We start from the raw sequence: 57509 nt of genomic DNA, 5'->3' as shown, positions 1-57509 counted from the left end.
TACCGGGATGAAAAGGAGCCGGCTGCGGCCGAGTTGGTCATACCGTATGCGCGGGAAGCGGTCGGCGCGGAGGAGCTCGGCACGAATCGCGGATTGGCGTTGGAGCGCTGCGGCGAGGGGATCAAGGTTCGTCTGCCCGACGGATTCGACTCGGGGGAGACGCCGATCGTCCATGCGATTCGAATACGGACTCGGTAGGGTGTGCCAGAAATAAATGCTGAGTTAAGGCAGGGGGATGTACCTTCCGGAGAGCGAATCGGAAGAAGATACATCCCCTTGTACTTGTAAAGCGATGATTGGATTTGCTGCTCGCCAGGCTCTACGGGAAAGTCTCTGCCGTCAAGTCGCCTGGCCGACGTCTTCGACTTTGGCCGCGGCGCCTCTGGCATTCCACGTGCGCTTCCAGGAGCCTTGCGCGACGAGCAGCAAGGCGACGCAAGCGAGCGCGACGCCCCCGATGCCGAGAAAGCCGGGAGTGTAGGAGCCCGAAGATTGGTACAGGCCGCCGAGCAGAAGCGGGAGCGCGTAGCCGCCGAGTCCTCCGGCCGCTCCGACGATGCCGGTGACGAGGCCGATCTCGCCTCCGAAGCGCTGGGGGACGAGCTGGAACACCGAGCCGTTGCCTGCGCCAAGACACATCATGCCGGCGAACAAGAAGACGATCACCAGAGTGAGAGAAGGAAGCGTGGAGACGAAGGCGAACATGGCGAACGCTCCGGCATACAGGATGGAAAGCATGCGCACCCCGCCGAGCCGGTCGGAGAGATAGCCGCCGATCGGCCGGAAGAAGCTTCCCGCGATGACGCAGATCGTCGTGAAGTCCGCGGCCCGGACGGCAGACAGGCCGTATTGGGTGTTGAAGAAGATGGTTAAATAATTGGACATGCCGACGAAGCCGCCGAAGGTTACGCCGTACAGGACGCAGAACAGCCAGGTGTCGCGCTGCTTCAGGATGCCCGCATATTGCGACAGCTTCTTGGGCGCGGGCCGATCCGGGCTGTCCTTGGCGAAGATCGTGAACCCGACCAGGACGGCGACGATCGGGATGAGGGCGAGTCCGAACACGACCTCCCAGCTGCCGTAATGCTCGGCGAGGCGGTTGGCGAACAGCGTGGAGAACACCGTTCCGCTGTTGCCGGCTCCCGCTATGCCCATGGCGAGTCCCTGGTGCTGCTTCGGATACCACTGGCTGGCCAGCGGCAGGGCGGCGGCGAAAGACGCCCCGGCGACGCCGAGCAGCAGGGCGACGATGTACAGATCGTCGAGGGAGCGGACGAACTGCCAGCCCCAGACGAGCGGAACCGTGGTCAGAAGCAGGCCGAGCTGGCCGGTTCTCTTCGGTCCGATATAATCGGTGAGGAAGCCGAAGACGAGCCGAAGAATCGAGCCTCCCAGAACGGGGAGCGCGACGAGATTTGCCTTCTGGACCGGATCCATCGGATAATCCTGCATGATGATGACGCTGAGCGGTCCGATCAGCACCCAGACCATGAAGCTCATGTCGAAGTACATAAACGCGCTGAATAAAGAAGGTTTATGACCGCTTTGCCAGAAACTTTTGTTTTCCATCGATATCACCGCTCCTTAGGTTTGCCAATGGGCGCTTTGCATGCGACTGCGCGAAAAAGGCCGCAACCTTCCCCGAAGGGAATCGCTGCGGCCTCGTTGCCGTAAGGCGCCACCTCTTTGTGCACGCCGGAAAGTCTTTCGGTCACGACATTGTGAACCCGATTCAAATTATAGAAAAACGGAAGGTTAGTGTCAATAAACATAACATAATTTTTCGTGTTAGCGTAATTTGAAACGGATAGAGGTGATATGCGTAATGATACTTGACATAAAGTGCGGATCTCATTAAGCTGATAGTATGGATTGAGCAATCCGGCACAACGGCGTGCCGAAACCGGCGACGATGCCCGCTCCCTTCAGCAGGGGGATGGGCTTTTTGCGTTTTTTGCCAAGGAAGGAGTTGGCGTGCCCCGTGAGCAGACCGAAGCTCGTGATGGTCGGAAACGGCATGGCTGGCGTCAGGTGCGTGGAAGAAATATGCGCGCTGGAGCGGGATTTGTATGAGATAACGATATTCGGAAGCGAGCCCCGCCCGAATTACAATCGCATTATGTTATCCCAAGTGCTGCAAGGAGACGCCTCCTTGCAAGATATCGTGACGCATGATTGGGACTGGTATGCGGAGCGAGGAATCCGCCTATACGCAGGCCATCCCGTTATTCGGATCGATACGGAGGCCCGCCGGGTGACGACGGCCGAGGGAAGAGTCGCGGAGTACGATCGGCTGATTCTGGCCACGGGCTCCTCCGCCTTCATCCCGCCTCTTCCCGGCGTCGGGAAACCGGGGGTCATCGGCTTTCGCAGCGTGGACGATTGCCGGCGGATGATGGAGGCCGCCGCATCCTACCGCAAAGCGGCCGTCATCGGAGGGGGCTTGCTCGGGCTGGAGGCGGCGCGCGGGCTGCTTAACCTCGGAATGGACGTGACCGTCGTCCACAACGCGGCTTATCTCATGAATCGGCAGCTGGACGCGATGTCGTCGGAGCTGCTTCGTTCGGAGCTGGAGGAGCAGGGGATGCGGTTTCTCTTCGGGAAAGCGGCGGAGAAAATCCTCGGGCGAAAGCGGGCGGAGGGAATCGGCTTCTCCGACGGCGCCAGGCTGCAGGCGGATCTGATCGTCATGGCCGTCGGCATCCGTCCGAACGTGGAGTTGGCGAAGTCCGGAGGCCTGTGGACGAACCGGGCGTTCGTCGTCGACGATTATATGGAGACGAACGTTCCGGGCGTCTATGCGGTCGGAGAGTGCGCCGAACACGAAGGCACGGTGTACGGACTCGTCGCCCCGCTCTACGAACAGGGCAAGGTGCTGGCGAAGGTGCTGTGCGGACGCGAGACGGAGCCCTATCGCGGCTCCGTGCCTTACGCTCAGCTGAAGGTGTCGGGCGTCGACGTGTTCTCGGCGGGCCATGTGAACGAAGCGGAGGAGGTCACCGTTCTACAGCTGTACGACGGGATCGGAAGGACGTACAAGAAGGTGACGGCGAGGAATGGCAAAGTGTCCGGCGCGATTCTGTTCGGCGATGTGAACGAGAGCGGCTCGCTGCTGAGCTTGCTGCGGCGCGGAGCAGAAGTGTCCGCTTTGGAGCGTTCCGGAGCCCGGTCGGCGGAAGGCGGTCCGTCGGAAGCCGCATCGGCGATGTCGGAGCAGGAGACGGTCTGCCAATGCAACGGAGTCAGCAAGGGGACTCTGGTGACGGCAGTCCGGGAAGGCGGTCTGCGGACGGTCGAACAGCTCAGGGACCGGACGAAGGCGGCCGGCTCCTGCGGAGGCTGCAAGCCGATGGTGGCGGCGATTCTGCAGCTTGCGCTCGGCGGAGCGGACAGCGAGCCGGAGCGAGAGCCGGCGATCTGCGGCTGTACGGAGCTGGGACACGAAGCGGTAAAGACAGCGATCGCGGAAGGAGGGTTCGCTTCGATCGGCCAGGCGATGACGAAGCTGGGCTGGAAGCCGTCCGAGGGCTGCGCGCTGTGCCGAGGGGCGATCGGGTATTACATGGGCCAGATCGAAGAAGGGAACGGCCATTCGGCCAGGCTGCACGTCGAGGCCGGCGGAGCGGACGCTGTCGCCCGCATCGGCGCCGAGCTGGAGCGAAGGCTGCAGGCGCTGCTCATGCCTAGCGCCGTCCATGTCGCCGTCGTCTCCGGAGCCGAAGGCACCGGTCTTCTCGTGCGGGATTTCGGCGTGGCGCCGGCGCCGGCAGGCTGGGAAATCTATGCGGGAGGCTGCGCCGGTCGACCGGTGAAGCAAGCGCAGCTGATCGCCGTCGCGTCGACGGAGGACGAAGCGCTGGAGATGGTCGCCGCCTGCCTTCACGGCTACAGGGCTAACGCGTTCTACGGTGAGCCGGTATGGCGGTGGCTGCAGCGGTATGGACTGACGGCGATTCGGGAGACGGCACTCGATCCGGACGGTCGGGAATATTGGCTGAACGGACGACTGCCGCAGCGCGGCGCGGCGGAAATCGCCTAGCCGGCAGCGAGGGAGGAGGAGCGAAAATGGAAACCGGAACGGAGCGGAAAGAGCGGATGCCGGCTGCGGGGATCGGGAACATGCTGACGCAATGCCCTTACTGCAGCGTGCAGTGCAAGATGACGGTCGAAGAGGTCGCGAGCCTTTACGGAAGCCGGAAGGTTTATCGGGCAGAAGGAGCGCCTAACGCCGCATCCGAGGGCCGGCTGTGCGTGAAGGGCAAGAACGCTCACCAGCACGCGGTAAGCCGGGAGCGGCTGCGCGAACCGCTCTTGAAATCGGACGGGGAGTTCGTCCGCATTACTTGGGAGGAGGCGTACCGGGTTTTGAAGGAACGACTGTCTGCCGTTCGCCGGACGTACGGCAACGACGCCGTCGGCGTCTACGGCGGCGGGTCGCTGACGAACGAGTCTGCCTATCTGCTCGGAAAGTTCGCCAGGGTGGCCCTGCGGACCCGTTATATCGACTACAACGGGCGCTTCTGCATGTCCGCCGCCGCTTCGGCCGGCGTGAAGACGTTCGGCATCGACCGGGGCCTGACGAATCGCCTGTCGGAGATCCCGCAAGCCGAATGCCTTATTCTCGCCGGAACGAACATCGCGGAATGTCAACCGACGCTAATGCCGTACTTCACGAAGGCCAAGGAGAATGGCGCGTACATCGTGGTCGTCGACCCGCGCGCGACGGGTACGTCCGCGCTGGCGGATCTGCATCTGCAGGTTAGACCGGGAACCGACGCGGCGCTGGCCAACGGCTTGCTGAAAGTTATCCTGGCCGAAGGCTTGGCGGACGAGGCGTTCATCCGAGAACGAACGACGGGCTTCCAGGAGCTGCGGGAGCATGCCGAGAAGCTCGATCTGGAGCAGATCGCCGCGTTGACGGGCGTCGCTGTTGCGGACATTCGGCGGGCGGCAGTCGCCTACGGCCGGGCGAGGACGGGCATGATCTTCACGGCGCGAGGGGTCGAGCAGCACAGCGACGGCCATATGGCGGTGCGCAATTTTCTCAACCTGATATTGGCGACGGGGAAGATCGGGCGGGAAGGCTGCGGTTACGGCGCCGTTACCGGACAGGGCAACGGACAGGGCGGACGGGAGCACGGTCAGAAGGCCGATCAGCTTCCGGGCTATCGGCTCATCGAGAATCCGCGAGACCGCGAGTACGTCGCCGGGGTGTGGGGGATCGACCCGGCGGATTTGCCGGGTAAGGGCGTATCGGCGTACGAGATGATGGAGCTTGTTCGCGACAAGCAGATTCGCGCGCTGCTGATTATGGGCTCCAACCCGATCGTGTCCAATCCGAACGCGGACATGGTCGAGGAAGGGCTGGCCGGTCTGGATTTCCTGGCGGTGGCGGACATGTTCCTGTCGGAGACCGCCAAGCTGGCCGATCTCGTGCTCCCGGTGACGTCTTATATGGAGAACGCCGGGACGATGACCAATCTGGAAGGCCGGGTGCTGCTGAGAGAGGCCGTTCGCCCCGCGCCGGGCGAAGCCCGGCACGATTGGCGGATTCTGTGCGAGCTGGCCGACGCTCTGGGGTGCGGAGACAAGTTCACGTTCCACGGGCCGGAGCAGATCTTCGACGAGCTTCGGGAGGCGAGCCGGGGCGGCGCGGCCGACTACTACGGCATCACCTACGAGCGGCTGAGACGAGAGGAGGGCGTCTACTGGCCCTGCCCGTCGCCGGACCACCCGGGGACGAAGCGGCTGTTCGAGCAGAGCTTCGCGCACGAGGACGGACGGGCCGCGTTCGCCGTCGTGAACCACCGTCCTCCGGAGGAGGAAGCGGATCGCGAGTACCCTCTGCTGATGACGAACGGCCGGCTGCTGGCCCACTACCTGACCGGAGTTCAGACGCGCAGAAGTCCCGCCTTGACGGCCCGGGAGATCGAGAACGTGATGGAGATCCATCCCCGCACGGCGCGGAAGCACCGAATTGCCGACGGGATGCTCGTGCAGGTCACCTCCCGCAGAGGAGCCGTAATCGTGCGCAGCCGGGTGACCGGAGACGTGCGCGAGGATACGGTGTTCATCCCGATGCACTGGGGCGGCGTGCAGAATGTCAATCGCTTGACGAACCCGGCGCTCGACCCGATCTGCCGCATGCCGGACTTCAAGGTGAGCGCCGTCCGCGTCGAGCCTTACGGCCCGGCCCTTCGTTGAACCGCCGCGCCGGGAAGCAATGAAGGCTCCGACCCGGCACGAGCACATTCCTGCCGCTGTCCAATCTCCGGTTGAATGTCTCTCATACGCTATAGAGGAGTGTGAGGACTATTCAACTAGGAGGCGTAAGGCATGGAGGAAATGTATCATGTCTGCAGGAGCTATATGAACCGCAGGGTTAGGGTGCAGACGAATTGCGGGGCGTGCTACGAGGGCGTGATCGTGGACGTGGACCGGGAAAATGTTTATCTCAGAACTTCGGGCGGCGTGCGGATCTCGGGATGGTTCGGCCCCGGCTTCGGTCCAGGCTACGGCGCCGGCATATTGGCCTTATCGCTGTTTACGCTGCTGGCCATTTTCCTGATCTGAAGACGTCGTTCGGCCCTTCGAAAACCTCGCATTCCCAGGTGCGGGGTTTTTGGCATGAGCACGCGTATCTTTTTTTCTTATTGACAATGAGAATCATTATCAATTAATATGATAACGGGTAACCCGCAATGAACGGTTCTCCGATGCGCTTGCGCTCGGCAGCGATAAGAGAGGAGGCGGCGGATTTGGCGGACATCGTTCTGATCTATGCGAGCTTGACGGGCAATACGGAGGAGATGGCCGACGCGATCGCTTCGGGCATCCGATCGGAAGGCGCCAGCGTAGCGGTCAAATCGGTTCTGGACGCGAGCGCCTCGGAGCTGGAACGATACGACGGCGTGCTGCTCGGAGCTTATACGTGGGGAGACGGAGAACTGCCCGACGAGTTCCTCGATTTCTGCGATGAGATGGCCGACCTCAAGCTGACCGGCCGCAAAGCGGCGGTGTTCGGCTCGGGCGATTCAAGCTATCCGGCGTACGGAGCGGCGGTCGACCTGTTGGCCGACAGGCTGAAGATGTCCGGGGCGGACATCGTTCTGCCGGGCCTGAAGATCGAACTGTCCCCGTCCGCAGCCGACGCGGAAGCCTGCAGGAGGTTCGGGAGCGCGTTCGTCCGGCTCGTCGGGAACGGAGCGGCCCCATTCTAGCAGCGATTCAAAGACAGGGAGGACCGATTCATGGGACTATTGTATCGAATATATCAATCCGTGCAAGAAGGACAAGAACGGGAAGGCGCAGAGGCGGACGACGTCGGCGGGCAGGAGAGCGGACCTGCGGCGGTCGACGTCCCCGTCTCGCTGCTGCAGCTGCTGTCCCGCCCGATCGGCGGAGCGGGAGACCAGGACGAGTAAACGAGCTTCATGAATCGGAGCATCCCGGCGGATGGCTCCGTTTTTTTCTGTACGAAATCGAAAGTCTCGCTGCCGGTAGGACGGCTGGCCCGCAGCTTGCGCGGCGGCCGGCCGGAGGGGCTGGAGTTCGCCCCTGCTTCTGACTGCGATCGCCGGCAGCGGTTCCTCAAAAATTTAGGGTTGCTTTCCTTCCCGCCTAGCCTTATAACTAAATTAGAATGATTATCATTTGAAATTCATTATATTTTAGGGGTGACGGGAATGGATACGGTGAGTGCGGGAGCCGGCAAGTGTCCGGTGCATCATGGAAGCGCAGCAAGCTACAGATCCGGCGGAACGACCAACAGGAATTGGTGGCCGAATCAGTTGAACTTGAACATTCTTCACCAGCATGACCGCAAGTCGAACCCTATGGACGAACAGTTTAATTACGCGGAAGAGTTCGGTAAATTGGACTACCATGCGCTCAAGCAGGATCTTCGCAATCTGATGACCGACAGTCAGGATTGGTGGCCGGCCGACTACGGACATTACGGACCGCTCTTTATACGCATGGCCTGGCACTCTGCGGGAACCTACCGCACGGGAGACGGCCGCGGCGGGGCCGGGACCGGCACGCAGCGATTTGCTCCTCTGAACAGCTGGCCGGACAACGGCAATCTGGATAAAGCCCGCCGTCTGCTGTGGCCGATCAAGCAGAAGTACGGCAATAAGATCTCCTGGGCCGACTTGTTAATACTTGCGGGCAACGTCGCGATCGAATCGATGGGCGGCAAAACGTTCGGCTTCGGCGGCGGACGCGAGGACGTATGGCATCCGGAAGAAGACATCTACTGGGGCGCCGAGACGGAATGGCTGGGGGATCAACGCTACACCGGCGATCGCCAGCTCGAGAATCCGCTTGCCGCCGTTCAGATGGGCCTGATCTACGTGAATCCGGAAGGCCCGAACGGAACCCCGGATCCGCTCGCGAGCGCCCGCGACATCCGCGAAACGTTCAAGCGGATGGGAATGAACGACGAAGAAACGGTGGCGCTCGTAGCCGGCGGGCATACGTTCGGCAAAGCTCACGGCGCGGGAGACGCCGCTCACGTCGGGGCGGAGCCGGAGGCGGCGGCCGTAGAAGCGCAAGGCTTAGGATGGCTGAGCACGCACGGCTCGGGCAAAGGCCGCGACACGATCACCAGCGGGATCGAAGGAGCTTGGACCGCGAACCCGACGAAGTGGGACAACGGATACTTCGAGCTGTTGTTCGGTTACGAGTGGAAGCTGACGAAGAGCCCGGCAGGGGCGCATCAGTGGGCGCCTGTCAATCCGGCCGTGGAGCATCTTGCGCCGGATGCGGAGGATCCGTCCATACGCGTTCCGACGATCATGACCACCGCGGACATGGCCTTACGCGTCGATCCGGTCTATGAGAAGATTTCCCGCCGCTTCTACGAGAACCCGGACGAGTTTGCGGACGCGTTCGCCCGCGCCTGGTTCAAGCTTACGCATCGCGACATGGGCCCCCGCGCAAGGTATCTGGGTCCTGAGGTTCCGGACGAGGTGCTGATCTGGCAGGATCCGGTTCCTGCCGCAGATTATGAATTAACGGACGCGGAAGCCGAGGATTTGAAAACGAAGATTCTGGATTCCGGACTGACGATCGGCGAGCTGGTCTCGACCGCCTGGGCTTCGGCCAGCACTTTCCGCGGCTCCGATATGCGGGGCGGCGCGAACGGCGCCCGCATCCGTATGGCTCCGCAGAAGGATTGGGAGGTCAATCAGCCGAAACGGCTTGCGAAGGTTCTGGCGATCTTGGAAGCCATTCGAGACGATCTGGACAAAAAAGTCAGCCTGGCCGATTTGATCGTCCTCGGCGGCAGCGCCGCCGTTGAAAAAGCGGCGAGAGACGCGGGCTTCGACGTGACCGTCCCCTTTGCGGCCGGACGCGGCGACGCGTCCCAAGAGCAGACCGACGTCGAGAGCTTTGCGGTGCTGGAGCCGGTCGCGGACGGTTTCCGCAACTACCAGAAGAAGACATTCAGCGTAAGCCCGGCGGAGCTGCTGGTGGACAAGGCGCAGCTGCTTAACCTGACCGCGCCGGAAATGACCGTGCTTGTCGGCGGAATGCGCGTTCTGGGCACCAACTTCGGCGACACCAAGCATGGGGTGTTCACGGATCGCGTAGGCGTACTCACGAACGACTTTTTCGTTAACCTGCTCGACATGGGCGTGCAGTGGAAGCCGGCGGACGAAGGCGTATACGAAGGACGAGACCGCAGGACGGGCGAGGTCGTGCGTACGGCGACGATCGTGGATCTCGTGTTCGGCTCGAACTCCGTTCTGCGCGCTATCGCGGAGGTCTACGCCCAAGAAGACAACCAAGAGAAGTTCGTGCGCGACTTCATCGCCGCTTGGGTGAAGATCATGAACGCGGATCGTTTCGACTTGAAATAAAGCCGCCGGAGGAGGGAGCTTCGAACCCGGGAGGCGCAATCCGATCATAGAAAGCAAAGAGCGGTATTTGTTGTCGAATACTGCTCTTTGCTTTCCTGTTATAAGGTTCGAAAAAAAGGAGGACGGAAGATGACGGTCGGACTGAGCAAGGAGTCGATATTAGCGAAAATGAAAAGGGAAGGACTGCAAGATTTATGGTAGGATAAGGGAGTGAGATTACCATTCCTATTTATGGAGGCGCTTGCATATGAGCCATCAGCTGCAGCAGGAGGGATACTTCGGGGAGTTCGGAGGAAGCTTCGTCCCGCCGGAATTGCAGGAAGTGTTGAACTACTTGAGCGAACAGTTTTACAGGTTTAGAGACGATCCGGAGTTCAAGGAGGAGCTTCGCTACTATCTTCGCGAGTACGTTGGCCGAGAGAGTCCGCTCACGTATGCCGAGCGGTTGTCCGAAGCCTGGGGCGGCGCGAAGATCTATCTCAAGCGCGAGGATCTGAACCATACCGGGGCGCACAAAATCAATAACGCGATCGGCCAGATTCTGCTCGCCAAGAGAATGGGAGCCAAGCGGATCATCGCCGAGACCGGAGCCGGTCAGCATGGAGTCGCTACGGCGACGGCCTGCGCGATGTTTGATATGGAATGCGTCATCTACATGGGGGCGGAGGATACGCGCCGTCAGGCGCTGAACGTGTTCCGGATGGAGCTGCTCGGCGCGACCGTCGTTCCGGTTCACAAGGGGCAGGGGCGCTTGAAGGACGCAGTGGACGAAGCGCTGGGCGACCTGGTTCGCAACTACCGAAACACGTTCTATCTGCTCGGATCCGCGGTCGGACCGCATCCGTTCCCGACGATGGTCAAGCATTTCCAGGCGATCATCAGCGAAGAGTCGAAGCGGCAGATTCTCGAGAAGGAAGGCCGTCTCCCGGACGCGGTCATCGCCTGCGCGGGCGGAGGCAGCAACGCGATCGGAGCGTTCGCCCACTACATCGACGAGCCGGACGTTCGCCTTATCGGCGTAGAGCCCGATCAAGCGCCGACGTTGACGCAGGGCGTCCCCAGCATCATTCACGGCTTCAAGTGCCTGGTGCTGTTGGACGAGGAGGGCGAGCCCAAGAAAACCTATTCGATCGCGGCGGGGCTCGACTACCCGGGCATCGGACCGGAGCACAGCCATCTCAAAGTGTCGGGGCGGGCGGAATATGCGACGGTCTCGAACGAGGAGGTGCTGGAAGCGTTCCGGGAGCTGTCCCGCGTGGAGGGGATCATCCCGGCGCTGGAGAGCGCGCATGCGCTGGCCCATGCCAAGAAGCTGGCTCCGGCGATGGGCCGTGACCGGATCCTTATCGTCAATCTGTCGGGCCGGGGCGACAAGGATGTCGAGCAGGTGTACGGCATGCTGAAGTCAACCTGAAACCGGGCGATCGCGCAGAGCGGACGCACGAGTATGCCTCCTATACCATGGAAGCGACGGAGACGAGCGCGCCGTTCTCGATGGCGGGCAACGCGCTCCACACGGGGGCCTGGTGTCCAACTTGCCGGAGGAGGCATGCGTGGAGGTGCCCGGTGTAGAGCCCGTTTTATTTTGAAAGGAGCAGCCGTTTATGAAAAGGAGGACGATTTTTCGCACCGATCTCGCCGCCTCCGTCATCAGTCTGGGAACCGCCGATCTCGGAGGCTCCGTTCCGGCCAAGGAGTCGGAGGAGCTGCTGAACCTTTATACGGATCGAGGCGGGAATTTCCTGGACACGGCGGAGGTATACGCCAATTGGCTGCCGATCGAGCCGAGCAGCAGCGAGCGGTTTCTCGGACAGTGGATGAAATCGCGGGGCAACCGGAACGAGCTTATTCTTGCGACCAAAGGCGGACATCCCCGTCTCGACGCCATGACGATCTCGCGAATCGATCCGGCGAGCCTTACCGCCGATCTGGAAGGCAGCTTGCGCAGACTGGGCGCCGACCACATCGACCTGTATTACTTGCACCGGGACGATCCGAGCGTTCCGGTCGAGACGGTCGTGGAGACGCTGGAGCGGTTCGTCCGAGAGGGCAAGATCCGGTACTACGGCTGTTCGAACTGGACGATTCCGCGTATCGAGCAGGCGAACGAATACGCCCGCAGCCATGGGTATGCCGGCTTCGTCGCCGTGCAGAATCTGTGGAATCTGGCGGAGGTCAATCCGGGCTCGATTGCGGATCCGACGCAGGTTGTCTCGGACCGGGAATTCGTCGAATGGCATCGCCGCACCGGAATCTCTGCCGTTCCGTACAGCTCGCAGGCGAACGGATTTTTCAGCGGGCGCTACAGGAGGGATACGGCGGCGGATTTCCCCGGCAGCGGAGTCGTTCGCACCTATTGCAGCGAGACGAACTTCGCCCGTCTGGAACGGGCCGAGCGGCTGGCTCGCGAGCTGGGCGTCACCGCGACGCAGATCGCCCTGGCCTACTTGCTGTCGCACCCGTTCCCGGTATTCCCGATCGTCGGAAGCAAGAAGAAGGAGCATCTTCTGGACAGCTTGTCCGCTGCAGACGTCCCGCTCGACGACGAAGCGGCTCTCTCGCTGATTGAGTAGTCGATAACCGGCGGAGAGACGGCGCCTTCCCGCATCGGCCTCTCGTTCGGCCGGCCGCTACGGGTCTTGACTCAAGCCGAACCGAATCACGCGGCTGATCGCCGCCGGAAGCACGCTGACATGCCCCTCCTCGGGGAATTTGGCGAACGAGGTGCGGAAGCCTCCGCTTTCGCCGGCGAACGGCTGCAGTCTGGCGAAGAGCGCCTCCGCGTCCCCGACCATGTCCGGCAGCTCGTTCGCGCCGATCGTGAACAGCAGCCGAACGGGCGGAAGCCGGCCGCCGAAGCTTCGGATGAAAGCCTCCGACTCCGTCACAATCGCGCGGGCCCCCCACCAGATCGAAGGGCTGCCTGCCGCGTAACGGGAAAACAGCTCCGGCCGCGAGAACAGGGCGTGAAGGACGAGCAGACCGCCGAGCGAATGGCCGAAGATCGTTTGTCTGAGCGGATCGACGGCGAACCGTTCTCCGACGAAAGGCTGCAGATCGCATTCGAGGAAGTCCAGGAACGAATCGGCTCCGCCATGCTCCGGCCACGGGCTTCCGTCCGGTCTGGCCGGCAGGGTTCCATCCCCGGCGGGCATCGTGAAGTCGTAGCAGCGCCGATTCATGTCGAAGGGCTCGTCCGACGGGTAACCGATGCCGACGATGACGGCGGGATCGAAGCCGTGCGGCTTGCGCGTCTGCAGCCGGGCCGCTTCCGCCATCGTGAGGAAGGTGGCGTTGCCGTCCAGCGTGTAGAGGACCGGATAGCCGCCGGGCGGAGCCGCCTCCGCCGGCCTGGCGATGAGGATCCGATATTCCCGGCCGTTGGTCCGCGATAAGAGCCGATGCTCTTCGCATCCGCCGACGCGCATCATCAGGCGCTCCGTTCCGTTCATGGCGCGAGCAGCCTCACGACCTCGTCGACGACGTTGCCGCTCGCCAACAGTCCGCCGTTCAGCCACGAATCGTCCTCGACCTGGAACACCCGGTCTTGTTGGACTGCCGGAACTTTCTGCCACAACGGGCTGCCGGTCAATTCCTTATAATAAGCGTCCCCCGTGTTGGCATGGTTGGCGATGAAGATGTAATCCGCATCCAGCTCGGGCAGCAGCTCCAGCGACAGCGGAGCGCTGCTCGCCTGCTCGACAAGCTTGCTCTTGCCGAATCCCAGATCCTCCGCGAGAACGAATCCCCCGAAGTAATCCCCGCCCATTAGAAACATTCCTTTCGCATTCATGCGAATGATTACCGCTTTCTTTCCTTCGGAGACCGGGGCGAGCTTGGCGCGGGCCGTCTCGACCTTCTGCCGATAATCCGCTAGCGCCTGCTCCGCCTCGGGCGCCTTGCCGAGCAGTTCGCCGAGCTTGCGCAGGGTGGAGTCGAGATCGCTCGCCGCCTGACGGAACACGTAGGTCGGAGCGATCTTCGCATATTGCTCGTATACGCCGTTCTCCGCATAATGCGAATTGTTCAGCACAATCAGATCCGGCTGGTACGAGGCGACCGTCTCGGGAGCCGGCAATCCGGCGGCGAAGTCGGCCTTGGGGACGTCGCCGAGCTTCGACTGCAGATAGGAGGGGACGACATTCCCGTTGGCCCACTGCGCCGCCGGCGTGAAGCCGAGAACGACGAGCGAATCCTCCATTCCCGGCGCGAATACCGTTTCGGGAGGCGCCTCAAGCGTCACCTCATGCCCCATCTCGTCCTGGAAGCTTTGCGGGTAAGCGGACGCGGCCGACTGAGCCGACGAATCGGGCGTCTCGGACGAGGCCGGAGAGGCCGTCGTCCCGGCCGCCGAAGATACGGCAGCCGCGGAGGGCGAGCCGGATTCTTCGCCGCTGCCGGCGCTGCAGGAGGTTAACAAGCCGGCGGCAACGATGGCGCCGAGCACGGAAAGGAGGCCGAATCTCCTGGAACGGACAATCGGCTTTTGAAATCGGAACAGCATGGAAATCCCCCTCTTGATGATAATGATTCTCACTGAAAAATTATAAAGCAGAGGGACTTCCGTCGCCATGGACGAATGCCGGATCGTCGTTTGGACATTTTCCGGTAAGCATCGCCACCATTTCGTTTAAGATGCGATGGATCGAGTAGGCCGAATATTCGAACCACGGGTCCGACGGGATCGGATAGACCCGCCCGCTGTCCACCGCTGTTAACCCTCGCCATTCCGCGGAATGCTGCAGCATCAGCCAGGCGGACCGCGTTTCGGCGTCCGGGCAGACGAGCAGCAGGATGCGGTCGGGGTTAAGCCGGCGAAGCTGCTGAAGACTCATCTTGTCGTTGTAGACGTCCGCTTTCAGACAGGCGGACCGCAGCTGCAGATCGTGGTAGACGACATCGCGAATTCCCCGATTGCAGTAAAGATAGAATTCGCCGCCGCACAGCCGCAGCACGGCGAACGAATCGCGTCCGACCGCTTGTCCGACGAGCTGCCGGGCCGACTCGGCCTTGCTCCGATACGCTGAGATCCAGGCGTCGCAGCGTTCCCGGACGCCGAGGAAGTCGGCGATCTGGCGAAGCTGGCCCTGCCAGCCGAACTGCCGGTCCGGCACGAACAGAGGAAGCGAACGGCGCTCCAGGGCTGCGAGCAGACGCGGGCTCCGAGGCGGCTCGCGTCCGATTGCGGCGTCGGGCCGGCTCTTCAGAAGGTCGCTGCCGTCTCCCGCCATATCGGCTTCCCCGGGCTGAAGACGAAGATGAACCGGAATTCGGGAGAAGTAATGGTGGTAATAATAGGCCGTCCATTTGGCGTCGAGCGGGGCGGCGACGGGAACGATGCCGAGCGCGAGCAAATATCCGATGGATGAGGGGGAGAGAGCGGCGATTCGCTGCTTCCCGCGGCGCGGATAAGCGGAAGGCGGAACGCCCACTTCCTTCTTGAACTTGCGGCTGAAATAAAATTCGTCGCTATAGCCGACCTTGCGTGCGATGTCTCGCAGCAGCTCGTCCGTGTCGCGCAAATATCGCTTGGCCTGCTGGATGCGAACCTCCGTCAGATAATCCGTCACGCTCTGTCCGTAGCGTTTCTTGAACAGCTCTCCGAAATATTTGGGACTCAGCCCCGTCATCCCCGCCAGCTGGTCCAGCGTCAGCGGCTCGTCGTAATGCTCGGCGATAAATTCGCGAATAGGCTCAAGAGAATGCGGCGCCGAATCGGCAGCCGTTGCGGTTTCTGCGCGTTCCAAAACGGTGTGCCTCCTCCGTTTTACAGATGACAATGAGAATGATTATCATTTATAACGAATTATAGACGATCCATGCGGCGATTGCAAAGGGAGGAGGACGAGTGCGGATACGGCAGGATACGGAAAGTCGACTGAAAATTTCATAAAAAACGTCTTGCCTTTCCCGACCGCCCGAGGTAAAATCTAACATCAAACGGAAGGGTTTCTAGGGAGCCGGGAGCGACGGAGGGCATGACGCCGCGCTCGCCGAACCGAGCGAAACCGCCGCGGCGTCGGCCGCGTTACACCGGGAGGGATAAAAGACCTTCGGCAAGTTCCGCTAGGCGTGGCGGGGCGGGCTGGAGGTCTTTTTTGCTTTACCATGGCAGAGAGACGAGGGGAGAATCGATATGCTGGCTTTGCGGACGAGGGGATTGGGCAAGACGTTTCGCGTGAAAAGAAAGGAGGCCGGGCTTTCCGGCAGCTTCCGCTCGCTGTGGAAACCGAACTGGGAGACGAAGGAAGCGGTGCGCGGCATCGATCTGACCGTGCGGGAAGGGGAGACGGTCGCCTTCCTCGGTCCGAACGGGGCGGGCAAGTCGACGACGATCAAGATGCTGACCGGCATTCTGCATCCCTCCTTCGGAGAAGCGGAGGTGCTCGGATTAACGCCGTGGAAGGAACGGGAGCGGCTCGCTTACCGAATCGGCGCCGTCTTCGGGCAGAAATCTCAGCTGTGGTACCACCTGCCGCCGATCGACACGTTCGAGCTGGTCAGCCGGATCTACGAGCTGAAGCGGGACGAATACGCGCGGCGCAGGGACGAATTGATCGAGCGCTTCGAGCTGGGCCCCTATTTGCATACGCCGGTGCGCAAGCTGTCGCTCGGGGAGCGGATGCGCTGCGAGATCGCCGCCTCGTTCCTGCACGGACCCCGGCTGCTGTTCATGGACGAGCCGACGATCGGTCTGGACGCCGTCGTCAAGCAGCGCATCCGCGAGCTGATTCGCGAGCGGAACCGGGAGGAAGGCACGACCGTGTTTCTGACCTCGCACGATGCGGGCGACGTGGAGACGCTCTGCTCCCGGGCCGTCGTCATCCATCACGGAGGCGTGCTCGTCGACGAGCCGGTCGAGCGGATGAAGCGGGAGGTGCTCAGCCGCAAGGTCGTGACGCTTAAGCTGGCCGGAGACGGACGCGGGGCCGTGCTGCCGGACATTGCCGGAGCGCGATGGGAGACGGAGGAGGGCGGCTGCCGATTGGCGGTCGATCTGAAGCGAACGACGATCGAACGCGTGCTCGGAGAGCTGATCGGCCGGGTTGGCTTCACCGACGTCAATGTCGAGGACCCTCCTTTGGAGGAGATTATCAAGCATATCTACGGGATGAAAAAGGAGGCGGACTAGATGATCGGCGAGAGCGGCAGATGGACGGCGTCGGGGCGCAAGGCGGCCGCGGTCGGCAAAATCGCGTTCCGTCATCAGCTGGCGTATAAGACGGATTTCGCGTTGCGCGGCTTTTTCCTGCTGTTCATTCTGTTCGTCTTCATCCAGCTATGGTCGGCCGCCTATGAAGGGGATTTCTCGAAGTCGATCTCCGGCTTTACGCTGAAGCAGATCGTCTGGTATCTCGTTTTCACCGAGGCTTTGACGTTGGCGGCTCCGCCGCTGTGCTCCCGAATCGAGGAGGAGGTGAAGAACGGCGACGTCGCGATCCGGCTCATCCGGCCGCAGTCTTACACGGGCTATCACTTCTCCGTCTTCGCCTGCGAGGCGCTGACTCGTTTCGCCGTCCATCTGGCGATCGGAAGCGCCATCGCCTGGCCGTTCGTCGGACCTCCGGCGTTCGGCTATGGCTGGCTCGGATTGCTGGCGCTGAGCGCGGGAGCGCTGACGGTAACCTTCCTGCTGCTGATGCTGGTCGGATTGTGCGCTTTCTGGGTCGAGGAGACGAGCGGACTGTATTTCGTCCTGCAGAAGCTGCAGTTCACGATCGGAGGCATGCTGCTGCCGATCGACCTGATGCCGGAATGGCTGCAGCGCGTTTGCGCCTGGCTGCCGTTTCAGGCGGCGCTTTATTTTCCGGCAAGAATGGCCGTGCATTTCGATTCGGCGCTGCTGGTCAAGCAGCTTGCGATCCAGCTCGGCTGGGTCGTCCTGCTCGCGCTGGCCGTAAGCCGAATGTATCGGAGAGGGGGGGAGAAGCTTCATGTCAACGGCGGATAAACTCAAGGCGAACGCCCGATACGTCTGGACGTGCTGGAAGGTCAATCTGGCTGCCGCGATGGAATACCGGCTCAGCTTCCTGCTGCTGGCCGGGATGATGTTCGTGAACAATGCGATCTGGCTGTTTTTCTGGGGGCTGTTTTTCGGTCGGTTTCCGGTCGTGCAGGGGTGGGAGCTTCACGACGTGATGCTGCTGTGGGCAGTCAGCACGGGAGGCTTCGGCTGGGCGGCGATGCTGTTCGGCAACTTCCCGCGAATCGCGGGCATCGTGGCGACGGGACATCTGGACGTCTATTTGTCGCAGCCGAGGCCGGTGCTGCTGAGCGTGCTCGTCAGCCGCTGCTCGGTAACGGCGGCGGGAGATTTCCTGTTCGGAATCGCCGTTTACCTGATGGTCGGGGATACGTCGCCGCGCGGCATGCTGCTGTTCTCGCTTGGACTGCTGATTAGCGGCATGCTGTTTATCGCGGTAATGGTCATCGCGGGGTGCTCCGCCTTCTGGATCGGCAACGCGGAGGGAATGACGCAGCAGTTGTTCAACAGCTTTATCGCCTTGACGACGTACCCGTCCGACATTTTCCGTGGCTTCGTGAAGCTGGCGCTGTTTTCTCTCGTCCCGGCCGGTTTTATCAGCTACATGCCGATCGGTCTGCTGCGGGACTTCGACCCGCTTTTCGCGGCGGGCGCGGCGGCCGCCGCTTGCGGATTAACGCTCGCGGGGGCGCTGCTCTTCCGCAAGGGGCTGCGAAGATACGCTTCGGGGAACACGATCGCGATGAGAAGCTGACCGCCCCCCAATGATGTCAGGTTAAGCAAACGGTCAACAAGCGGCCTTGCAGGAATCGTCCCAGTTGTCGGCGGAGCCCCGACGGTCATCGCGAACAAGGCCAACTCGTGCCAATCCACGCCAACCTATGCCAGCTCGCGCCAACCACCACGTCAACCCACGCCAGTCCGGACCAACCTACGCACTCCGCGAACCCCCGCCAGTCCAGGCCAACACACGCCAACCCCGCGAACCCCCGCCAGTCCAGACCAACACACGCCAACCCCGCCAGCCTAGGCCAACACACGCCAACACACGCGAGCCCCCGCCAGCCCACTAACGTAACGGTTGCCAGCGCCGCTAATTGTGCCCTTTTCGCAGTACGGAGTTTGTAACGGTTGCGGAAGCGGCTATTTCCGCCGAAACCGCGCCGTTTCGCTCGATAACCCCAAAATAAGCGCGGTGGCAACCGTTAGCTTTTCCTTTTTCGGGAAAACGATCGATTAAGCGCCACTGCAACCGTTAGACGTTGCCGGCAGGTTGCGCGCCTTCGATCGCATACGTAACGGCTTAACCTGACAACATTGACCGCCCCCCGCCAGGAGGCAGGCGATGCATCGGGTACGCGCTTTAATACTGTATTCTCCGGGCGTGCGTGTAGACGTTCATCGAATCGGAACGGATAAAGCCGACGCACGTGAGACCGAGATCTTCGGCAAGACGAAGCGCCAGATCCGTCGGCGCGGATTTGGAGAGCACGATCGGGCAGCCGATTTTGGCCGCTTTCAGCACGACCTCGGAGGAGAGCCGGCCGCTGAAGGCGAGGACGCGGTCGTGGGCTGTCAACCGGTTGCGAAGGCAGTGGCCGAACAGCTTGTCGAGCGCGTTGTGGCGGCCGATGTCCGCGCGGACGATCATGCTGCCGGCGCCGTCGAACAGCGCAGCGTTGTGGACGCCGCCCGTCAGGCGGAAGCTGTCGGAGTTTGACTGCAGCCGGCTCATCAGCTCGAAGCACCGCTCGGACGGAATCGCGGCTCCTCCGGAGATCGTTCTGGCCGTGCGCGCGTCGTTCTGAAAATAAAACTGGCGGCTTTTTCCGCAGCAGGAGCCGATGATCCGCTTGGAATGAAGCTCCTTCGCGGTCGATTGCGGCCGCGTCAGCTCGACGTAGGCGAAGCCGCGCTCCTCGTCCAGCGACCAGCTTCGAATGTCGGCCATCGTGCGTACGACGCCTTCCGAAGCGAGGAAGCCGACGATGAGGTCGTCGAGATCGTCCGGCGAGCAGACGAGCGTCGCGAATTCCTCGCCGTCCAGGCGGATCGTCAGCGGGAACTCCGTCGCAACCGTGTCCTCCGTCTCGTCCGCCATGCCGCCGCTTAGCTTGATCGTTCGCCAGGCGACAGTCGGCCCGGCTGGGCCCGGCATTCTCGTCTCCTCCGTCATCCCGGCACCTCCAGCTCCAATTCCTCGATTCGCCGCTCGACGAAGCGCGTATCCTTGAGCGCGTGATACGTTTCCGCCTTCTCGAGCACGACCGAGGCGTTATATTCCGGAATGCCGGCGTGCGGCTCGTAGACGCCCTTGGGCATGAGCACGTTGCCCTCCGGCCAATACAGCTCGACGTTGCCCGGCGCGATATCGGCGAATCTCGCTCGACCGTGAAACGTGCCCCAGCGGTTGTAGGCCACGACGGCGTCGCCCTCCTTCAGATCCAGAGCGGAGGCGTCCCGGCGGTTCATCAGCACGTCGTATCGGTCCGCTCCATTGAACGGGTCGGTCTCTCCGTACACCATCGAATTGAACTGCTTGCCTCGTCTCGTCGTGGCGTAGAACCGGCCCTCGGGCTTGCGGAGCTCCGGCAGCTCGATCGGCAGCAGACGGCCCTTGCCGTCCTCCGTCGGACAGACGCCGCCCTCGCACAGCCATGCGCCGCCCCATTGAAAGACGTCGCCCTGCTTCTCCAGCCGTTCGATGCCCGCATAATTCGGGGCTGCCTGCGCGATTTCCGCGCGGATGTCCGCCGCGCTCCGGAACGCCGCCTTCTCCCGGCCCTCCGGCTTGACCCGGGCGGCCAGCTCGCCGTAGATGGCCCACTCCGGCCGCGCTTCCGGCATGCGGGGGCCGCGGATCTCCGGCGAGAAGTACACCATTCGCTCCGTCGAAGTGGACGTGCCGCCGCCCGGCTGCTCGTAGCGCGTCATCGCCGGGAGCACCCACACTTCCTCCCGGGCGTCGGCGAGCGTCGACGTATTGAGCACGATGTCCTGATGGACGCGCAAGTCGACGTTCTCCAGGCAGCGCCTGACGAAGTCGGGATCCGGCATCGTCTCCAGGAAATTGCCGCCCGACGTGTAGAACACCTTCAGCCTGCGCTCGTGGTCGTCCGGCAGCAGCGCGTTCTCCAGCGATACGCCGACGATATCGCCCTGCCATTTCGGCAGCTCGAAGCCCCACAGCCGCTCGATCCGTTCGATATCCCTGCCGGAAAACTCTCCGCCGGGCAGACTGAACGGGTCTGCGCCCATCTCGCCTGACCCCTGCACGCCGCTATGTCCGCGGATCGGCATGACGCCGCAATGCTCGCGGCCGAGGAAGCCGCGCAGCAGCGCCAGATTGGCGATCTGCGAAATATTATCGGTTCCGAAGCGATGCTGCGTCAGCCCCATGCTCCAGACGAACACCGCGGAGCGGGAGGCTGCCAGCAGCCGGGCGAATTCGCCGATTCGTCCGCGCGTCAGGCCGGAGGAGCGCTCGAGCGCCTCCCAGTCCTGCCGTTCGATGTGCGCCTTCAGCTCCTCGTAGCCGGCAGCGTGCTCGCGCACGAACGAATGGTCGACGGCCGATCCGGGAAGCGCCGCCTCCATCTCGAACCACGTCTTCATGATCCCGTTCATGAAGGCGATGTCGCCGCCGATGTTCACCTGGTAGAAGTCGTCGGCCAGCTTGGTCCCGAACAGCGCCGATTCCGGAATCGAAGGAATCCAATAGCCCTCCATCGCCGGCTCGCGGTACGGGTTGATCACGACGATCTTCGTGCCCGCGCGTTTGGCCGCGTACATATACTTCGTCGACACCGGCTGGTTGTTCGCCGCGACGCTGCCCCAGAAGACGAGGACGTCGGCGCCGATCCAGTCCTTGTAGTTGCAGCTTGACGCGCCGATGCCTAGCGAGCGCTTGAGCGCCGTCTTGGACGGAGAATGGCAAATTCGCGAAGCGTTGTCGATGTTGTTCGTGCCGATATAGCGGGCCGCCTTCGCGGCAGCGTAGTAGGATTCGTTCGTAATGCCCCGGGCAGTCAAGTAGAAGGCGAGCTGCTTCGGATCGATGCCGCGGATTTTGCCCGCGATCCGGTCCAGCGCCTCGTCCCACGAGGCGCGGCGGAAGGCGCGCTCGCCGCGCCGCCGGACGAGCGGGTACGGAATGCGTCCGAGCTTGCGAAGCTGCGCGCTGTCCATTGTTCGCAGCTCGTCGATATCGGCATGAAGCGTCTCCGGCCTGATCGCCGGCATCGTGTTCAGGCGCAGCACGTTCAGCCGCGTCGTGCACAGATGCGGGCCGGTCAGCGTCTGATCGTACAGGCCGGCCACGCCCAGCGCGCATCCGTCGCACACGCCCTGAGTCAAAATCCGGTAGGCGTAGGGGAGGTTGTCGCGATTGTCCCATACGACCTTCATCGTATCGCGAATATGCTTAGGCTTTATTTTTCCGAGTCCGAACGGCACCTTGCTGACCCACAGTCCGGGAGCGGGCCTTCCCGGCAGCTTGATTCTGCCCGTATGCTTGGTGTTTCCCATCGTGATCCCTCGCTTGTCTTCGTTCATAAAACGCGATTCCGCGTCTAGAGGATGCCGAAGGAGTTTTTGCATGCAAAATCAAAAAACCGCCAAGTCTATGCCGTCTTCTGCCAGAAGAGTGCAAGTCGGGCGGTTAGTCCCTGAGCGATGATAGCCTTATCTTAGCAAGAAAACGCCTTCATCGGCAATGTTAAAATTTCCGCATGCCGCCCGAATAGGGTAGACCGCCGGCTGATGTCCGATATAATAGAGTTTACCGCTAGGAGGGCAACCGGTAGGAACTCCTCAAAAGTTGAAATTCTTTTCTCAAATAGGGTTCAAATAGTCAACAAATATGTAGCCTAGAGTCCAATATAAACGAGTAGTGGTAGAACAGAGGAATTTAATTGGAAATTTGGCTGAATCACCTCCGACAAAAAATGCGATTCTGCGTTTAGAGGACGCCGAAGGAGTTTTTACCTGACAAGAGATGGTTGAGCAATCACCCTGCAGATCGGTGCACGGAAAGTCGGATGCGCGATATCGGCATCTGTTAATTTGGAGAAGGAAGGAGGCGAAGCGATGAATTGGCTGGAAAGCATGAATGCCGCGCTCGGCTACATCGAGGACCGTCTGGACGACGAGATCGACTTCCGGGAGGCGGCGAGACGAGCGCGCTGCTCGGAGTATCATTTCAAGAGAATGTTCTCGTTTCTGGCCGGGATCCCGTTGTCGGAATACATTCGCCGCAGGCGGCTGACTCAGGCGGGCCTTGATCTGACTCGCGGACAGGATCGAATTCTGGACATCGCGGTGAAGTATGGATATAACTCGGCGGACGCCTTCGCCAGAGCGTTTCAAGGCGTTCACGGGGTGACGCCTTCGGAAGCCAGACAGAGCGGCCGGCCGCTAAAAGCTTATCCCCGCCTATCCTTCCAATTAACCGTTAGCGGAGGAGATGTCATGCAGTATCGCATCGTGGAGAAAGAGGCTTTTCGCATTGTGGGCATCATGAAGAGGGTTCCCATCGTCTTCGAGGGCGTTAACCCAGAGATTGCCGAGATGGCGCAAAGCTTGGGCATGGAGGGAATCGAGGAACTGAAGAGCCTTTCCAGCGTGGAGCCGCGGGGGCTGATCAGCGCGTCGACGAATTTCTCCGAAGGGAGAATGGAGGAGAAGGGAGAGCTCGATCATTATCTGGGCGCGGCCACGACGGAGAACGGGCCTGATCATCTGGCGAAGCTGGAGGTGCCCGCGTCGACGTGGGCTGTCTTCGAGTCCGTCGGACCTTACCCGTCGGCTCTTCAGAACGTCTGGGGCCGCATTTACTCCGAATGGTTCCCGTCCTCCAACTACGAGTTGGCCCCGGGTCCGGAGATGCTGTGGAACGAAGGGGCGGATACGTCATCCCCGACCTATCGGAGCGAAATTTGGATTCCGGTTAAGCTGCGGGAAGAGATGGATTAACCGGTCTTTTTTCAGGCCGCTAAGAAGAAATGGACGGCTTCGCATCCGCTCCCGGGGGGATGGAGGCCGTCTTTAACGTGGTCATGACATTGTCCAAAACGAGGTGCCAACCCCAAGCTGATTTGTTACAATAGAGCTATCTCGCAGAAAAGGAGGGAAGACCTATGGATCTGGAACTGAAAGCGATGCTGGAGTCGATCAGAGACGAGCTGAAGTCGGTTAAGGAAAATCAGGAAACGTTCGCTAAAGAGGTCAATCTTCGATTTGACAGCGTGGACAACCGGTTTAATGAAGTAGACAACCGGTTTAATGAAGTAGACAACCGATTTAATGAAATAGACAACAGGTTTAATGATATGGAAGGCAGGCTGGACGGGATTAAGCATCAGCTGGACCGAATCGAAGCCGAATCGAACGACGACGTCGTCGCCCTGCTCGAATCGATCAGCGGCAAGATTGAGGCGCTCGCCACCAAGGAAGACGTCGAATATCTGGCTGAGCGGGTAGGCCGAGCGGAGCTGGAGATCGACCGGCTTAAACGCGCAAAATGAGTGTCAGTTCATGAAGTGGCAGGTTGAAAGCTTCTTCTGTCAGTCCTCCAACGTAATCCGCTGGTTAATGCGCAATACCATCCTACTCTGAACCATGCCCATGGATACCTCCCGCCAATCCGACAACCATTAAGGGAGCACACGATAAAAAACGGCTGCCATTCGCCGAAGCTGTCCGGAAGGACGGGACTCGACGAGAAGCAGCCGTTTTGGATTTTAAAATCAGCCTTCAAGCAGCAGCGTTTCCGGGTCTTCAAGCATTTCCTTGATTTTCGCGAGGAACTGCACGGCTTCCGCTCCGTCAACGATTCTGTGATCGTAAGACAGGGCGATGTACATCATCGGACGGTTCTCCATCCGCTCCGCGTCGATGGCGACCGGGCGCAGCTGGATTTTGTGCATGCCGAGAATGCCGACTTGAGGCGCGTTCAGAATCGGCGTCGACATCAGAGAGCCGAAAATACCGCCGTTCGTAATCGTGAAGGTGCCGCCCTGCAGCTCCGACAGCTCCAATGTGTTGTTGCGGGCTTTGCCGGCCAATTCGACGATGGAACGCTCGATCTCGGCGAAGCCGAGGCGATCGGCGTCGCGGACGACCGGAACGACCAGCCCTTCCTTGGCGGATACGGCGATGCCGATATCGTAATATTTTTTCACGATGATGTCTTCGCCGCTAATCTCCGCGTTCAACAGCGGGAACGCCTTAAGCGCGCCGACGACCGCCTTCGTGAAGAAGGACATGAAGCCGAGGCCGACGTCGTGCTTCTCCTTGAAGGAGTCTTTGCGGCGTTTGCGGATTTCAAGAATCGCGGTCATGTCGACTTCGTTAAACGTCGTCAGCATGGCTGCCGTATGCTGGGCTTCCACGAGCCGCTTCGCGATCGTCAAGCGGCGGCGGGACATGCGCTTGCGCTCTTCCGGCTTGTTCGTGTTCGAGGTCGGCTTGTCGGCCGCGGCGGACTTCGGCGCCGGCTGCGGAGCCGCTTGCGGAGCGCTCCCAGCCGAAGCGACGTCGCTGGCGTGAATGCGGCCGATCGGGTCGCGAGCGGCAACCGCGTTCAGGTCGATGCCTTTCTCGCGCGCCAGCTTGCGGGCAGCCGGCGTGGCGAGCGCAGCGCCTTCATTGGCCGAGGAGGCGGCGACGGCCGGAGCCGGACTGCCGGCCTGCTGGGCAGGCGCAGGCGCCGAGGCAACGGGGGCCGAAGCTGCAGGAGACGAAGCAGCGGGAGCCGAAGGCGCCGATCCAGCAGCGCCGATTCTGCCGACCGGTTCGCCAATCTTGACGGTATCCCCTTCGGCGGCCAGAATTTCCGCGATCACGCCGTCTTGCTCCGCGCTGATTTCCAAGTTCACTTTGTCGGTTTCCAGCTCCAGCAGAAGGTCTCCTTGTTTAACGCTGTCTCCTACTTTGACGAGCCATTTCGAGATCGTGCCTTCCGTAATGGATTCGCCCATCGCCGGTACAAGAATGTCATGCATTGAAGTTACCTCCCGGATTTAACTGCGGATTTCGTTTTTTTCTTTTGAACCAAAGTTTGATTGATAATGAACTGCTGCTCGAACGTATGGATTTGCTGGTATCCGCTTGCCGGGCTCGACCGCTTAGGACGGCCGTTATAGCTGACGGACACCTTCGCGACGTCGACAAGATCGCGAATGCGAGGCTCGATGTAGCTCCATACGCCCATGTTTTTCGGCTCCTCCTGTACCCACAGAATTTCGGACAGGTTCGGGAAGCGATCGATGATCGATTTGAGCTCCAGCTTAGGGAACGGATAAAGCTGCTCTACGCGGGCAATGTGCAGCCAGTCGCGGTTCGTGTCCGGCGTCTTGGCCAGCTCTTCGGCCAGATCGATGGCGACTTTGCCGGTGCACAGAACAAGACGCTCCACCTTGGAAGGCTGGCTGCCCAATCCGGGCTGCTCCAAGACCGTCTGGAACGTGCCTTCGCTCAGCTCCGCTGCCGGAGAAGCGACGTGCGGGTTGCGGATCATGCTTTTCGGCGCCATCAGCACGAGCGGGCGAGCCTGGTCCGTATTCAGAATGGACGCTTGCCGGCGCAGCAGATGGAAGTATTGGGCCGCGCTGGACAGATAGGCCACCGTCCAGTTCTCTTCGCCCGACAGCTGCAGGAAGCGCTCCAGTCTTGCGCTGGAGTGCTCGGGACCTTGCCCTTCGTAGCCGTGCGGAAGCAGCATCGTCAGTCCCGAGCGCTGCGACCACTTGGATTGGCCGGCCGAGATGAACTGATCGATCAGAACCTGCGCCGAGTTGGCGAAGTCTCCGAATTGCGCTTCCCAGATGACCATCGTTTCCGGTGCGAACACGTTATAGCCGTATTCCAGTCCGAGCACGCCGGCTTCCGACAGCGGGCTGTTGTGGATTGCGAACGAAGCCTTCGCTTCGGGAATCGCATGCAGCGGGCAGAACGTTTCCCCGGTTTCCGTATCGTGCAGGACGAGGTTGCGGTGCGCGAACGTCGCTCTCTCAGCATCCTGTCCGCTTAGCCGGATCGGCGTTCCGTCGGCCAAGATCGTGGCGAAGGCCAACGTCTCGGCATGGCTCCAGTCGACCTTCTCGCCGTCGTTCAGCGCATCCGCCCGGCGTTCGAGAATTCGCTTCAGCTTGCCGTACACGTTAAACGATTCCGGGAATTGAAGCAGCCCTTTGTTGATGCTGTGCAGCTTCTCCAGAGGAACGGCGGTTAGCGGCTTCGGCGCGTCAAGAGAAAATTCGGGCGGAAGAGACTGCCGGATCGGACTGCTTCCTTCCTTGCCCTTCACTTCCTCATAGGCGTCCTTCAGCTTGTTCTGCACGTCGCGCTTGATCTGTTCGACGGCTTCCTCCGTCAGCACCCCTTCGCGAATCAGCTTGTCTGCGTACAAGCGGGCGACGTTGGGGTGAGCCTTAATCTTCTTATAGATCAGAGGCTGGGTCGTTTCCGGATCGTCCGTCTCGTTGTGGCCGTAGCGGCGATAGCCGATCAGGTCGATCAGGAAATCTTTTTTGAACAGAGTCCGGTACTCGCTGGCCATTCGCGCGGCGGCGATGACTGCTTCAGGCTCGTCCGCGTTCACGTGAATGATCGGGATCTCGAAGCCTTTCGCCAGGTCGCTGGCATAATGCGTCGAACGGGAGTCATGGCTCTCCGTCGTAAAGCCGATGCGGTTGTTGGCGATGATATGAATCGTGCCGCCGCAGGTATAGCCTTGGATATTGTTAAAGTTCAGCGTCTCCGCCACGATGCCTTCGCCGATAAACGCCGCATCTCCGTGAATAAGAATGGAAGCCGCCTGGTCCAGATTCTGCACCGGATAGCCGGGTTGGGTGCGGTCTTCCTGAGCCGCGCGGGCGTAGCCCCCGACGACCGGGTTCACGTACTCCAGATGGCTCGGATTGTTGGCCAGCGTAATGCGGGTTTCCGCCGTCTCGCCGGAAGTGATCGAGCGGTTGGCGCCAAGATGATACTTGACGTCTCCCGTCCAGCCGTAGTTGATGCCAATCGAGCCTTCCGAAGGAATGAGATTTTTGTTCGGCGAATGATGGAACTCCGAGAAAATGCTGCCGTATGGCTTGCCAAGGACGTGCGCAAGCACGTTAAGACGACCGCGATGCGCCATTCCCATGGCGATATGGCGGGCGCCGTCATTGGTCAGTTCGTGTACGATTTCGTCGGTTAACGGAACGAGCGCTTCGATCCCTTCCGCCGAAAAGCGCTTCTGACCGACGAAGGTGCGCTGCAGAAAGTCCTCAAATTGTTCCGCTTCGAACAGCTTGCGAAGCAAGGATTCCTTCTCGGAAGCGAGCAGTCGAGTGGACGGAATGACCGTCTCGGCCTGCTTGTTGAGCCACTTCCGCTCTTCCTCGACATGGACGTGTCCGAATTCGAAGGCAATGGGGCCGGTATAGACTTGCAGCAGCTTTTGCACGGCTTCCCAGGCGTTGTTCAACGAGTAGGGAGCGTCTTCCCAGACGCAGTCCGGAGGAAGCTGCTTCAGATCGGATTCGCTAAGACCGTAAGTACCGGGTTCGATCATCTCCGTGCTTGCTTTAGGACTGAGATCGAGCGGGTCGATATCGGCGGCCAGATGGCCGAAGGATCGTATATTCCAAGCCAGTTGACCGGCGGCTATCGCTTTCTTGAGTAGAGCGGCGTCGAGTGCGGCCGAGCCGCCGGCAGCTTGCGAAGCGTTAACCGGGTATGGCGTTGCGGAGTCCGAGCGTGGGGGGGCTCCATATCGCGAGAACAGCTCTTGATATTGGGGGCTTACCGCTTCCGCATTTTGCAGATAGATGTCGTACTGCTCTTGGATGTAGCCCAGATTGGGGCCGAAAAACTGGTGCCATAATTCTTGCATTTTTCCATTGTCCACTGACATTGTGCATCCCTCTGCATTCATGTTAGTCATACACGGGTGCCAAGATTGTAACGCATGCACCTCTTACCATTCTAAATCATTTTTATGTTCGGGAATAGTCATTATTATGCATTGAAATGATCTATAAAATAGATTGGTTTGCGGGTTTTCCCAATATGAAGGTTAGGGTGCGCCATCGTGTCGGATTTGACTCGCTTTTTATTATATAATGAAGAGAAATAAATCGCGAAACGACTAAGGAGGAGGATGGAGATGATCGACTCCGTTACGAATTCGAACTTAGCCGTTGCTCCGGTTTCTTCTTATATGTATTCTCCATTTCATCAAACCGGATACCGGCAGCCGTCCGGCATGTGGATGAGGGCGAACCCGTCGCCTTATGAGCAGTTCGTCCGCAAGGCTGCGGAGAACGTCGCTTCTTTTCTGGAATCGTCCCGCAAGCTCCAGCGGTCGGCTCAGGAATTGGGACGGGAGGCGGGTTCGCTTTTTCGGTCCAGAGAAACGCAGTCTTCCGATCCGTCGGCGATTGCTGTGGAGGCGAAAGACGGAGCGGCGGTGGGGGCATATCGGATTCAAGTCTATTCCCTCGCGTCGGCGCAGGTACACGTCGGGAAGGAGATGGCGGGCGACGCCCCGTCCGAACAGGATAGCGGGGTTCATCGCTTAAAGCTGTCGATCGCCGGGAGAGAGACGACGGTCGACATCCGGATGGCGGCCGGGGACTCGAACGAACAGGCGTTAGGGCGCATCCGGGACGCGATCAACGACGCGCGTGCAGGCGTCACCGCAAGTCTCGCGTCGGGTGGAAACGGAACGGTGAGGCTGGAGCTGAGAAGCGATCGGACGGGAACCGATCATCGCTTCACGGTGACGGACGAAGCGGGCAGCGCGGCTGCCTGGTCCGGGATTACCGAGGCGACGGCCGCTGCGTCCGATGCGGCTTATTCGGTCAACGGAGGCGCTGCGATCTCCGCCCAGTCCAACGTCGTCGAGCTGGAGAAAGGCAAGGCGACAGCCTTCCTGCTGGCGGTGACGGACGCTCCCGTTGCCGTTGAGGTTCGGGCGCTGGAGGAGAAGGCGCTGGCGCGGATCGGCAGGCTGGTCGCAGATTATAACGACACGATAACCCGCTTGACTGAAGCGGGTGGGTATATGAGTCCTCATGTTCGGAAGAGCCTGGAGGGGACGGTAAGCGAAGCGACGTTCGGCGCGATCGGCATTCGCGTGAACGGGGACGGCACGCTGAGCGTGGACGAGAGGGCGCTGCGGACCCGTCTGCGCACGGACTCGGAACGAGCGGCGCGGGCGGCGGAGGGGGCCGCCCGAAGCCTGGAGCAGGAGGCGTCCCGCTTTCAGGCCGTTCCGGCCAGCGGACTGCTGAATCCGCATATGATGGCGCTCCAGCAGTTCGCCGCCTACCAGGCGACGATGCAAGCCTATTTGCAGATCCCGACGACGGGGCTGCTGATCCATAGTCTAATATAATCCCGTGCTCTACGGACGCAGATCCGCCAAATTCATCGCCGGCACAAGCCCTTCTCCGATGGCCCGTTCAAGCAGCGTGGTGACGGCCGCGAAGCCGTCGTTCCCCAACTCGGCGGTGAATTCGTTGACGTAGAGCTCGATATGCGCACGGGCCACCTGCGGATCCATCTCCTGGGCGTGCTCCATCACGTAGCTTCTCGAAGCTTCAGGCTGCTTCCAGGCATAGGCGACGGAAGCTTGGATCCATTCGCGGATGCGCTCCAAATCGAGGGAACGCCGGGCGACGATCGCGCCGAGAGGAATCGGCAGGCCGGTATCGCCCTCCCACCAGCTCCCGAGATCGACGACCTGGGACAGACCGTAGTTCCGGTAAGTAAACCGAGCCTCGTGAATGACGAGTCCGGCGTCGATTCGGCCGTCGCGGACGGCCGGCATAATTTCGTGGAACGGCATGACGAGAATTTCGCCTACGCCGCCGGGAACGTGGCGAGCCGCCCAGAGCCGGAACAACAAATAAGCCGTCGATCGCTCGCTGGGGACGGCAATCCGCTTCCCGGACAGCGCGGCGGCGTCAGCCGGGGCCGAGTCTTCCGCTCCGGCTCGAAGCACGAGGGGACCGCACCCCCTTCCGAGCGCCCCCCCGCACGGAATCAGCTTGTACTCGGGCAGCATCCAAGGAAGGGCGGCGTAGGAAATTTTCAGAATGTCGAGCTCGCCGGAGCTGGCGGCCAGATGGTTGGTCACGTCGATATCGGCATAAGTGACTTCGAACTTCGGCGTATCCGGTATGAAGCCGTGTACGAGCGCATGGAAGACGAACGTATCGTTCGGGCAGGGCGAATAAGCGATTTTCATGATGGAAGCACCTCCGCTAAATAAGTGTTGGCCGCTTCGAGCGCGGCCAGGGCGTCGCCGATTTTCCAGGCGTCCCTGTCACGCGGTCCGACGGCGTTCGAGATCGCGCGGACTTCAAGGAAGGGAAGGCCGAAGAGACGGGCCGCTTCGGCGACGCCGAAGCCTTCCATCGCCTCGGCGGCCGCTCCGGGATATCTCGCGGCGAGCGCTTCCGCCGTAGCGGCCGAGCCTGTGACCGTCGACAGCGTCAGCACGGGACCGCAGTGCGCCGGCATTCCTGCGCGTCGAAGCGCCTCCGCAAGACGCGAGGCGATCTCGGCGTCCGCGGGAAGCCGATTCGTTCCGAAGCCGAGCTTGTCCACGCTGGCGAAGCCCTCGGGCGTCTCCGCTCCCAGATCCGCCGCGATCGATTCGCTGGCGACGACAATCGAGCCGATCGGCGCGACATCCGCGAAGCCTCCGGCAATGCCGGCGCTGACGACGAGATCGTATCGCCCGTCCGCCCGGGCCAGCGCCGCCGCAGTGCTTGCCGCAGCCGCGGCCGGGCCGACGCCCGCGATCGCGACCTCGAACCCGGGCTCTCCGCTCAGTCCTCGCAGCACCGCTTCTTTCTCCGCCTCGACCGCGGTCATGATCAATATTTTTCGAGTCATCTACATTCCTCCCGCTTGCTTGATCGGGGCGACAGCCGCTCGATTCCGCTTTAACCAGTATAGACCTCCTCTCCTGCGGAGTAAATCCGCGTTCTTCCGCAAAAAGAACATCGAAACCGCATATAGATTGTTATATGATGGAGCTATGAACAAACCATTGTCGATTCTGCTTGGGATGATTCTCCTGTTCGGAGTCATCACCGGCATTAACATGTTTTATTGGCTCAAGCCGATGAACGACTATCCCGAAGCGAAAGACGGAGTGCTCGACTCGTCCCGATGGAACTACGGAGAACGAGGGATCATTCCGCTGCGCGGGGAATGGGAGTTCTATAAAGGGCTGCTGCTGGGGCCCGAGGACTTCCGAGGAGACCGCTCGGGCGAGCTGGAGAAGCAGAGAACGATCGTCGAGGTGCCGGGGAATTGGAAAGGCGTGCTCGCGGCGAACGGCCAGGACGGCTATGGCGCGGGAACATACCGGCTGCTCGTGCGCGTGGACGAGTCCGATTCGTTCAGCCTGCGGGCCAAAAAGATTCGAATGTCCAGCCGGATCTACATGAACGGAGCGGATGCGGGAGGAAACGGGCGGCCGGCGCTGAGCAAGGAACAGTTCGTTGCCAGCAACTTTCCCTTCTTCGGCACCGGTCAGGCGCGGGACGGAGTCATGGAGATCCTCGTTCATGTGGCCAGCTTCGATTTCCTCGAGGGGGGGCTGGTGCAGGCGCCGGAATTCGGTCTGACCTCGGACGTCATGGAACGCCGAGACCATTCCCGGCTGGCCGACATGATTCTCGTGACGACGATGCTGGTGTTCGGGCTCTATTACGCCGGCATGTTCAAGCAGTGGCGCAAGGAACGGCATCTGATGCATTTTTGTTTCTTCTGCCTTACGACCGGGTTATTCTTCTCGATCGACAACGAGATTCTGGCCAGCGCGCTCGTGCCGAACATCCCGTTTGCTTTGCTGCAGAAGCTGATCTTTCTGTTCACGTTTTTAGTGTTCGTTTTCTTCTGCCTGTACGTCTTCCGTTATCTGAGCAACGAGAAAAACGCGGTTCTCCAATGGCTGATCCGCTTCGGAGTCGTCTACCTGGCGCTGTTCATGCTGGCCCCGAGCCGTTATATTCACATCTTCTGGACGCTGGGAATCGCGATGCAGATCGTCGCCTTCGGATTGCTGTTCTACGCGATCTTTCGCAGCCACCGCCGCAACTCTCATGACAGCTACTACATGCTGATGGGGATTTTCTTCCTGATTGTCACCTGGAGCTACGGACAGTCCCGCTACCAATTCGCGCTGGACAATCCTTACTACATGATCGTGACGCCGCTGCTGCTCGTGTTCTCGCAAGCTTTCCTCATGTCGGACCGGATGCAGTCGGCCTTTCGGCGCAGCGAGCTGCTGACCGACCGGCTCCTCCAATACGATCGTCAGAAAGATGAATTTCTGGCCAAAACGTCGCACGAGCTTCGCACGCCTCTTCACGGCATCGTGAATCTGTCGCAGGCGCTTCTGGACGACCGGGAGAAGCCGCTTCAGGGCGAGCAGCGGGAAAATCTTCATATGCTGCACCTGCTGGGCCGCAGGCTGACCGGACTCGTGCACGACATTCTGGATATGAACAAAATTCGCCACGGTCAGCTGACCATTCAACCGACTTCCGTGGACGTGGGGATGTCGGCGCGGTTTGTCATCGAGACGCTGTCAATCGCTTCGACGAACCGGGACGTCAAGCTCGTGAACGAGCTGCCGGCGACGCTTCCGCTGGTCCGGGCGGACGAGAACCGGCTGCGGCAGATTCTTCACAATCTGATGGAGAACGGCTTGAAGTATACGGAAAAGGGGACGGTGCGGGTGACGGCGGAACGACGCGAGGGGGAGCTGGCCATATCGGTGATGGACACGGGCAGAGGAATTCCTCCGGAAGCGCTGGACGGTCTGTTCCGTCCCTTCGTCCAATACGGGGAGGAGGGGGAGGCCCCGAATGCCGGTCTGGGCCTGGGGCTGAGCATATCCAAGCAATTGACGGAGCTGCAAGGCGGCCGGCTGGAGGTCGAGTCGGAGGTCGGAGTCGGGTCGCGGTTCACGTTTACGCTGCCGATCGATGCCGAGTCCGAGGAGGTCGCCGCCGCCGCGGAATCGAAGGAGCCGGTCTTTCCGTCGCTTGCCGGGACGACGCACCGCGCACCCGAACAGACCTTTCACGTGCTGATCGTGGACGACGAGCCCTCCAATCTGAAAATTCTGATCCATGTAGCCACGTCGATGGGCTGGGGCTACACGGCGGTCGGCGGAGGTGCGGAGGCTCTGGCGGCGCTGCTTCGGCCTCCGAAGCCCGATCTGGTGCTTCTGGATCTGATGATGCCCGGCATCTCCGGTCTCGATGTGTGCCGGGAAATCCGAACGCTGCAGGGGCTGGCCGAGCTTCCGGTGCTGATGCTGACGGCGTCGGGTCAGACGGGAGATACGATGGCGTCCTTCGCTGCGGGAGCGAACGATATTTTGCAGAAGCCGTTCGAGCTGGCGGAGCTGAAGGCGAGGGCGCAGTCGCTGCTCGCCATGAAGAGCTCGTCCGAGCAGGCGGTGCGCAGGGAGATGGACTTCCTGCAGGCCCAGATCACGCCGCACTTCCTGTACAACAGCATGAACGCGCTGGTCGGGCTCAGTTATAAGGACGTAGACAAGCTCAGGGAAACGATTCACCATCTGACGACCTACTTGCGGGCGAAGTTTACGTTCGTCTTCCACGGGGAGAAGGTCGAGCTGGAGCGCGAGCTGGAGCTTGTCACAGCTTATCTGGCGATCGAGCAGCTTCGTTTCGGAGAGCGGCTGAAGGTCGGCTACCGGATCGAGGAGGGCCTTCGCTGCCTGCTGCCGCCGCTGACGCTGCAGCCGATCGTGGAGAACGCCGTTCGGCACGGGATCGGCCCACGGCCGGAAGGAGGGACGCTGAACGTGACGGTAAGCCGCGGAGAAGGCGGAATCGATATTCTGGTGGAAGACGACGGCATCGGCATGAGCGAGGAGACGCTGGACGACCTGCATAACGGGCGGATGGGCGGGGTCGGCGTTCGCAACGTGAATCGGCGCCTGCAGATGCTGTACGGAGGCAAGCTGGAGTACCGCAGCCGGATGGGGCAAGGCACGCAGGTCAAGTTACATATACCGGAGGAATTCGATGATAAGAGCGCTGTTGATAGATGACGAAGAGATTGCCCTCGACGTTCTGGAGATTCTGCTGCGGGAGATCGGGGGCGTAGAGATTGCGGGAAAATTCAACCGAGTGTCCGAGGCGGTGGAGCAGGCGGACAAGCTGCGGCCGGATTTGATCTTCCTGGACATCGAGATGCCCGGAACGAACGGGCTGGTCGCAGGCGAGCTGCTGAGCGAGCGCTGCCCTGACGCGGAAATCGTATTTGTTACCGCCTACCACCAATATGCGCTTGAAGCGTTCGATAGGAACGCGATCGGTTATTTGCTGAAGCCTGTTGCCAAGGACCGGCTGAGCAAGGCGATTGCCCGATACGAGTCGCTGCGCGAGAAAGCGGCGAGAAAATCCGTTTCCCCTGCGGCTCGCCGGGGAAGCGAGGGCTCCCGGCAGCCTGCGCTGACCTTGAAAGCGATGGGAAGCCTGGAGCTTTACGACGGCGAAGGGAAGCTGGTCACCTGGAGGACGCGGAAGACGAAGGAACTGTTCGCCTACTTGTGGAGCTGCGGCGGCGAGCCGGCGTACCGCTATCACATTCTCGATCATCTCTGGCCCGAGGTCGATTCCGAACGCGCCAAGGCGCTGTTTCACACGACGCTGTACAACCTGCGCAGCATGCTGAGGTCGGCCGGACTTCCGGACATGGTCGCGTTCGGAGACGAGCGCTATTGGATGCACGTCGATCATATCTCCAGCGACGTCGACAGATTGAATGCGATGCTGAGCGGAGAAGCGGGGGAAGACGTGAACGAGCTGCTGGCGTTGTACCGAGGAGATTTCCTGGAGACGGAGCATTACGACTGGGCGGACATCAAGCGCATCGAGCTGAGGACGGCGTTCGTCCGGCATCTGGACCTGCGCTCCGAAGCCGCCGTCTCTCCGGTCAAGGAACGGCTTCTCTGGAAGCTCCTCGAGCTCGACCCTTATCGCGGCAGCGTGTACGAGAGGCTGATGCGGCATCTGCAGCGAACGGGAGACTCCGTCTCGATCCTGAAGCTGAGGGAGTGGAGATCGCAGCTGGACAACGAGATTGCGGACGACAGCCGGTTCGGCTAGAGATCGCTGTTCTGCCACTCCGTCGGCGACATCTTCTTGAGCTTCTTGAACGTCCGGCTGAAATAATAGATGTCGCTGAAACCCGTCTCATGAGCGATCTCCGATATATTCATGCTCCTGCTTCTCAGCAGGCTCTCCGACTTGTTGATTCGGATCAGGTTGACATACTCGATCAGCGATTTGTCCGTCAGCTTCTTGAACAGACGGCTGAAATGATAGCGGCTTAGCCCCGCGATATCCGCCAGCTGCTGAACCGACAGCTTCTCCTTGTAATGGTCGTCGATATACGCGAATACCGGCGCCAGCCGCTCCAGTCCTCTGAGCCGATGGCGATAGTCGTCCAGCTGCGACGTCGTGGCGACATACTTGCGCACGAGCAGGGAAAGCAGCCTGTACAGTTGCGATTTGACGGACAGCTCGTAGCCGAGCTCCTCGTGCTGCAGCTCATGGATGATGGACTGCACGCAGCGGGTCATCTCTTCGTCTCCCGACACGCGATTCTGGAACAAAATCCGGTTGCGAACAATGGGCGTAATGAATTTCGTCTCCACCGCGTCCATCGCGTGGCTGTGGAGAAGGGAGACGTCGACAATCATCGTATAGTAGGATAAGTCCTCCGAAGTGCTGACCCCGTAGTGGAGCTCGTTGCTGTTCACGACGCAGAGATCGCCCCGCTTATAGAAGATCGGATTGGAACCGCATTCGATCATTGCGCTGCCCGACAGGAAAAACAGAAACTCCATATGCTCGTGCCAATGGTGCGGGAACAGCGTCTGCCCGCTGACGAACTTGTACGTATGAGCGGGATGGACCTTAATCGGAAAGGAAGGGTTGGGCATCGGCATCGGTTCTTTGAATGGGGCTTGTCTCTCCACACGTCTCCCTCCAAAACCGCACGATCGTGCAAATAATGAGCATGCTTTTTCATGGTAACGGCTCTGTATCCCATTATAATACGAATTAACAAGCAAAAGCACCTTCGCTTCAGCGTCGTTGGCGGCGGAGCGTGTTTTTGTCGGAGTCGATTCAGGGCGGAGCCGCGAATGTCTTCCTAACCGAATCGCGAACATAATGAGAGATTAGGGAGTGTTGAACGGGTGCAAAAGGTTCGAATTGGCGTCATTGGTACGGGAACGATCTCGGAGATGCATTTGAATTCGTATGCGCGCAACGCGAACGCCCAGATCGTGGCGATCTGCGACGTTAACGAAGCCAGGGCGCGTCAGGTAGCCTCCAAATTCGGGGCAGACAAGACGTACGCCGATTACCGCGAGCTGCTCGCGGACCCGGACGTGGACGCGGTCAGCATATGCACTTGGAACAATACGCACGCTCCGATCAGCATTGCCGCCCTGCAGGCGGGCAAGCACGTGCTGATCGAGAAGCCGCTGTGCCGCACGATGGCCGAAGCCTATGAGGTCGAAGCGGCCGTACGCGCATCCGGCAAGCTGCTTCAGGTCGGCTACGTTCGCAGATACGATCCGAATGTGAAGATGCTGCGCGAATTCGTCGATAACGGAGAGTTCGGCGATCTGTACTATGCGAAAGCTTCTACGCTTCGCCGTCTCGGCAATCCGGGCGGCTGGTTCGCAGACGTCGAGCGATCGGGCGGAGGTCCGCTGATCGATATCGGCGTGCACGTCATCGATCTGTGCTGGTATTTGATGGGCAAGCCCAAAGCGACGACCGTCAGCGCTAACACCTATCAGAAGCTGGGCAACCGGTCGAACGTCCGGCATCTGAGCTTCTATAAGGCGGCCGACTACGACGCCTCCAAAAACACGGTAGAGGATCTCGCCAACGCAATCATCCGCTTCGAGAACGGGGCGTCTCTGCTGGTGGACGTCAGCTACTCCCTTCATGCGAAGAAGGACGAGGGCGCGGTTCGGCTGTTCGGAGACAAGGGCGGCTTCGAGATCGATCCGGAAGTCGTGATCGTTACCGAGAAGCACGACACGATTCTGAACGTTCAGCCCCAAACCGACAGCCAGGCGGGCTTCTCCGGGGATGCGGCGTTCCAGAACGAGATTGACCATTTCATCGATTGCATCGTGAACGGGACGAAGCCGATCAGCCCGGTCGAGGACGGTGTGGAAATCATGAAAATACTGTGCGCGATTTACGAATCTGCGGCCAAGGGAGAGGAGATCCGTCTATGAAGCTCGGAGTCAGTTCCTACAGCCTATGGCAGGCGGTGCAGAAGGGCGAATTGGATCTCGTCGGCGTCGTCGGCAAGGTGGCGGAGCTGGGCGGCGAGCACGTCGAGATCGTGCCGCTCGGCCTTGACCTGACCGCTAATCCCGAGCTGGTCGAGCGGGTTCGGAACCGGGCGGCGGAGGCGGGAATCGAAATATCCAACTATGCGATCGGGGCCAACTTCGCCGGGCTGGACGACGAAGCGTTCGCCAGGGAGATCGATCGCGTCAAGCGCGAGGTGGACGTCGCCGCGGCGCTTGGGGTCAAGCTGATGCGCCACGACGTGGCGAATTCAGCCGACACGTCGATCCGACAGTTCATGGCGGACCTGCCCAGACTCGTCGAGGCCTGCCGCGCCATCGCCGATTACGCCAAGCCGCTCGGCATTACGACGAGCATTGAGAATCACGGCTATTACGTCCAGGCGAGCGACAGAGTCCAGGCGATCGTGCACGAGGTCGCGCGGGACAACTTCCGAACGACGCTCGATATCGGCAACTTCGTCTGCGTCGACGAGCATCCGCTTGTCGGCGTGCGGAATAACGCCAAGCTGGCTTCGATCGTCCACGTCAAGGATTTCTATATCCGTTCGGCCGAGTCCGACCCGGGAGAAGGCTGGTTCCGTTCGGCGAACGGCGCTTATCTGCGGGGCGCGATCGCCGGCCAGGGGGATCTCGATACCCGGGGCGCGCTGCGGATCGTGAAGGAGTCCGGCTTCGACGGCTACCTGTCGATCGAGTTCGAGGGCATGGAGCCTTGCCTTCAGGCGACGAAGATCGCGCTGGATAACACCAGAAGGTTCTGGAACGAAATCCAATAAGGAGTGAGAGCAATGTCTGGAGGAGCAACCCCTTGGAAAATCGGCGTCATCGTCGACAGCTTCAGAGTCGGCGTTCGCGAAGGCTTGATTAAGGCGAAGGGCGTGGGCGCCGACGGCGTGCAGATCTATGCCGTCTCCGGCGAGATGGATCCTGCGAACCTGTCGGCCGCCGCACGCAAGGAATGGAAATCTTACATCGAGTCGCTGGGGCTGGAGATTTCCGCGCTCGTCGGCGACCTGGGAGGCCACGGCTTCCAGGATAAGCTGGCGAATCCGGCGAAGATCGAGAAGTCCAAGCGAATTCTCGATCTGGCTGTGGAGCTGGGAACGAACGTCGTCACGACGCACATCGGCATCGTGCCGGACGACCGCAACAGCGAAGTGTACGAAGCGATGCATCTGGCCTGCGACGAGCTCAGCCGGTATGCGACGAGCATGAACGCCTATTTCGCGATCGAGACCGGTCCGGAAACGTCGGCGCATCTGAAGAGCTTTCTGGACGGCTTGAGCTCCAAAGGCGTCTCCGTCAACTTCGATCCGGCGAATATGGTCATGGTGACCGGCGACGATCCGGCCCAAGGCGTCTATAACCTGAGGGATTATATCGTGCATACGCATGCGAAGGACGGCATCCGGCTGCGCGAGGTCGACCCGCGTCTCATCTACGGGGCGCTCGGCTTCGAACCGCTCGACCACGAGAAGATCGCGGAGAACGCCGAATCGGGCGACGCGTTCCGCGAAGTGCCGCTCGGGGAAGGCGCCGTCGATTGGGACGCATACCTGAAGGCGCTTCGGGATATCGGCTACGGCGGCTACCTGACGATCGAACGCGAGGTCGGCGCCAATCCGGAAGCGGACATCGCCGCTGCGGTGAAGTTTCTGAAAGCCAGAATATAAGAGCAAGCCGCCCCCGGCTGTCTGGGGGGCGGCTTTTTAGGATCTGAATGACCTCCGACATCAACGCGATCGCGCCGCTCCCAAGGATGGCGTTAGCTGGTTAGGCTTGCTACAATGGAGTCAATAAAGAAGAGAAGGGGCGAGGTCATGACGGAGGCTGCCGGTAAGGAAATCGATCCGGGCGCATGTCCGCTGTGCGGGCGGGACAACGCTTGCGGCAGCGTCGCTCGCGGAAGACCCGGAACATGCTGGTGCAGCGCCGAGAAGTTTCCTCCGGCTCTGCTTGACCGGCTCCCGGAGGGCGCGAGAAATAAAGCCTGCATCTGCCAAGCCTGTCTGGATGCGTTTTCCACTCCTTGAAATCTTCAGATCCGCGCAGGACAAGCCGATATAAACCAATACCCGGCGGAAATGCATGTCCGATCCGGAGGTCGTTATTTTCGAGGATTCATGCAGGGGGCGGATTATGATCTTTTCGCGGGAGCTGTCTGTTTTTAACGCGATGGAACCGATCGTTAGCGGGTTGTTCGACGAGCATTACGTAAAGACGGGAATTCTGAAATGCAGCTGCGGGCAATGCCAGATGGATATTATTTTGCTGGCGCTGAATCATTTGCCTCCGCGCTATACGTCCGGCCAAGCCGGAGAAGCTTATGTCAAGGCGATCTATCAAGAGCCGCAGCTTCAGTCCGATATTCTTCGCGAATTGACGAAAGCGGTGCAGGTTATTCAGGAAAGCCCGCGCCATTAATCGCAAGCCGTTCGCCAAGCGCTCCCTTCATCGGGGAGCGTTCTTGTCGTTGACAAGGATTCGGTCCAGGCCTATGATCTGTAGAGATTGAAGACATTCCAATACGGGAGAGATGATGAGCTCCATGTCGTTGAAACAAACGAACCGTACCGCCGTTACGGTCGGACTGCTGGCGGCGCTGTTCATCGGCGCGCTGGATTCGACGGTGGTAACGACGGCCACGACAAGCATTGTTAAGGATTTGCAAGGGCTGAGCCTGATCGGCTGGATTTTCTCGATCTATACGTTGACCACATGCGTCACGACTCCGATTTTCGGCAAGCTGGCCGATCTGTTCGGGAGAAAATCGATTTTTACGATCGGACTGTCCTTATTTCTGGTCGGCTCCATTCTGTGCGGGGCAGCGCAATCGATGACCCAGCTGATCTGGTTCAGAGCGGTTCAGGGAATTGGAGCCGGAGCGCTGACGCCGGTTATTTTCACGATTATCGGAGATCTGTACACCGGGCGGCAGAGGGGCAAAGTGCAAGGGGTGTTGTCCTCGATGTGGTCGATTGCCGGCCTGGTCGGTCCTTTCGTGGGCGGCTATTTCGTCGATACGATCTCTTGGCGCTGGATTTTCTATATGAACATTCCGATCAGCATCGTTTCCTTCGTTCTGGTTCTAGGTTTTCTCCACGAGAAGTTCGCGAAGGTATCCAGGAGCAGCATCGATTATTTCGGGGCGCTTACCTTTACGATCAGCGTTTCCTGCTTGCTGCTGGCTTTGCTGACAGGCGGGGAGACCTATGCGTGGAATTCCGTCGAGATCGTCGCTCTCTTTGCGATAGCGGCCGTCTTCCTGGTCGTCTTCCTGTTCATCGAGACGCGCGTCAAGGAACCGATGCTCCCGCTGTCGCTGTTCCGCGAGCGGCGGCTTACAGTACCCTATGCGCTGGGCTTCTTCGGGTTCTGTATCGTGGCCGGAGTGACGATCTATATTCCGCTGTGGATTCAGAACGTCATGGGGCTCAGCGCCACGCTGTCGGGGCTGATGCTGATGCCGATGTCGCTTGCCTGGCCGATCGCATCGAATCTGTCCGGCAGGTACATGTTCCGCTTCGGCGCGGGCCGCTTCATGCTGATCGGCACCGTGCTCGTCGCATGCGGAGCGCTGTGGCTGTATACGCTGCGCGAGGGCTCCTCGTACGGGCACGTGATCGGGCTGCTTATTCTGATCGGCTTCGGCATGGGCTGCATCAACACCCCGGCGATCGTAACGATTCAAAATTCCGCAGCGAGCCACATGCGGGGGGTCGCCACTTCGGCCAATTCCTTCATGGGAACGCTCGGGCAGACGGTTGCGGTGGCCGTATTCGGCATGCTGTTCAACCGGATTGTGACCGAGGAGGTTCCCTCTCAGATGGCGGCGGGCATGCACGCGATCTTCATACTGCTGGTGGCGATCGCCCTCTTCAAGATCTTCATCGCCAACCTGCTGCCGAGAGCGGGCAAGACGGGTCAGGCCGAAGCGGCCTGACGACCGTTCGCCGATCTTATTCGTCCTCGTCGGCGAACAAGTCGCGGAAGACCGCTTTGCGGTTTTCGAGAAATCTTCTCGTCAGCCGGTAGTGATCGGTGTCCTCGTAGGCGACCGGCCGGATCGGAGCGTCGTCGAACGAATAGATTCGCGCATCCGGCAAGCCGAGCAGAATCGGGGAATGAGTCGCGATAATAAATTGGGCGCTCGATCGCATCCGGTGGAGAAGGGACAGCAGCTGAAGCTGACGAGCGGGCGATAAGGCCGCCTCGGGCTCGTCCAGCAGATAGATCGCCTGCTTGCCGAAGCGGTGGCGGAACAGGTTCAGGAACGATTCTCCGTGCGACTGCTCGTGCAGCGACTTTCCTCCGTAAGCGGCGTAAATGTCTTCCCGATAGATCGGCTGCTCCCGGGCTTCCCGGTCCAGGTGGCTGGCGAAGTCGAAGAACGATTCGGCGCGAAGGAAGAAGCCGCTGCGCACCTTGGGCAGCCAGGAGAGGCGGATATAAGGGCCGAAGGGCGCCTCGCTGTTGTCCATCTCGTAAATCTGATTAACGCCTCCTCCGCCCGTATGAAAGCCGCACTGCCAGGCGATCGCCTCGAGCAGCGTAGACTTGCCGGAGCCGTTCTCTCCGGCGAAGAAGGTGACCGCATTCTCGAAGCGCAGCTTCCCGGTATGGCGCAGGGCGGGAACGGAGAACGGATAGGCGGATTGAGCCGGATAATGCTCCCGTAACAGAGTAACTTCCTTCAAATACATAATCGGTCAGGCTCCTTGCGCAGTCTTTCCTTTATTTACGGCTTCCGCCCGCCAAAGTTGCGAAGCTGCCGACGTTCGCTCGTCGACAGCTCGTCCGCGCGGAACGGCTATTGCGGCTCGCGGAGCGCGGACGTCACGTACAGGTAGGGCGTCCGAGTCGTCGTATAGGTGCCCGCAAGCGACTGTTCGTTCAGAAGCCCCGTTCGGATGAGCGCGGATATTTTCGCCGGATCGGCTTTGAACAGCGCTCTCCACAGCTCGGGGTCGGGCAGCGCGTCCGCCAGCTTCTGATCGCTGTAGTGTCTTTTTTCCTGATAGACGATTTTTAAGGTGTAGTCGCCGAAGCTGAATTCCGCATCCTCCGAGATTTCGTTCGTGATCTCCCGCCGAAGCTGTTCGAGTTCGTCCTCCGCCTGTTTAAGCTCGGCTTTCAACCGGCAGTACCGGGCAAGCTTGTCAACATTCATTCGATAACCTCCATCCGTCGCGATATTCATACCTATGAAAGCACGAAGGAACTTATGTGAGCCGGCTGCCGATACTGGAAGCTTCGGTTATTTTTGCTATAATGAAGGCGTTAGGGAGGGGATCGATTGAAATCCATTACGGTTCAACAATTGCAGGAGAAGTTCAAGCTGGAGATTCTGGCTGGAGAGGAAAGACTGGATCGCGTCATTACGCGTTCGAGAGCCCATCGCCCGGGGCTTGAATTCGTCGGCTATTTCGATTTCTTCCCCATGAACCGGGTGCAGGTGCTCGGCCGGAAGGAAATCAATTATTTGCACAAGCGTACGGAGGAAGAAAGGAAGCTGCACATCGGCAACGTCGTGAAGTATCATCCTCCTTGCTTTATCGTAACCGCCAATCAGGATGGCTTGAAGTATTTGATGATTTACTGCCAGCAGGAGGGCATTCCGCTGCTGCGGACCGAGGAGACGACGACGGAGTTTCTCGGCAAGCTGGACGCTTATCTGACGCAGGCGCTGGCTCCGGAGATCGCCATTCACGGCGTGTGCGTCAACGTGTCGGGCATCGGAATTCTGCTCAGGGGCAAGTCCGGCATCGGCAAGAGCGAGACGGCTCATACGCTTATTCGCAGAGGGCACCGCCTCGTCGCCGACGACATCGTCGTGCTGAAGAAGCTGAGCTCGAAGACGATTCTCGGCACTCACAACGAGACGACGAGGGAGTTTCTTGCCCTGAGAAGCATAGGGTTGATCAACGTCGTTCGGCTGTACGGGAGAAAAGCGTTCCAGGACGAGACGCGCATCGTCCTCGATATCGAGTTGTGCCCGTGGAGAGATCAGGCGCTGAACAACGAGCTGGAGATGGAGCAGAAGTATACCGATTATCTCGGCGTGCAAATTCCCCATCTGGAGATTCAGCTTCAACCGGGCAGGGACGTCGCCGGAATGATTGAGGCCGCTGCCAACAGCTGGTATTTGAAGCAGCAGGGGTACAGCGCCGTCGAAGAATTCATGAAGCGGATCGAGGGCGAGATGAAATGAGTCGCAGGCTGACCCGATATGCTGTGGCAGTGCTGCTTGCCGTCTCCCTGATCGCGATGACGGCCTGCAGCTCCGCCGTCGATAATGCGCCGATGCCGCCGGCCTCGAGCGCCCCGGAGGCTTCCGCGTCTTCGGCGGCGGACAGTTCCTCTCCGAGTCCGGAGCCGCCCCCGGCTCCGTCCAGAGGTTTTCTGTGGAAGATCGAAGGCGGAGCCCATCCCGGCTACTTGGCGGGCACGATCCATATTGCCGAGAAGTCTATGTATCCGCTTGATCCGAAGCTGGAGCAAGCGCTGGAGGAAGCGGACTTCGTCGCGCTGGAGCTGGATTTAACGAAGGTCGACCAGAGAAGAACGCTCGAGCTTGTGAACGAGCGGGCGCTGCTGCCCGAAGGAACGACGCTTCAGGATCTCGTGGACGAGAAGGACTACGAACGGTTTCAATCGGTCGTCAAGAAGTCGTTGCTCGCCGGCGCCGCTCCGATGCTCGAGAAGTACGAGCCCTGGTACGCGGCGATGACGCTGGAAAGCCTGCCGGCCCTCAGATTTATGATGACGGACGGCATCGATCAATATTTGGCGAAGCAGGCCCGCCGAGAGGGGAAAACGATTGTCGAGCTGGAGTCGCTGGAATCGCAGCTGGACGTATTCGACGGAATGTCCGACGAGCTGCAGAGGCTGTATTTCCATCAGACGGTGAACAACAGCGGCCAGGCGCTGGAAGGCATGCGGGAACTGATCGGCATGTGGAGGCAGGGCGATCTCGACTCTCTCGAGGCCACTCACGAGCAATTCGAAAGCGAAGGCCGTGCGTCGATGGGCGAGCTGTTCGACGAATACAACGAAGCGCTGCTCCTCAAGCGGAATTCAGACATGGCGGACAAGGTCGATCGTTATCTTCGCGACGGCGAAGAGGGCACTTATCTGATTGCAGTCGGCTCCTTGCATATGGTCGGGGAGAGCGGTTTGGTGTCGCTTTTGGAGCAAAAAGGGTACGAGGTCGAGTTCGTGCAGTGACGGACCCCGTCCGGACAAACCAAGAACGCGCAAGCTTTGCCGCTCGATAAGCGGTTCAAGCTTGCGCGTTGTCGCGTTGAACGGGGTTAGTCCGACTTCGCGTCGCTCTTGGATTCTTCCAAATAATTGTAAAGAGTAAACTTCGAGATGCCGAGATAAGCGCAAATTTTTTCTCCCGCCTTCTTGATCAGGAAAGCGCCTTTGTCGTCGAGCAAGCGAATGAACTTCATTTTGTCTTCCTTGGTCATGGCGGCTACCGGTTTGCCGACGAGATCGTTCGCTTCCTGAATGAGCACCTCCAGAAGGTCGTTAACGTTCGTGGCGAACGTTTCGTTGACTTCCGGCTGGCGGCCGCTCATCGTTACCGCTTGCAGCGATCGCTCGGCCATCATGAGGTTGGTAATATCGTAATTGACGCACAGGGAGCCGATCGTCTTATTGTCATTATTCTTGATGTAGAAGGAAGAGGAGCGTAAAATCCGGCCATCTTTCGTTTGCGTCAAGTAGTTGATGCGATTCCCGTTTTGCGTCGTTCCCCGCAAGATTTCCAGTCCCAGATTCGTCCCGGGATCCCCGACCTTGCGTCCGGTAATATGCCCGTTCTGAATAGCGACGATCGTGCTTTCGTACGGTCGCTTCAAGTCGTGGAGCACGACCTCGCAATCGCTTCCGAACTGTTCGGCGATCCCCGCCACGAGCCCGAAAAGAAATTCCTTTTCATCTTCGATGGAATTCATATTATCCTCCCAATTCGTTGGCACCTGCTTTTAATTTATCACAAACTGTTCGGAAGAAAAACAAAAAGTTTAACTTCGGCACACTTCTTTAAGTTGCAATTAATATATATGTTAGATATAAAAACAATTAATGTAATATAAACTTACATAACTTATCCGTGTATCCGTTTCCAGAAACATTTTGGTATTGACGGATTAAAAAAGGCTGATCTATAATGACAATCATAAAACAAAAAGTTTTACAAAAAAACATTTAGTTTTAATCATTAATTGTTTGGAATCGGACTTTGACGATCCCAAACAAAGGGGGGGCCAAGTCAAAAAGTCATAGAATGTTGGCAGCTCAGGAACAATAAAACAATGCAAAACAACAAGAGGTGTAACCAAATGCAGCAAACTCAATCGCAAGTGGAAAAAAGATTGTCCGAAGCCGGAATTACGTTGCCCAAGACGCCGAAACCCGTCGCGGCCTATGTTCCCGCGAAGACGGTGGGCAAGCTGGTCTATACGTCCGGAAACGATTGTCGGATCGACGGAATTCTGAAGTATACCGGGAAAGTCGGCAAGGACCTGAACGTGGAGCAAGGCTATGACGCGGCAAGGCAAGTGGCCATTAACTTGCTGGGCGTGCTGAAGGACCACATCGGGGACCTGGACAAGGTCAAGCAAGTCGTGAAAATGTTGGCGTTCGTCAACTCGGCGGACGGATTCACGGAGCAGCCGTTCGTCATCAACGGAGCTTCCGATCTGCTGGAGCTCGCGTTTGAAGATGCCGGCAAGCACGCGCGTTCCGCGATTTCGGCGAACGAATTGCCTTTTGATACGCCGGTGGAAATCGAGCTTATCGTCGAACTGAAATAATATTTAAGTTCCATTAATCATTGACCAACGAGGAGAGTGCAGCAATGAATAAAAACATTTACAAACTTGGTATTCTTGCACTTGCTTTATCCATGATGATGGCGATTATCAGCGCATGCGGCAGTACGACGAATTCGAACGGCGGCAGCGCCTCTCCGGGAGGGGCCGGCGAGACGGGGGGCGGCGATGCCGCGGCCGTTACGGCGGGAATCGTTCTGCTCGACTTGAAAAATCCTTTCTACGTACGCATGCAAACCGCCGGGACGCAGGCCGGCAAAGACTACGGCGTGAAGACGATCTGGCAAAGCGCGGACGGATCGCTGGAAAAGCAGATCTCCATCGTGGAGAACTTCATCGAACAGAAAGTCGACGTTATTCTGATCGACCCGCAGGATGCCAAAGGAATCATTCCGGCGATCGATAAAGCGACCAGTGCCGGAATTCCCGTCATCACGATGGGCAACAAGGTCGAAGGCAACGGCAATTACAACACCTTGTATCCGGACTACGAGAACGAGTCCGTCGTGGCTCGCATTATGGGAACGGCGCTGGACGGCCAAGGAGAGATCGGCCTGTTGACGGGCAATGCGGGCAACTACGTGTCCGATAACCGCGAGAAGGGCTTTATGGACACGATGACGAAAGAATTCCCGAACATCAAAGTCACCGCGCAGCCTACCAACTGGGATCCGGCGCAAGCCCAGCGGATTTCCGAGACTTGGCTGAACAACTCCAAGCTTGATGCAATCGCTTTCATTAACGATCCGCTCGGCCTTGCGGCCAAAGGGAGCGCGGATGCCAAAGGCGCCAAGCTGCTGTACGCTGGATACGACGGAGACGTCGAAATGCACGATATGATCAATAGCGGAGAGATGCTGGTAGACGTCCTGACCGGCGCGGAGCGCGTAGGCTACTGGAACGTAGCCGCGGCCGCCCGCATCGCCAAAGGCTCCGAAATGCCGATCGACCTGTTCATGCCGACGTATTTCGTCATGTCGGACGAGACGGCGGCCATGTTGAAAGATAAAGGCTTGGAGATCGAATATATAACGCCCGAAAAAGCCGTCGAGGTCGGCAAGGACTATTCCAACGAACTAGGTCCGGATCAGCCGGACGAAAGGATTAGTGGGGAGAAATGATCGGCGCAGGCACGAGAAAACCCGCTCTGATTCCGAAGCTGCTGCAGGATCGCGCGGCGAGAATCAACCTTTCGCTCATCGTCATCAGCGTATTGCTGATGACGGTGTTCGGAATGAACGCACCGAATTTTCTGGGCGGAAGCAACTTTATCAATATGGGCCATCAGATGGCGATTACGGTGCTGATTGGCTTCGCGATGACCGCCGTTATATTGGCCAAAGGAATCGATTTGTCCGTCGGCGCCTCCATGGCGTTTGCGGGAATGGTGGGGGGACAGCTGTACGCCGGCGGGATTCCCCCGCTCTTTTGTCTTCTCGCGACTTTGGCCGTCGGAGCGCTCGTGGGGATGCTGAACGGATTTTTGATCAGTTACGTGAAAATCAGTCCGTTCATCGCGACGTTCGGAACGATGGCGCTGTGTCGCGGGGCTTCCCTGATTCTGTCGAACGCGGAAAGCATTCCGGTCAACGATTCCGTCATGAACGCGCTCGGTTCCAGCACCTTCTTGGGGATTCCGGTGACGATTTTCCTGATCGCGATCGGCTTGGTCGTCAGTTGGACGGCTCTGAATCGGACGACCTTCGGCCGTTCCGTCTACGCGGTCGGCGGAAATTTCGAAGCGGCGCAGTCCTCGGCGATCGACAGCAAGAGAATCCAGTTTATGACCTACGTTCTTGCCGGCTTATTCGCGGGTCTTGCGGCCATTCTCATGTTCGGACGCGTGCAATCCGCGCAGCCATTGGCGGGGATGGGGCTGGAGTTCGACGTGATCATGGCCGTCGTGATCGGCGGAACGAAGCTTTCGGGCGGAGTCGGCGGAGTCGTCGGCACGCTGTTCGGAGCGATCCTGGTCACGCTGATCCGCTCCGGGCTGTCGTTCTTCGGCACGCCGCAGGAAGTGACGTATATCGTCACCGGATCGATGATCCTGATCTCAGTTCTATTATATGAAGCGAAAGTCGCGAAGTTCTGGGGCAAGTCCTCTGTCCGTTCGGGCGGAGCCGCTGCGGACAAAGCCGCAGGGACGTCGGCACAATCGAAAGCGGCTGAAGGAACGAGAACGCTGCGGCTTGACGGCATTTCGAAAATATACGGAAGCTTCCGGGCGCTGGACGGCGTGTCCTTCGGCTTGCGTTCCGGGGAAATCGTCGCGCTGGTCGGGGAGAACGGCGCAGGAAAATCAACGCTGGTCAAAACGATGTCGGGCGTTATACAGCCAAGCGAAGGCCAACTTGTACTGGATGGCGCGCCGGTGCAGCTCAAATCTCCGAAGCATGCCAGGGAAGCGGGAATCGGCGTCATTCATCAGCACTACAGCCTTGTGTTGGAGCTGACTATCGCCGAAAATCTGTTCCTGGGCAGAGAGCCGCGTTGGTTTAAGTTCGGTACGCTGCAACGGGGCAAAATGCGGAAAATCACCAAGGAGCTGCTCGACGAATTCCAGATTCCGCTCAATCCGAACGACAAGGTGGCCGATCTCACGGTCGGCCAAAGACAATTGATCGAGGTGCTCAAAGCGACGCTGGGCAATCCGTGGCTCATTATTATGGACGAGCCGACCTCGTCCCTGGCCAAGAGCGAGGTCGAGAAGCTGTTTAAGCTGATCGAACAGCTGAAAGAGAAAAACGTATGCATTCTGTACATTTCGCACAAGATGGAAGAACTGTACAAGCTCTGCGCGCGAGCGGTCGTTCTGCGCGACGGCAAATTTATCGGCGACGTCATGCTGGCCGACACGACGGAAGAGAAAATCATCAGCATGATGGTCGGCCGGGATATCGAAAACATTTTCCCCTACGTCAAAGCCGATCCGAAAGAAGTCGTTCTGGAAGTCGACAATCTGGGAGACGGCAATCTGCTCAAATCCGCGACGTTCCACGTTCGCCGAGGCGAAATCGTCGTGCTGGCCGGACTGATGGGCGCGGGACGAAGCGAGGTCATGAACTGCATTTTCGGTTTGTCGAAAATTCATAACGGAACGCTGACCGTCAAAGGACGCAGCGTCCGCAGGGCGACGCCGAAGCGCATGACCGCGATGAAAATCGCTTTCGTACCGGAGGATCGTTTGTATTCGGGCTTCGTGCCGATGATGTCCAATCGCCATAACCTGAGCCTCTACTGGATGCATCTGAAGCAGAAATTCGGCTTTATTCCGATGGAGCAGGAGAAAAGGATGGCTGCCGATATGATCGGCAAGCTGAATGTCAGACCGGCCGATCCGGACAAAGCGACCATTCAACTGTCCGGAGGAAACCAACAGAAGATCGTGCTCGGCAAGTGGCTGGCCATCGAGCCGGATATTTTGCTGCTGGACGATCCGACGAGAGGCGTGGACGTAGGCGCGAAATCGGAAATTCACCAACTGATCGCCGATATGAAAGCGAAAGGGATGGCCATCCTGATGGTTTCCTCCGAATTGCCGGAGGCGCTTAACGTGGCTGACCGAATCATCGTGATGCACGAGGGACGCACCGTGGCGGAGCTTGCCCATGGCGCGACCGAAACGGAAGTCATGAACTATGCTTTGGGAATGAACACATCTAAGACAGGGAGCTGAGAAGAGCATGTTGGAGAGAGTAAAAGTGGCGGTCGTCGGCGGCACAGGATTTATGGGAGATCTCCATGCCAAAGTAACTTTCGAGTCCGATTCGGCGGAGCTTGCGGCCATCGTCGATCTTAACGAAGAGCTGGGCGAGAAAGCGGCGGAAAAATACAATACCCGCTACGTGAAAAATGTCGATGACCTGTTGGCGGAAGGCTCTGTCGACACGTTCATCGTCGCGCTGCCGGACCGTCTGCACGTAGACATGACGGTAAAGCTGCTCAAAGCGGGCAAAAACGTGCTGCTCGAAAAGCCGATGGCGGACACGCTCGATGGAGCTCGGAAAATCGCCGCAGCGGAGAAAGAGGGAGGTGGGCGGTTGATGATCGGTCAATTACTTCGCTTCGACCCGCGTTACGCGCAGGCCGCCAAGGCGATCCGGGACGGCGACATCGGCGACGTTGTTCACGTCGCGGCCAAACGCTATTCCCTGCGCAGCGTCGGCATTCGCATGAACGGCAGAAGCTCCGTTTGCTTTTATCTCGGCATTCATGACGTGGACGCGATGCAGTGGGTAACGGGAAAAAAAATCAAGAGCGTCTATGCGCGCGCGGTTTCCAAAGTCATGCCGGAGCACGGCGTGCAATCGGAAGACGCCATCTTCGCCAACGTGGAATACGAGGACGGCACGATCGGTTCGCTGAACATCAGTTGGGCTCTTCCCGACTATGCGGGCGGGGGCATCAGCGCCGGGCTCGATATCGTCGGCACGAAGGGCATTCTTAAAGTCGATACGACCGATCATGGCTTGAACATTCAAAACAGGAGCGGCTACTCCCTTCCGGACGGCTTGCACTGGCCGGAAGTTTACGGCCAGACGACCGGGGATCTGAAGGAAGAAGTGAACCATTTCGTGACGGCGGTTCGCGACGGGAAACCGTTCCGCATCTCGGTGGAAGAAGCGATGCTGGCGGTCGCGGTCAACGATGCCGTGCTGAAATCGGTCGAGACCGGCAAGATCGTCGAAGTCGAAACGATATAAGGGAAGGGAGCGAGCGAAATGATTTATCCCATGTATATCGGCGGACGCCGGGTGGACGGCGCTTCCGACCGACTACGCGCCGTTGTGAATCCCGCCACGGGCGAGACGATCGGCTCTATTCCGATGGGGACGCCCGAACATGTAGATCAAGCGGTGCGCGCGGCGAACGAGGCGGCTCCGCTGCTGGCCCGAATGACCGTGTTCGAGCGCGCCGATCTGTGCGCGCGGATCGCCGCCGCGATCGAGAACAACCGGGAGCGTCTGGCCAAGCTGCTGTCGATGGAACACGGAAAGCCCTATTATACCGAAGCTTTCGGCGAGATCGGAGCTTGTATTTCCTCATTCCGCGATGCCGCGGAGCAGATTCGCTGGATGCGCTCCGAAATCGTCCCTACCCGGGATCCGAATAAGCGCGCGTTCGTCTATCGACGTCCAAGAGGCGTGTACGGCGTTATCTCTCCTTGGAACTTCCCGATCGGCAACCCGTCCGTATATTATTTGGCTCCGGGACTGGCTGCAGGGAACGCGATCGTATGGGTTCCCGCGCCAAGCACGGCGGCAATCGCCAGCGAATACGTTCGCATCATCGTCGAAGAGGCGGATCTGCCCGCCGGCGCGCTGAACCTGGTGATCGGCGCCGGCGCCGTAGTCGGCGACGCGTTGGTCGGCCATCCGGGCACGCATGCGATCGGGTTCACGGGAAGCATGGGAACGGGCAACGCGATTGCCCGCCGCGCAGGGGCGAAGCCGTGCTTGTTGGAGCTGGGAGGCAACGGTCCGACCATCGTATTGCCGGATGCCGACGTCGAGGCTGCCGCTCTGGCGATTCACGGAGGATGCTTCAGCAATGCCGGACAAATCTGCACCTCGACGGAGCGCATTCTCGCGCATGAATCCGTTGCGGACGCTCTGGCAGAAGCGTTGGCGGCGTCGGCCGGACGGATCAAGCTAGGCGACCCCATGGATGAAGCGACGACGATGGGACCGGTTCATAATGAAGCGCTCGCGCGCAAGGTGATCGAACAAATCGAGGATGCCAAAGCCAAAGGAGCGCGCGTTCTCGCCGGCGGCGGCATTTTGTCGGATCGTCCTACGTCCCAGTACGTTCAAGCGTCGGTCATCGACCGAGTTTCACTGGATGCCTTCATCAACTCGGAAGAGACGTTCGGACCGGTCGCTCCGATTATCCGTTTCAAGGACGGAGAATTGGAGCAAGCGATCGAATCGAGTCCTTACCGGCTCTCGGCGGCGATCTTCAGCCGGGACATCGAGAAGGCGCTGCTGATGGCGGAGCAGATGAGATTCGGAATCGTCAACATTAACGAGTCCAGCCATTATTGGGAGACGGTCATTCCGGCTGGCGGAGCGTCGGGCAGTCCGAGCGGATACGGCAGAAGCGGCGGCAAATACTCCATCGAAGAAATGAGCGAGCTGCGGACGATCGTATTAAATCTGCCGGGAGGGAATAGCCGTGAAATCCGATAAATCCCGCCTCTTCTGGAAACGGGTGCTTGATTTCGCTCCGCTGTTGCTTCTGATTGTGTTAACCGTCGTATTCGCCGCCATTGACCCTCGGATCGTCAACGGCACCAACCTGAAGCAAATCCTCGTCCAAGCGGCCCCGATCTCGATTCTGGCGCTTGGCGCTCTGGTCGTGCTCGTTTCCGGCGGCATCGATCTGTCGGTCGGCTTCGGAATCGGTCTGGCCGCAATCGTCGTCGGAGTAAGCCTCTCCAATGGCGGCGCATTGTTCGAAGCGATCGCGTGGGCGCTCATCGTGGGGCTCGCGGTCGGCATCTTTAACGGATTCTTTATCGGTTATTTGAAAATTCCGCCGTTTATCGTGACCTTGGGAGCGATGATTATTATCCAAGGAATTACGCTTCTTGTCGCTCGCGGGCATGTGCTTGTCATCTCCGACAAGGCGATCAAGAGCATCGGCATCGGAACGACGGGGGGCGTGCCGAACATTCTCATCGTCGCGGCAACATTGATCGTTCTGATCGCGGTGCTGATCAAGCAAACCCGGTTCGGGTTGAGAACTTACGCGCTGGGAAGCAGCGAGGAGTCGACCCAGGTTACCGGCGTTCCGATTCATCGCCAGCAGCTGCTGATTTATGCGTTCAGCGCGATCTGCACCGCGGTCGCGGCGATCATGATGGTGTCGCGGGTATCGATCGTTACGCCGAATCTCGGAGGCAACTCCTATATGCTGGACGCCATTACGGCGACCGTCATCGGCGGTACCAGCATCTTCGGCGGCAAAGGGTCTATCTCCGGCACTTTGATCGGCGCTTTGATCATCAGTCTGATGACGCACTCGCTGACGATGTTCGGAGTCAGCGCGACGAGTCTCGATTTCTTCAAGGGCGCGATCATCATCCTCGCTCTGATTGCCGATTCCGGTGTAAGGGCGGCCAAGGGTCGGCTTGAGCTCGGCTTGCGGAGGCCGGCATGACGGCTGCGGACGTCTGCCGGGAGCCGTTCGACCCGCAGGAATATATCGAATTGCTGCAGAATCTCGTCCGGATCGACAGCCAGAACCCTCCGGGCAAGGAGCTCGCGGTCGCGGACTATATTTACCGGTACTTCTTCGAGAACGGAATTGACGTATCCTACTCCTGGCCGGCACCAGACCGCCCGAATGTCAAAGCGGTGCTTCCGGGAAGCCGGGGAGAGGGGAGAACGCTGCTCTACAACGGCCATCTTGACGTCGTGCCTGTCGGCGAAGGCTGGACAAAGCCCCCGCTCGACGCCGTTATCGAAGACGGGAAGCTGTACGGAAGAGGGGCCGCGGACATGAAATCGGGCGTGGCGGCCATGATGTACGCGGCGGTCGTTCTGAAACGAATGGACAGCCCTTTCTCGGGGAAATTGATTCTATACTTTAACGTGGACGAAGAAAGAAGCAATCTGGGAATCAAGCATTTCCTTCAGGAAGACGTTACGGCCGATTTCGCGGTCATCAGCGAGCCGACCGATCTGGATGCCTGCATCGGGCATAAGGGCGTATCCCGTTACCGGGTGCGGACAAGAGGACGGGCGGGACATACGGCGATCGTTAAAAATCCCGATAATTCGATCTATAAAATGGTTAAGCTGGTCGCGGCGCTTGAGCGGCTTGCGAGCCAAGTCCGGCAGACCAAGCATTCGCTGCTCGGCGAGTCAAGCTTAACGGTGGCGCAGATCAACGGAGGCACGGCCCCGAATATCGTGCCCGCCGATACCGTGATCGAGATCGACCGCAGGCTGATGCCCGGAGAGACGGCCGAGTCGTCCTTCGGCGAGCTGCGCCGGACGTTGGCCGGGGTTGCCGCGGAGGGCGGGTTCGACTTCGAAGCCGAACAGTACCAGCATCTTTCTCCGTACATCATCGATGCGGAACACGAGCTGGTGAGGACGGCGCTCGAGGCGGCTTGCTCCATTACGGGGGAAAACAAACGGGCCAAGTCGTTCGAAGCATCGGCGGAGGCGTCGTTCTTAGCGGTGGACAAAGGGATTCCGACTCTGATCATGGGACCGGGAAGCCTTTCCCGGGCGCATACGGCGGACGAACACGTCCTCGTGGACGAAGCGGTGAACGCGTCCCGCATTTTCGTCGCTTTGGCTATGAAATTACTGGGGTGATGGCATGTTCGCAACGCAGCTGCGCTGTGTGGCTTGCGGGTACGCTTACCCGCTGAACCCGTTGTACGAATGCTCCGAATGCGGGGGCATTCTGCAGGTGGATTACGATTTCGAACGGATTGCCGCGATAGCCGAATCGGTCGAATCGTTCGACGATTTCTCCGTACTGCTGCCTGTCCGGACCGAGTTTTTCCGTACGCTGGGAGAAGGAGGCACGCCTCTGATCCGGGCGGATAGGCTGGCGATGAGGCTGGGTCTCGCGGAGCTGTGGCTGAAGAACGAAGCGGCCAATCCGACGGGGTCGTTCAAGGACCGTCCGATCTCGATCGGCATGGCCAAGGCGCTGGAGTTCGGCTACGACAAAATCGTCATCGCCTCCAGCGGCAACGGCGCAGCGGCCGCGGCGGCTTACGCGGCCAGGTCGGGGCTCGCCGCCAGGGTGCTCGTGCCGGAATCGACGCCGGACGAGAAGGTCGGGCAAGCCCGGTTCTACGGAGCGGCAGTCGAGCGCATTCCCGGTCCCTACAGCAATTGCTACGCGGTTGCCAAACGGATCGCCGCAGAAGAAGGTTACTACAATCTGACGACGACCTTCCTGAATCCGTACACGGTGGAGGGGGATAAAGTCGTCGGTCTGGAAATTTTCCGGCAGCTTGGCCGGACCGTTCCGGACTTCGTGTTCGCGCCGATCGGAGACGGGCCGATTCTCGTCGGCATCCATAGAGGATTCCTGGAGCTGCGCCGACTGTTCCCGGAGCTGACAGTCCCTCGCATGGCGGGAATTCAAGCCGAAGGCTGCAGTCCGATCGCGAAGGCGTTCGCCGCCGGAACGGAGACCGTCGTCGCCGATGAGGCGCCGAGCACGATCGCGGGCGGCATATGCGACGGGCTTAACGGCTATGTCAAAGACGGCGCTTGGACGCTTCGCCATATTCGGGAGTCTTCCGGTTTCTCGCTTGCGGTATCGGACGAACGCATTGCCGAAGCCCAAGCTTGGCTAGCCGCTGACGAAGGGATATTCGTCGAGCCGTCCGCAGCCGCCTGCATTGCGGGATTGGCTCGGGCCGTCCGCGAAGGGAAGGTCGACGCTTCCGGCCGGATCGTCGCCGTCTTGACCGGACACGGGCTCAAGGATATGAACCAGGTCCGCAAGTACCTGGACTCTAATGTCGCGCCATAACGGAACGAGGCTGTCCGGGCAAGCATTCGGTTGCTTGCGGACAGCCTCTTCAACTTGTATTTGGCGGTTGTTTCACAGTATGGTTTCACACCAGACAGGAACCACGCGGATTATTTCCTCCTCTCAATATAAGCGAGCAGCGTTACGAGAAACATGCCGAATGCGAAGAGCGCCGAGAGCGATTGGGATAAATCCATCATACAGTCTCCCCCTTTCGAAAGAGCTGTCCGCCTCCTACAAGTTGTAATTCCAACTTATAATTATATGGTTATATATGGAAGTGCGATTGGAACTAATGAAACGCCTTTCGGAGAACTATTATTTCTACATCATTCGCCGGGCGACGTCTCGTTGACAATGCGGCTCCCCCGAGAAAACGCGAGAATTCGTCGAAATTCATCCGCGCGGCGGTGTCGAGAGGCTCCGGAATGTCAGATTTTAACGGTTGCCGATCCGGATCAAAGCGTGGTATATTCTAATTCCTGTCGCCGAAACGAAGCGAGCTCGAGAGAGCCGCCGAGGTTGCACGAACTCAAAAACGATCGAATCTGGTAAAAATTGAGGGTTGCAAGAAGGCGCGGGATGCGGTAAGATGAAGTCCTTGCGCCGGAAAACGGTGCAGGCGAGCAACACCGATTGTTCTTTGAAAACTGAACATTGAGCGTAAGAAACAAATCATCGTCGAAAGACGGTAACCAGCAAGAAATGAGCCTCAAATGGCTCTGTGATACCGGGAGACATAGCGCTTGGGACTTCCATTCGGAAGGCCTGACGCGAAAGCTCCTTTCATGGAGAGTTTGATCCTGGCTCAGGACGAACGCTGGCGGCGTGCCTAATACATGCAAGTCGAGCGGAGCCGAAGAGGTGCTTGCACCTCTGAGGCTTAGCGGCGGACGGGTGAG

The 57509-nt window shown here is 59.6% G+C and carries 48 protein-coding genes, 1 rRNA gene and 1 pseudogene (1 of these 50 running past the window's edge); 35 read left to right on the top strand and 15 right to left on the bottom strand.

The features are described 5' to 3' along the window. A protein-coding gene (locus ACFO3S_RS03625; protein ID WP_378092354.1) for an alpha-L-fucosidase crosses the window boundary here: on the top strand, window positions 1-198 show its 3' end. 1182 nt of this gene lie to the left of the window's left edge; 198 of the gene's 1380 nt are visible here — the last part of the coding sequence; the start codon falls outside the window, past its left edge; its stop codon occupies window positions 196-198. Window positions 199-339: 141 nt separating this feature from the next. Here the strand turns inward: ACFO3S_RS03625 and ACFO3S_RS03620 are convergent, their stop codons facing one another. Next, window positions 340-1569, bottom strand: coding sequence for a nitrate/nitrite transporter (locus tag ACFO3S_RS03620; protein ID WP_378092351.1), 1230 nt, complete (start codon window positions 1567-1569; stop codon window positions 340-342). A 412-nt stretch (window positions 1570-1981) separates the two neighbouring features. Here ACFO3S_RS03620 and nirB point away from each other — a divergent pair, with 412 nt between their 5' ends. The 9 genes and pseudogenes from nirB (at window position 1982) to ACFO3S_RS03575 (ending at window position 12439) form a co-directional block, all read left to right on the top strand. Beyond that, window positions 1982-4039, top strand: coding sequence for a nitrite reductase large subunit NirB (gene nirB / locus ACFO3S_RS03615; protein ID WP_378092349.1), 2058 nt, complete (start codon window positions 1982-1984; stop codon window positions 4037-4039). A gap of 26 nt (window positions 4040-4065) precedes the next feature. Next, window positions 4066-6204 carry an assimilatory nitrate reductase catalytic subunit NasC gene (gene nasC / locus ACFO3S_RS03610; protein ID WP_378092346.1) on the top strand — a complete coding sequence of 713 codons (2139 nt, stop codon included), beginning with the start codon at window positions 4066-4068 and terminating at the stop codon, window positions 6202-6204. Window positions 6205-6336: 132 nt separating this feature from the next. Next, a complete protein-coding gene (locus tag ACFO3S_RS03605) occupies window positions 6337-6573 on the top strand; it encodes a hypothetical protein (RefSeq protein WP_378092344.1) in 237 nt (78 codons plus the stop codon). A gap of 185 nt (window positions 6574-6758) precedes the next feature. Then, window positions 6759-7220: a flavodoxin gene (locus tag ACFO3S_RS03600; RefSeq protein WP_378092342.1), complete on the top strand. Its 462-nt coding sequence runs from the start codon at window positions 6759-6761 to the stop codon at window positions 7218-7220. A 30-nt stretch (window positions 7221-7250) separates the two neighbouring features. After that, window positions 7251-7424, top strand: coding sequence for a hypothetical protein (locus ACFO3S_RS03595; protein WP_378092340.1), 174 nt, complete (start codon window positions 7251-7253; stop codon window positions 7422-7424). Between the two features lie 261 nt (window positions 7425-7685). Next, on the top strand, window positions 7686-9866 hold the full coding sequence (katG, locus tag ACFO3S_RS03590; protein ID WP_378092338.1) for a catalase/peroxidase HPI: 2181 nt from the start codon (window positions 7686-7688) through the stop codon (window positions 9864-9866). A gap of 247 nt (window positions 9867-10113) precedes the next feature. Further along, the gene (gene trpB, locus ACFO3S_RS03585) at window positions 10114-11280 is read left to right on the top strand and encodes a tryptophan synthase subunit beta (RefSeq protein ID WP_378092335.1); all 1167 of its coding nucleotides are present in this window, start codon (window positions 10114-10116) and stop codon (window positions 11278-11280) included. 17 nt (window positions 11281-11297) lie between these two features. Continuing rightward, window positions 11298-11431, top strand: a pseudogene (locus ACFO3S_RS03580) (family 4 glycosyl hydrolase); the annotation flags it as partial. 39 nt (window positions 11432-11470) lie between these two features. Continuing rightward, entirely contained in the window at window positions 11471-12439 is a 969-nt protein-coding gene (locus ACFO3S_RS03575; protein WP_378092332.1) for an aldo/keto reductase, read from the top strand. Window positions 12440-12496: 57 nt separating this feature from the next. On the opposite strand, the gene ACFO3S_RS03570 is transcribed toward ACFO3S_RS03575, so the two are convergent. From ACFO3S_RS03570 to ACFO3S_RS03560, 3 genes are read right to left on the bottom strand one after another with little or no spacing between them, the layout of a single operon-like run. Next, a complete protein-coding gene (locus tag ACFO3S_RS03570) occupies window positions 12497-13318 on the bottom strand; it encodes an alpha/beta hydrolase (RefSeq protein ID WP_378092330.1) in 822 nt (273 codons plus the stop codon). After that, the gene (locus ACFO3S_RS03565; RefSeq protein ID WP_378092328.1) at window positions 13315-14370 is read right to left on the bottom strand and encodes an ABC transporter substrate-binding protein; all 1056 of its coding nucleotides are present in this window, start codon (window positions 14368-14370) and stop codon (window positions 13315-13317) included. The genes ACFO3S_RS03570 and ACFO3S_RS03565 overlap by 4 nt, the downstream gene beginning before the upstream one ends. A 40-nt stretch (window positions 14371-14410) precedes the next feature. Next, window positions 14411-15613 carry a helix-turn-helix domain-containing protein gene (locus ACFO3S_RS03560; RefSeq protein WP_378092326.1) on the bottom strand — a complete coding sequence of 401 codons (1203 nt, stop codon included), beginning with the start codon at window positions 15611-15613 and terminating at the stop codon, window positions 14411-14413. Window positions 15614-16002: 389 nt separating this feature from the next. Between ACFO3S_RS03560 and ACFO3S_RS03555 the strand changes: the two genes are divergently transcribed. From ACFO3S_RS03555 to ACFO3S_RS03545, 3 genes are read left to right on the top strand one after another with little or no spacing between them, the layout of a single operon-like run. After that, entirely contained in the window at window positions 16003-16998 is a 996-nt protein-coding gene (locus ACFO3S_RS03555) for an ABC transporter ATP-binding protein (RefSeq protein WP_378092324.1), read from the top strand. Further along, a complete protein-coding gene (locus ACFO3S_RS03550; RefSeq protein ID WP_378092322.1) occupies window positions 16999-17817 on the top strand; it encodes an ABC transporter permease in 819 nt (272 codons plus the stop codon). It abuts the gene before it with no gap. Beyond that, complete coding sequence (locus ACFO3S_RS03545) at window positions 17801-18604, top strand: ABC transporter permease (protein ID WP_378092320.1); 804 nt, start codon at window positions 17801-17803, stop codon at window positions 18602-18604. Before ACFO3S_RS03550 ends, ACFO3S_RS03545 begins: the two co-directional genes overlap by 17 nt. 609 nt (window positions 18605-19213) lie before the next feature. On the opposite strand, the gene fdhD is transcribed toward ACFO3S_RS03545, so the two are convergent. Then, window positions 19214-20026 (bottom strand): formate dehydrogenase accessory sulfurtransferase FdhD, encoded by an 813-nt coding sequence (fdhD, locus tag ACFO3S_RS03540; protein ID WP_378092318.1) that lies wholly within the window; start codon window positions 20024-20026, stop codon window positions 19214-19216. After that, window positions 20023-22377 (bottom strand): FdhF/YdeP family oxidoreductase, encoded by a 2355-nt coding sequence (locus tag ACFO3S_RS03535; RefSeq protein ID WP_378092316.1) that lies wholly within the window; start codon window positions 22375-22377, stop codon window positions 20023-20025. Before ACFO3S_RS03535 ends, fdhD begins: the two co-directional genes overlap by 4 nt. A 561-nt stretch (window positions 22378-22938) precedes the next feature. Between ACFO3S_RS03535 and ACFO3S_RS03530 the strand changes: the two genes are divergently transcribed. Together ACFO3S_RS03530 and ACFO3S_RS03525 are read left to right on the top strand one after the other, a co-directional pair. After that, the gene (locus ACFO3S_RS03530) at window positions 22939-23823 is read left to right on the top strand and encodes an AraC family transcriptional regulator (protein WP_378092314.1); all 885 of its coding nucleotides are present in this window, start codon (window positions 22939-22941) and stop codon (window positions 23821-23823) included. A gap of 164 nt (window positions 23824-23987) precedes the next feature. Continuing rightward, window positions 23988-24374: a hypothetical protein gene (locus ACFO3S_RS03525; RefSeq protein WP_378092312.1), complete on the top strand. Its 387-nt coding sequence runs from the start codon at window positions 23988-23990 to the stop codon at window positions 24372-24374. A gap of 222 nt (window positions 24375-24596) precedes the next feature. Here ACFO3S_RS03525 and odhB read toward each other — a convergent pair whose 3' ends face one another. Both odhB and ACFO3S_RS03515 read right to left on the bottom strand, forming a co-directional pair. Further along, window positions 24597-25853, bottom strand: coding sequence for a 2-oxoglutarate dehydrogenase complex dihydrolipoyllysine-residue succinyltransferase (gene odhB / locus ACFO3S_RS03520; protein ID WP_378092310.1), 1257 nt, complete (start codon window positions 25851-25853; stop codon window positions 24597-24599). A 5-nt stretch (window positions 25854-25858) separates the two neighbouring features. Continuing rightward, the gene (locus ACFO3S_RS03515; protein ID WP_378092308.1) at window positions 25859-28753 is read right to left on the bottom strand and encodes a 2-oxoglutarate dehydrogenase E1 component; all 2895 of its coding nucleotides are present in this window, start codon (window positions 28751-28753) and stop codon (window positions 25859-25861) included. Between the two features lie 252 nt (window positions 28754-29005). Here ACFO3S_RS03515 and ACFO3S_RS03510 point away from each other — a divergent pair, with 252 nt between their 5' ends. Continuing rightward, window positions 29006-30238: a flagellar cap protein FliD N-terminal domain-containing protein gene (locus ACFO3S_RS03510; RefSeq protein ID WP_378092306.1), complete on the top strand. Its 1233-nt coding sequence runs from the start codon at window positions 29006-29008 to the stop codon at window positions 30236-30238. A gap of 9 nt (window positions 30239-30247) precedes the next feature. Here ACFO3S_RS03510 and ACFO3S_RS03505 read toward each other — a convergent pair whose 3' ends face one another. Next, a complete protein-coding gene (locus ACFO3S_RS03505; protein WP_378092304.1) occupies window positions 30248-31093 on the bottom strand; it encodes a 1,4-dihydroxy-6-naphthoate synthase in 846 nt (281 codons plus the stop codon). Then, window positions 31090-31746, bottom strand: coding sequence for a futalosine hydrolase (locus ACFO3S_RS03500; RefSeq protein WP_378092302.1), 657 nt, complete (start codon window positions 31744-31746; stop codon window positions 31090-31092). The genes ACFO3S_RS03505 and ACFO3S_RS03500 overlap by 4 nt, the downstream gene beginning before the upstream one ends. 145 nt (window positions 31747-31891) lie before the next feature. On the opposite strand from ACFO3S_RS03500, the gene ACFO3S_RS03495 reads away from it, so the two are divergent. After that, window positions 31892-34951 carry an ATP-binding protein gene (locus ACFO3S_RS03495; protein WP_378092300.1) on the top strand — a complete coding sequence of 1020 codons (3060 nt, stop codon included), beginning with the start codon at window positions 31892-31894 and terminating at the stop codon, window positions 34949-34951. Then, a complete protein-coding gene (locus ACFO3S_RS03490) occupies window positions 34926-36011 on the top strand; it encodes a response regulator (protein WP_378092298.1) in 1086 nt (361 codons plus the stop codon). The genes ACFO3S_RS03495 and ACFO3S_RS03490 overlap by 26 nt, the downstream gene beginning before the upstream one ends. Here ACFO3S_RS03490 and ACFO3S_RS03485 read toward each other — a convergent pair. Next, complete coding sequence (locus tag ACFO3S_RS03485; RefSeq protein WP_378092296.1) at window positions 36008-36886, bottom strand: AraC family transcriptional regulator; 879 nt, start codon at window positions 36884-36886, stop codon at window positions 36008-36010. The genes ACFO3S_RS03490 and ACFO3S_RS03485 overlap by 4 nt on opposite strands. A 222-nt stretch (window positions 36887-37108) precedes the next feature. Here ACFO3S_RS03485 and ACFO3S_RS03480 point away from each other — a divergent pair, with 222 nt between their 5' ends. The 6 genes from ACFO3S_RS03480 (at window position 37109) to ACFO3S_RS03455 (ending at window position 42194) form a co-directional block, all read left to right on the top strand. Next, window positions 37109-38170, top strand: a complete 1062-nt coding sequence (locus ACFO3S_RS03480) for a Gfo/Idh/MocA family protein (RefSeq protein WP_378092294.1) — start codon at window positions 37109-37111, stop codon at window positions 38168-38170. Then, window positions 38167-39027, top strand: a complete 861-nt coding sequence (locus ACFO3S_RS03475; RefSeq protein ID WP_378092292.1) for a sugar phosphate isomerase/epimerase family protein — start codon at window positions 38167-38169, stop codon at window positions 39025-39027. Before ACFO3S_RS03480 ends, ACFO3S_RS03475 begins: the two co-directional genes overlap by 4 nt. A gap of 12 nt (window positions 39028-39039) precedes the next feature. Continuing rightward, window positions 39040-39924, top strand: a complete 885-nt coding sequence (locus ACFO3S_RS03470; protein ID WP_378092290.1) for a sugar phosphate isomerase/epimerase family protein — start codon at window positions 39040-39042, stop codon at window positions 39922-39924. 147 nt (window positions 39925-40071) lie between these two features. Then, window positions 40072-40284: a cysteine-rich CWC family protein gene (locus tag ACFO3S_RS03465; protein WP_378092288.1), complete on the top strand. Its 213-nt coding sequence runs from the start codon at window positions 40072-40074 to the stop codon at window positions 40282-40284. Between the two features lie 106 nt (window positions 40285-40390). Then, entirely contained in the window at window positions 40391-40675 is a 285-nt protein-coding gene (locus ACFO3S_RS03460) for a late competence development ComFB family protein (protein ID WP_378092286.1), read from the top strand. A gap of 124 nt (window positions 40676-40799) precedes the next feature. Then, window positions 40800-42194, top strand: coding sequence for an MDR family MFS transporter (locus ACFO3S_RS03455; RefSeq protein ID WP_378092284.1), 1395 nt, complete (start codon window positions 40800-40802; stop codon window positions 42192-42194). 16 nt (window positions 42195-42210) lie between these two features. On the opposite strand, the gene ACFO3S_RS03450 is transcribed toward ACFO3S_RS03455, so the two are convergent. Together ACFO3S_RS03450 and ACFO3S_RS03445 are read right to left on the bottom strand one after the other, a co-directional pair. Further along, the gene (locus ACFO3S_RS03450; RefSeq protein WP_378092282.1) at window positions 42211-42954 is read right to left on the bottom strand and encodes an AAA family ATPase; all 744 of its coding nucleotides are present in this window, start codon (window positions 42952-42954) and stop codon (window positions 42211-42213) included. Between the two features lie 107 nt (window positions 42955-43061). Beyond that, window positions 43062-43421, bottom strand: coding sequence for a hypothetical protein (locus tag ACFO3S_RS03445; protein WP_378092280.1), 360 nt, complete (start codon window positions 43419-43421; stop codon window positions 43062-43064). Between the two features lie 126 nt (window positions 43422-43547). On the opposite strand from ACFO3S_RS03445, the gene hprK reads away from it, so the two are divergent. Beyond that, entirely contained in the window at window positions 43548-44462 is a 915-nt protein-coding gene (gene hprK / locus ACFO3S_RS03440) for an HPr(Ser) kinase/phosphatase (protein ID WP_378092278.1), read from the top strand. Further along, window positions 44459-45478, top strand: coding sequence for a TraB/GumN family protein (locus ACFO3S_RS03435; RefSeq protein ID WP_378092276.1), 1020 nt, complete (start codon window positions 44459-44461; stop codon window positions 45476-45478). The genes hprK and ACFO3S_RS03435 overlap by 4 nt, the downstream gene beginning before the upstream one ends. Window positions 45479-45564: 86 nt before the next feature. On the opposite strand, the gene ACFO3S_RS03430 is transcribed toward ACFO3S_RS03435, so the two are convergent. Then, complete coding sequence (locus ACFO3S_RS03430) at window positions 45565-46215, bottom strand: helix-turn-helix transcriptional regulator (protein ID WP_378092274.1); 651 nt, start codon at window positions 46213-46215, stop codon at window positions 45565-45567. A gap of 387 nt (window positions 46216-46602) precedes the next feature. Here ACFO3S_RS03430 and ACFO3S_RS03425 point away from each other — a divergent pair, with 387 nt between their 5' ends. From ACFO3S_RS03425 to thrC, 8 genes are read left to right on the top strand one after another with little or no spacing between them, the layout of a single operon-like run. Continuing rightward, a complete protein-coding gene (locus ACFO3S_RS03425; protein WP_378092272.1) occupies window positions 46603-47076 on the top strand; it encodes a RidA family protein in 474 nt (157 codons plus the stop codon). A 44-nt stretch (window positions 47077-47120) separates the two neighbouring features. After that, complete coding sequence (locus ACFO3S_RS03420; protein ID WP_378092270.1) at window positions 47121-48215, top strand: sugar ABC transporter substrate-binding protein; 1095 nt, start codon at window positions 47121-47123, stop codon at window positions 48213-48215. Next, window positions 48212-50773, top strand: coding sequence for an ATP-binding cassette domain-containing protein (locus ACFO3S_RS03415; RefSeq protein ID WP_378092268.1), 2562 nt, complete (start codon window positions 48212-48214; stop codon window positions 50771-50773). Before ACFO3S_RS03420 ends, ACFO3S_RS03415 begins: the two co-directional genes overlap by 4 nt. A 7-nt stretch (window positions 50774-50780) precedes the next feature. Further along, complete coding sequence (locus ACFO3S_RS03410) at window positions 50781-51800, top strand: Gfo/Idh/MocA family protein (RefSeq protein WP_378092266.1); 1020 nt, start codon at window positions 50781-50783, stop codon at window positions 51798-51800. 18 nt (window positions 51801-51818) lie between these two features. Next, entirely contained in the window at window positions 51819-53285 is a 1467-nt protein-coding gene (locus ACFO3S_RS03405) for an aldehyde dehydrogenase family protein (protein ID WP_378092264.1), read from the top strand. Further along, window positions 53272-54258: an ABC transporter permease gene (locus ACFO3S_RS03400; protein WP_378092263.1), complete on the top strand. Its 987-nt coding sequence runs from the start codon at window positions 53272-53274 to the stop codon at window positions 54256-54258. Before ACFO3S_RS03405 ends, ACFO3S_RS03400 begins: the two co-directional genes overlap by 14 nt. Then, window positions 54255-55427: a M20 family metallopeptidase gene (locus ACFO3S_RS03395; RefSeq protein ID WP_378092261.1), complete on the top strand. Its 1173-nt coding sequence runs from the start codon at window positions 54255-54257 to the stop codon at window positions 55425-55427. The genes ACFO3S_RS03400 and ACFO3S_RS03395 overlap by 4 nt, the downstream gene beginning before the upstream one ends. 4 nt (window positions 55428-55431) lie before the next feature. After that, on the top strand, window positions 55432-56607 hold the full coding sequence (gene thrC, locus ACFO3S_RS03390) for a threonine synthase (RefSeq protein ID WP_378092259.1): 1176 nt from the start codon (window positions 55432-55434) through the stop codon (window positions 56605-56607). 110 nt (window positions 56608-56717) lie between these two features. Here the strand turns inward: thrC and ACFO3S_RS03385 are convergent, their stop codons facing one another. Continuing rightward, on the bottom strand, window positions 56718-56807 hold the full coding sequence (locus tag ACFO3S_RS03385; RefSeq protein WP_378092256.1) for a putative holin-like toxin: 90 nt from the start codon (window positions 56805-56807) through the stop codon (window positions 56718-56720). A gap of 585 nt (window positions 56808-57392) precedes the next feature. Here ACFO3S_RS03385 and ACFO3S_RS03380 point away from each other — a divergent pair. Then, window positions 57393-57509, top strand: a 16S ribosomal RNA gene (locus ACFO3S_RS03380); the annotation flags it as partial.

The sequence above is a fragment of the Cohnella hongkongensis genome (assembly GCF_042654645.1).
Taxonomy (GTDB): Bacteria; Bacillota; Bacilli; order Paenibacillales; family Paenibacillaceae; genus Cohnella; species Cohnella hongkongensis.
This window is presented reverse-complemented; position numbering and strand designations above follow the sequence as displayed.

What these genes read in the sequence shown, in the direction of transcription:
- thrC (WP_378092259.1), top strand. Translation starts at nt 55,432, where the DNA reads ATGTTCGCAACGCAGCTGCGCTGTGTGGCTTGCGGGTACGCTTACCCG.
- ACFO3S_RS03545 (WP_378092320.1), top strand. Translation starts at nt 17,801, where the DNA reads ATGTCAACGGCGGATAAACTCAAGGCGAACGCCCGATACGTCTGGACG.
- ACFO3S_RS03595 (WP_378092340.1), top strand. Translation starts at nt 7,251, where the DNA reads ATGGGACTATTGTATCGAATATATCAATCCGTGCAAGAAGGACAAGAA.
- ACFO3S_RS03510 (WP_378092306.1), top strand. Translation starts at nt 29,006, where the DNA reads ATGATCGACTCCGTTACGAATTCGAACTTAGCCGTTGCTCCGGTTTCT.
- ACFO3S_RS03495 (WP_378092300.1), top strand. Translation starts at nt 31,892, where the DNA reads ATGAACAAACCATTGTCGATTCTGCTTGGGATGATTCTCCTGTTCGGA.
- ACFO3S_RS03555 (WP_378092324.1), top strand. Translation starts at nt 16,003, where the DNA reads ATGCTGGCTTTGCGGACGAGGGGATTGGGCAAGACGTTTCGCGTGAAA.
- ACFO3S_RS03620 (WP_378092351.1), bottom strand. Translation starts at nt 1,569, where the DNA reads ATGGAAAACAAAAGTTTCTGGCAAAGCGGTCATAAACCTTCTTTATTC.
- ACFO3S_RS03420 (WP_378092270.1), top strand. Translation starts at nt 47,121, where the DNA reads ATGAATAAAAACATTTACAAACTTGGTATTCTTGCACTTGCTTTATCC.
- ACFO3S_RS03470 (WP_378092290.1), top strand. Translation starts at nt 39,040, where the DNA reads ATGTCTGGAGGAGCAACCCCTTGGAAAATCGGCGTCATCGTCGACAGC.
- ACFO3S_RS03565 (WP_378092328.1), bottom strand. Translation starts at nt 14,370, where the DNA reads ATGCTGTTCCGATTTCAAAAGCCGATTGTCCGTTCCAGGAGATTCGGC.
- ACFO3S_RS03530 (WP_378092314.1), top strand. Translation starts at nt 22,939, where the DNA reads ATGAATTGGCTGGAAAGCATGAATGCCGCGCTCGGCTACATCGAGGAC.
- ACFO3S_RS03465 (WP_378092288.1), top strand. Translation starts at nt 40,072, where the DNA reads ATGACGGAGGCTGCCGGTAAGGAAATCGATCCGGGCGCATGTCCGCTG.
- ACFO3S_RS03435 (WP_378092276.1), top strand. Translation starts at nt 44,459, where the DNA reads ATGAGTCGCAGGCTGACCCGATATGCTGTGGCAGTGCTGCTTGCCGTC.
- ACFO3S_RS03550 (WP_378092322.1), top strand. Translation starts at nt 16,999, where the DNA reads ATGATCGGCGAGAGCGGCAGATGGACGGCGTCGGGGCGCAAGGCGGCC.
- ACFO3S_RS03410 (WP_378092266.1), top strand. Translation starts at nt 50,781, where the DNA reads ATGTTGGAGAGAGTAAAAGTGGCGGTCGTCGGCGGCACAGGATTTATG.
- ACFO3S_RS03450 (WP_378092282.1), bottom strand. Translation starts at nt 42,954, where the DNA reads ATGTATTTGAAGGAAGTTACTCTGTTACGGGAGCATTATCCGGCTCAA.
- ACFO3S_RS03455 (WP_378092284.1), top strand. Translation starts at nt 40,800, where the DNA reads ATGTCGTTGAAACAAACGAACCGTACCGCCGTTACGGTCGGACTGCTG.
- fdhD (WP_378092318.1), bottom strand. Translation starts at nt 20,026, where the DNA reads ATGACGGAGGAGACGAGAATGCCGGGCCCAGCCGGGCCGACTGTCGCC.
- ACFO3S_RS03425 (WP_378092272.1), top strand. Translation starts at nt 46,603, where the DNA reads ATGCAGCAAACTCAATCGCAAGTGGAAAAAAGATTGTCCGAAGCCGGA.
- ACFO3S_RS03490 (WP_378092298.1), top strand. Translation starts at nt 34,926, where the DNA reads ATGATAAGAGCGCTGTTGATAGATGACGAAGAGATTGCCCTCGACGTT.
- nasC (WP_378092346.1), top strand. Translation starts at nt 4,066, where the DNA reads ATGGAAACCGGAACGGAGCGGAAAGAGCGGATGCCGGCTGCGGGGATC.
- trpB (WP_378092335.1), top strand. Translation starts at nt 10,114, where the DNA reads ATGAGCCATCAGCTGCAGCAGGAGGGATACTTCGGGGAGTTCGGAGGA.
- ACFO3S_RS03605 (WP_378092344.1), top strand. Translation starts at nt 6,337, where the DNA reads ATGGAGGAAATGTATCATGTCTGCAGGAGCTATATGAACCGCAGGGTT.
- ACFO3S_RS03430 (WP_378092274.1), bottom strand. Translation starts at nt 46,215, where the DNA reads ATGAATTCCATCGAAGATGAAAAGGAATTTCTTTTCGGGCTCGTGGCG.
- ACFO3S_RS03535 (WP_378092316.1), bottom strand. Translation starts at nt 22,377, where the DNA reads ATGGGAAACACCAAGCATACGGGCAGAATCAAGCTGCCGGGAAGGCCC.
- ACFO3S_RS03505 (WP_378092304.1), bottom strand. Translation starts at nt 31,093, where the DNA reads ATGAAAATCGCTTATTCGCCCTGCCCGAACGATACGTTCGTCTTCCAT.
- ACFO3S_RS03515 (WP_378092308.1), bottom strand. Translation starts at nt 28,753, where the DNA reads ATGTCAGTGGACAATGGAAAAATGCAAGAATTATGGCACCAGTTTTTC.
- ACFO3S_RS03415 (WP_378092268.1), top strand. Translation starts at nt 48,212, where the DNA reads ATGATCGGCGCAGGCACGAGAAAACCCGCTCTGATTCCGAAGCTGCTG.
- odhB (WP_378092310.1), bottom strand. Translation starts at nt 25,853, where the DNA reads ATGCATGACATTCTTGTACCGGCGATGGGCGAATCCATTACGGAAGGC.
- ACFO3S_RS03445 (WP_378092280.1), bottom strand. Translation starts at nt 43,421, where the DNA reads ATGAATGTTGACAAGCTTGCCCGGTACTGCCGGTTGAAAGCCGAGCTT.
- ACFO3S_RS03570 (WP_378092330.1), bottom strand. Translation starts at nt 13,318, where the DNA reads ATGAACGGAACGGAGCGCCTGATGATGCGCGTCGGCGGATGCGAAGAG.
- katG (WP_378092338.1), top strand. Translation starts at nt 7,686, where the DNA reads ATGGATACGGTGAGTGCGGGAGCCGGCAAGTGTCCGGTGCATCATGGA.
- ACFO3S_RS03460 (WP_378092286.1), top strand. Translation starts at nt 40,391, where the DNA reads ATGATCTTTTCGCGGGAGCTGTCTGTTTTTAACGCGATGGAACCGATC.
- ACFO3S_RS03525 (WP_378092312.1), top strand. Translation starts at nt 23,988, where the DNA reads ATGGATCTGGAACTGAAAGCGATGCTGGAGTCGATCAGAGACGAGCTG.
- ACFO3S_RS03500 (WP_378092302.1), bottom strand. Translation starts at nt 31,746, where the DNA reads ATGACTCGAAAAATATTGATCATGACCGCGGTCGAGGCGGAGAAAGAA.
- ACFO3S_RS03385 (WP_378092256.1), bottom strand. Translation starts at nt 56,807, where the DNA reads ATGATGGATTTATCCCAATCGCTCTCGGCGCTCTTCGCATTCGGCATG.
- ACFO3S_RS03395 (WP_378092261.1), top strand. Translation starts at nt 54,255, where the DNA reads ATGACGGCTGCGGACGTCTGCCGGGAGCCGTTCGACCCGCAGGAATAT.
- ACFO3S_RS03475 (WP_378092292.1), top strand. Translation starts at nt 38,167, where the DNA reads ATGAAGCTCGGAGTCAGTTCCTACAGCCTATGGCAGGCGGTGCAGAAG.
- ACFO3S_RS03575 (WP_378092332.1), top strand. Translation starts at nt 11,471, where the DNA reads ATGAAAAGGAGGACGATTTTTCGCACCGATCTCGCCGCCTCCGTCATC.
- ACFO3S_RS03405 (WP_378092264.1), top strand. Translation starts at nt 51,819, where the DNA reads ATGATTTATCCCATGTATATCGGCGGACGCCGGGTGGACGGCGCTTCC.